The sequence below is a fragment of the Dryocola clanedunensis genome, from assembly GCF_038405435.1.
In the GTDB taxonomy this organism is placed as follows: domain Bacteria; phylum Pseudomonadota; class Gammaproteobacteria; order Enterobacterales; family Enterobacteriaceae; genus Dryocola; species Dryocola clanedunensis_A.
Window position 1 is genome coordinate 1 of sequence record NZ_JBBYHZ010000001.1, and the last position, 57,671, is coordinate 57,671.

The following is a 57,671-nucleotide window of genomic DNA, read 5'->3' on the forward strand; positions in this document are numbered from 1 at the left end:
CTATCGTCTGACTGACGGGCCGGTTTGTAAGCCGTTGTGCCGTGTCAGTGGAGGCGCAGTATAGGGATTTTTCGGAATGTGACAAGCATAAAATTGAAAAATCTTATCGTTTGATTATTTTCCAGGCAATAACGCTACGAACCACCTTATATCGCCTGGTTTTTAAACAAAAACGAGCCCCGAAGGGCTCGTTTCTTTCTTTTTTGTGACTTACTGCACTGCCACAATATGATTTTCTTTTACTTCCAGCCTGACGGCTTTACCCGGTATCAGCTCACCAGAGAGGATTTGCTGCGCAAGCGGGTTCTCAATTTGCTGCTGGATAGCACGTTTCAACGGCCTTGCCCCGTACACCGGGTCGTAACCGCTTTCGCTCAGCAGCTTCAGCGCATCGTCAGAGATAGTGACTTCATAGCCACGTTCTTCAAGACGCTTATACAGACGCTGCAGCTGAATCTGTGCAATAGAAGCAATATGGCGCTCCCCTAATGGATGGAAGACCACAACCTCATCTATACGGTTAATGAATTCCGGACGGAAGCTCTGGCTGACAATACCCAGTACCAGATCCTTCATATGCCCGTAGTCCAGCTCGCCGAAACGCTCCTGAATCAAATCAGAACCGAGGTTAGACGTCATAATGACGACGGTGTTTCTGAAGTCGACCGTTCTGCCCTGCCCATCCGTGAGTCGCCCATCGTCCAGCACCTGCAATAAGATGTTGAACACATCCGGATGCGCCTTCTCCACCTCATCAAGCAGGATGACTGAATAAGGACGACGGCGAACAGCCTCGGTCAGATAACCGCCTTCTTCATAACCTACATAACCCGGAGGTGCCCCCACCAGCCGTGAGACGGAGTGTTTCTCCATGAACTCAGACATATCGATACGCACCATCGCGTCATCGCTATCAAACATAAAGTTCGCGAGCGTTTTGCACAGTTCTGTTTTACCGACGCCGGTTGGCCCCAGGAACAGGAACGAACCGATCGGACGGTTTGGATCGGAAAGCCCTGCACGGCTACGACGAATCGCGTTCGATACCGCTTCCACTGCTTCATCCTGACCGATAACCCGATGATGGAGATCGTGCTCCATGCGCAGCAGTTTTTCACGCTCACCTTCAAGCATGCGGGCGACCGGGATCCCCGTCCAGCGTGCCAGCACATCAGCAATCTCTACGTCAGTGACTTTATTACGCAGCAGGCGCATGGTCTTACCTTCGCTCTGCGTCGCAGCTTCCAGCTGTTTCTCAAGCTCCGGGATTTTCCCATACTGCAGCTCGGACATGCGGGCAAGGTCACCCACGCGGCGAGCCTGCTCAATGGCAATCTTCGCCTGTTCCAGTTCGGCTTTAATAGTCTGGGTGCCGGAGAGCGACGCTTTCTCTGCTTTCCACTCTTCTTCAAGAACGGAGTATTCGCGCTCTTTCTGTCCCAGCTCTTCTTCCAGCATATTCAGGCGTTTTTGGCTCGCCTCATCCGATTCTTTCTTCAGCGCCTGCTGTTCCAGCTTCAGCTGGATGATACGGCGGTCAAGGCGATCCAGCTCTTCCGGCTTCGAGTCGATCTGCATACGAATGCTGGACGCCGCTTCATCTATCAGGTCGATGGCTTTATCCGGCAGCTGACGGTCCGCAATATAGCGATGCGACAGGGTAGCCGCCGCCACGATTGCCGGGTCAGTGATCTGCACATGATGGTGCAACTCATAGCGCTCTTTCAGACCACGCAGAATGGCGATGGTATCTTCCACTGTTGGCTCAGCCACGAACACTTTCTGGAAGCGACGCTCAAGGGCCGCATCCTTTTCAATATACTGACGATACTCATCAAGCGTTGTGGCACCCACGCAGTGCAGTTCACCACGCGCCAGAGCAGGCTTAAGCATGTTGCCCGCGTCCATTGCGCCATCTGCTTTACCGGCACCGACCATGGTATGCAGCTCATCAATAAACAGAATGACGTTGCCTTCCTGCTTAGAGAGATCGTTGAGCACGCCTTTCAGACGCTCTTCAAACTCACCGCGGTATTTCGCACCGGCCACCAGCGCCCCCATGTCGAGAGCAAGCACACGGCGGCCTTTCAGCCCTTCCGGTACTTCACCATTGATGATGCGCTGCGCCAGTCCTTCAACGATGGCGGTTTTACCTACGCCCGGCTCACCGATCAACACCGGGTTGTTTTTGGTACGACGCTGCAGTACCTGAATGGTACGGCGAATTTCTTCATCACGGCCGATGACCGGGTCAAGCTTGCCCTGCTCGGCACGTTCGGTCAGATCGACAGTATATTTCTTCAATGCCTGACGCTGGTCTTCGGCATTCTGATCGTTCACGTTTTCCCCTCCACGCATTTGCTCTATGGCAGCAGTCACGTTTGCCGTGGTGGCACCCGCAGCTTTCAGCAAGTCTGTCAGTGAGCCACGCGACTCCAGCGCTGCCAGAACAAAGAGTTCAGACGAGATAAAATTGTCATTTCGTTTTTGCGCGAGCTTGTCGCACAGGTTTAGGACACGCACCAGGTCCTGAGATGGCTGAACATCGCCACCGGTACCTTCCACCTGCGGCAAGCGGCTCAAGGCTTGTTCAATGGCCGTGCGTAGCTGCCCCGCGTTAACGCCTGCGGAGGTCAGTAAAGGACGTACAGATCCACCTTCCTGATTGAGCAGCGCGCTCATCAGGTGAAGGGGTTCGATGAATTGGTTGTCTTGCCCAAGTGCGAGAGACTGGGCATCAGCGAGAGCAAGCTGGAATTTATTGGTAAGACGATCCAGACGCATAACTCCTCCCATTAACAGGTCAAATTTGCTACTGGAGATTAAATGAGGTCATCCCTCAATTATTCAAGGTTAATGACCTGAAATATGTGAAGTAATAGTTACCCGCACTGGATCGTCTTGATTCTATAGGTTATATCAGCCAAATGAAACTTGCCATACGGCCGGTGATTCTGTCCCGGCGATACGAGAAGAAATCACCCGCTTCGCTATGGGTGCAACGATCGCCGCCGTAGACCTGTCCGATACCCGCATTCGCCATGCGCTGGCGCGCCAGGGTGTAGATATCAGCAAAATATTTTTCGCCCACAGAACGGAAAGCTGCATCGGCCTTCGCATCCTTCTGCATGAACGCCTCACGGACTTCCGGGCCGACTTCAAACGCGCCAGGGCCAATAGCAGGGCCCATCCACGCGATGATGTTTTCCGGACTATCGTTGAAGCATGCGACGGTCTCTTCAAGTACGCCGTCGCATAACCCACGCCATCCGGCATGCGCGGCGGCGGCTTCTGTGCCTGCCTTATTACAGAATAGCACCGGCAGGCAATCCGCCGTCATCACGGCACAAACCGTGCCCGGCGTATTGCTGTAGGAAGCATCCGCTCGTTTAGAAGCGTAAGGTTCGCCCGTTAACCGCAGCACGGCTTTTCCATGCACCTGCTCAAGCCATACAGGCTTAGAAGGCATACCCGAGGCAGCATAGAAAAGACGGCGGTTCTCTTCGACGCACTCCGGGTTATCACCGCAGTGGGCCCCCAGGTTCATCGCGTCATAAGGAGAGAGGCTCACCCCGCCGATACGAGTCGAGCTACAGGCGCCAACGCCTGGAGGTAGCGGCCATTGCGGGATGATAATTTTGCTCATAGCCAGTCCAGCTGATCCTTGTAGGCTATGGTATCCGCACGCAGTGCTTCAATCAGATCCACCATATCCTGGGGAATTGGCGCGTGCCATTCCATCAGAACGCCGCTGATCGGATGGTAAAGACGCAGCATAGTTGCATGCAGTGCCTGACGGTCAAACTTACGCAGAACAGAGACGAACTCTTCCGATGCGCCTTTCGGCGGACGCGGGCGGCCACCGTACAGCTGATCGCCCACCAGCGGGTGAGTAATGTGAGCCATGTGAACACGAATCTGGTGCGTACGACCTGTTTCCAGACGCAGACGCAGACGCGTATGAACGCGGAAATGTTCCATGATGCGGTAATGCGTCACCGCAGGCTTACCCATAGGATGAACGGACATGTGGGTGCGTTTGGTCGGGTGACGGCTGATAGGTTCGTCTACCGTGCCGCCAGCGGTCATATGACCAATTGCCACCGCTTCGTACTCACGGGTGATTTCACGCAGCTGCAGCGCCTCAACCAGGTGAGTCTGAGCTGGAACGGTTTTCGCCACCACCATCAAACCTGTGGTGTCTTTATCCAGACGGTGGACGATGCCCGCGCGCGGTACATCGACAATCGGCGGATAATAATGCAGCAATGCGTTCAATACGGTGCCGTCCGGATTACCTGCCCCCGGATGAACAACAAAGTCGCGAGGCTTGTTGATGACAAGAATGTCGTCATCTTCATAGACGATATTGAGCGGGATATCCTGCGGCTCCCAGCGTACATCCTCTTCGATTTCTGCGTTGATAGTGACGCTTTCGCCACCCAACACTTTTTCTTTCGGCTTGTCGCTAAGCTTGCCATTAACCAGCACGCGCTGATCGAGAATCCATTCTTTTATACGCGAACGTGAATAATCCGGGAACAATTCGGCCAAAGCCTGATCTAAGCGTTGACCGAGTTGTGAATCGGATACTGTTGCGTTGAGTTGTACTAGTTGTGCCATAGACAGCTTCTTCGTTAACGTTGGGTTTTACGGCAATGCCGTTTAATATAGTGTGCTATTGTAGCTGGTCTTTATTGGGAGCTGGAACTGCGAGCCTCCCGGAATAACATTACTTAGGAAAGTCAAACGTCATGACGCGTATGAAATATCTGGTGGCAGCTGCCACGTTGAGCCTGGCTTTGGCTGGTTGCTCCAGTACCAAGGATGAGGTTCCTGATAATCCGCCTTCTGAGATTTATGCGACTGCCCAACAAAAGTTGCAGGACGGTAACTTTAAAGCGGCGATAACGCAACTGGAAGCGCTGGATAACCGTTATCCGTTCGGGCCTTACTCGCAGCAGGTGCAGTTGGATCTGATTTACGCTTACTACAAGAACGCCGATCTGCCGCTGGCTCAGGCCGCTATCGATCGCTTTATGCGTCTGAATCCTACCCATCCGAATATCGACTACGTACTTTATATGCGTGGCCTGACGGATATGGCGTTGGATGACAGCGCATTGCAGGGGTTCTTCGGTGTCGATCGCTCCGACCGCGACTCACAGCACGCGCGTGATGCCTTCAACGATTTCTCAAAGCTGGTTCGTGGCTATCCGAACAGTCAGTATGTCACCGACGCGACCAAACGTCTGGTGTACCTGAAAGATCGTCTGGCCAAATATGAGCTTTCCGTGGCGCAATACTACACCAAACGCGGCGCGTGGGTGGCAGTAGTTAATCGCGTTGAAGGAATGCTGCGTGATTACCCTGATACTCAGGCAACGCGCGACGGGTTAAAACTGATGGAAAATGCTTATCGCGAAATGCAAATGACGGCTCAAGCCGACAAAGTCGCGAAAATCATTGCCGCTAACGGCAGCAAAGCCTGATTAGCCCCTTTCAGAAATACAGAACGGCAGCCTCGGCTGCCGTTTTTTTTGCCTTTAAGCGCCAAACTGAAACGGTTTAGCGTCAGGTCATCCCATCAAATATGGACGCCTTTTCCTGTTACTACAAGCGATATCAGCGGAGATCCTGCCCTGACTCACAAAAAGGCTCACTTGACAAAAAGTGACAAAATTACGTGATTTACATCACACTTTTTGACATTGAGAGAGGTATGCTGGAGTTACCAAGACGGGAATGACAAGAGGTAACTTTATGACAATGAACATTACCAGCAAGCAAATGGATATCACACCAGCTATTCGCCAGCACGTCGCGGACCGTCTCTCTAAACTGGACAAGTGGCAAACACATCTCATAAATCCACACATAATTTTGTCCAAAGAACCCCAGGGTTTTGTGGCCGATGCAACCATCAGTACGCCAAACGGACAGCTCGTCGCGAGCGCCAGGCACGACGATATGTATACGGCCATCAACGAATTGATTAGTAAACTTGAGCGGCAGCTGAACAAAGTTCAGCACAAAGGTGAAGCACGCCGCACCAACGGCTCGATGAAAGACGCCGTCTTCGCCGAGAGTGAAGAAGAAGAGTGATTTGAAAGTCGAATAACATTTGTAACGCGCCTCCGGGCGCGTTTTTTATTGACAGGTTTTAAACAGAGCGAGTAAGTTAACCCTCAGACTTGTCAGGAATCAGCCATGAGACATCAACCGTTTTTCTTCGCATTCTTTTTTACCTTCCCCTGAACGGGAGGCAATTCGTCGTGTGATAAAGAATGCGAAGACGAACAAACAGGCCTCCCAAATCGGGAGGCCTTTTTTATGGACATCGAAAAGGTAGCGTTATGACTGAGATAAACCCCTTGCTGGCACTACGCGATAAAATCAGCGCCCTGGATGAGAAGCTGCTGGCCCTGCTGGCCGAGCGCCGCGGGCTTGCCGTAGAGGTCGGTAAAGCAAAGCTTGAGTCGCATCGCCCGGTTCGCGATATCGACCGCGAAAGGGACCTGCTTGAGCGCCTGATTACGCTTGGCAAAGCGCATCATCTGGACGCACATTACATCACCCGCCTCTTCCAGCTCATCATTGAAGATTCTGTTCTGACCCAGCAGGCACTGCTGCAACAACATTTAAATAAAACGAATCCGCACTCTGCCCGCGTTGCCTTCCTCGGTCCGAAAGGCTCTTATTCTCACCTGGCCGCACGCCAGTATGCCGCGCGGCATTTCGAACAGTTTATTGAAAGCGGCTGCGCCAAATTCCACGACATTTTTAATCAGGTCGAAACCGGCCAGGCGGATTACGCGGTGGTGCCTATCGAGAACACCAGTTCCGGGGCGATTAATGACGTATACGACCTGCTCCAGCACACCAGCCTGTCCATCGTCGGTGAAATGACTGTGCCTATCGACCACTGCGTACTGGTCAGCGGCACCACGGATTTAGACAAAATCGAAACGGTTTACAGCCATCCGCAGCCGTTCCAGCAGTGCAGCCAGTTCATCAACCGCTACCCGCACTGGAAAATTGAATACTGCGAAAGCACTTCTGCGGCGATGGAAAAGGTCGCCCAGGCAAAGTCGCCGCACGTTGCAGCGTTGGGCAGCGAAGCCGGCGGCGGGCTTTACGGATTGCAGGTGCTGGAACGCAATCTGGCCAACCAGACCCAAAATATCACTCGCTTTATCGTGCTGGCTCGCAAAGCGATAGATGTTTCAGAGCAGGTACCGGCGAAAACTACGCTGCTGATAGCGACTGGCCAGCAGGCCGGTGCGCTGGTTGAAGCGCTGCTGGTGCTGCGTAACCATAACCTGATTATGACCAGGCTGGAGTCCCGCCCGATCAACGGTAATCCGTGGGAGGAGATGTTCTATCTGGATATCCAGGCTAACCTGCAGGATCTGGAGATGCAGAAAGCCCTGCGTGAGCTGGGAGAGATCACCCGCTCGATGAAAGTGCTGGGCAGCTACCCAAGCGAAAACGTCGTACCTGTCGATCCAATCTGACGCCGGGATTACTGGGCCAGCGTCAGACTGGTCCGCTATTGTTCTTTAAACTTCAGCTTCGGTAGCCCGGCTACGCTTACGGCCAGCGTGAAAACGGCCCCGGATAGCGGGCGCTCCGCAATTTCTGCGGCATCCATATTTTCACGCGTGGTGGTGATAAACAGCGTCTTCATGTCGTCGCCCCCAAAGCAGACCATCGTCGGGCAGCGCACCGGGAGCCTGTGCTCTTCAAGAATTTCCCCTTCCTGCGAGACCCTGGCAATACGATAGCCGTCAAACAGCGCCGTCCAGTAGCAACCTTCAACGTCCATGGCCGCCCCATCAGGAGCACCCTCGCCCTCTGCAAAACGTCTGAACACCTCCCGCTTGCCAGGTTCACCCTGCTCGTTCAGCGGCGTCCGATAGATAACGCCGTTTGGAGTATCAGAGGTATACATCCACTTTTTATCTTCGCTGAAGGCCAGACCGTTGGCGCCCATAATGTCATGCTGGATAACGTGCGGCGTTAAATCGCTGTCCACGCGGCACAGCAGCGCCCCGTTATAGTCCATTGGCCCCCAGAATGTGCCCGCGTAAAAGCGCCCATCGCGATCCGTCCCGCCGTCGTTAAAGCGGGCAAGCTCAGGATTACTCGGGTTATCACAAACTTTTTGGGTTATCAGGCCGGTGCGGTTGGTCAGGTAGATGCCGCTGCGCAGGGCGACAATTAATCCGCCTTTCTCGCGGAAGGCAAAACAGCCGACCTCCTCGGAGAACTGAATGACATCATGCTTACCGCTGGGAAGATGAAAACGATGGATCTCGTTTTCGAGAATATCCGTCCAGTAGAGGCTCTTCTCTTCATCGTGCCACGTCGGGCATTCGGGCAGGTGACCGGTGTAATCAAACAGAACTTGCGGCTGCGCCATCTCGGGTTTCCTTTTCGCAAAAAAAAGCCAGCGGATTTCCCGCTGGCTTTGATTATAAAACCTTTTTGCCGTTACTGACGGCTGTCATTTGCCTGGCGCAGCAAAGTCCGGCTTTCCGTCTGGAAACGCTGGGCGTAATCGCCAAACCAGTGTTCCACCTTACGGAAGCTGTCGATGAAGGCCTGCTTGTCGCCGTGCTCCAGAAGGCCAATCGCCTCGCCGAATCGCTTGTAGTAACGTTTGATCAGCGCCAGATTGCTTTCGGACGACATGATAATATCGGCGTAAAGCTGGGGATCCTGCGCAAACAGACGGCCCACCATCGCCAGCTCCAGGCGGTAGATAGGCGACGAGAGCGCCAGAAGCTGCTCCAGCTGCACGTTCTCTTCGGCCAGATGCAGACCGTAGGCAAAAGTGGCAAAGTGGCGCAGCGCCTGAATAAAGGCCATGTTCTGATCGTGCTCTACGGCGCTGGAACGGTGCAGACGCGCGCCCCACACCTGAATCTGCTCCAGGAACCACTGGTAGGCTTCCGGCTGACGGCCGTCGCAGTAAACAACAACCTGTTTTGCCAGGCTGCCGCTGTCCGGTCCGAACATCGGGTGCAGGCCCAGAACTGGCCCGCCATGTGCCGCTAACATGGCCTGTAACGGACCATTTTTCACCGAAGCGAGGTCGACCAGCACGCAATCTTCCGGCAGCGTCGGGAGCTGGCCAATCACCTGTTCGGTCAGATGGATTGGCACGCTGACGATAACCATGCCTGCATCTGCCATAACCTCCCCGGCGCGCGGCCAGTCTTCTTTTTCGAAGATCCGCACCTGGTAGCCGGAAAGCGTGAGCATTTTTTCGAATAAGCGCCCCATCTGCCCGCCACCGCCGACGATGACCACCGGCCTGAGCGTTGGCTGCAGCGTCTTGAAGCCTTTATCGTTTTCGCTCGAGTAGGACTCACGCATCACGCGGCGCAGCACATCTTCAATGAGATCGGGCGGTACGCCGAGCGCCTCAGCTTCTTTGCGGCGGGAGGCCAGCATCGTCGCCTCGCGCTCGGGAACATAAATCGGCAAGCCGAAGCGGCTTTTTACTTCGCCAACTTCCGCTACCAGCTCAAGGCGCTTAGCCAACAGATCCAGCAGCGCCTTATCAACTTCGTCGATTTGATCGCGTAACGCGGTCAATTCAGCAACCATAGTAAAACCTCTTATGCCTGACGCGCCGCAAGCGTACCGTTCAGATCCTGGTGGATCTCGCGCAGCAGGCTTTCCGTGCTTTCCCAGTTGATGCAGGCATCGGTCACGGAAACGCCGTATTTCATTTCACTGCGCGGCTGCTCTGAAGATTGGTTCCCTTCATGGATGTTACTTTCAATCATCAGGCCAATAATCGAACGGTTACCATCTTTGATCTGAGCGATGGCGGATTCTGCCACGCCCGGCTGACGGCGGTAGTCTTTGTTTGAATTGCCATGGCTGCAATCTATCATCAAGGCCGGACGCAGTCCCGCCTGTTCCATCTCTTTTTCACACTGGGCAACGTCTGCCGGGCTGTAGTTTGGCGCTTTCCCACCGCGCAGGATCACGTGCCCATCCGGGTTACCCTGGGTCTGCAACAGGCAAACCTGGCCCGCCTGGTTAATACCGACAAAGCGATGCGGCATGGCAGCGGCGCGCATAGCATTGATAGCGGTGCCCAGGCTGCCGTCGGTGCCGTTTTTAAAGCCCACCGGCATTGAAAGTCCGGAAGCCATTTCGCGGTGGGTCTGGGATTCGGTCGTGCGTGCGCCGATAGCAGACCAGCTAAAGAGATCGCCAAGATATTGCGGGCTGTTCGGATCGAGCGCTTCCGTTGCCAGCGGCAGGCCCATGCTGACCAGTTCAACCAGCAGATGACGCGCAATTTTCAGACCAGCTTCCACATCAAACGAGCCGTCCATGTGCGGATCGTTAATCAGCCCTTTCCAGCCCACGGTAGTACGTGGCTTTTCAAAGTAGACGCGCATGACGAGGTACAGACTATCGCTGACTTGTTCAGACAAGGTTTTAAAACGACGGGCATATTCAATCGCAGCTTCCGGGTCGTGGATCGAGCAAGGTCCACACACCACCAGCAGACGAGGATCGCGTCCGGCGATAATGTCGGAGATGGTCTGGCGAGATTGCTGGATCTGCGCTTCCTGAGCGGCAGTAAGAGGAAACTCGGCTTTCAGCTGATCCGGAGTGATCAAAACCTGTTCGTCAGAAATATGTACGTTGTTCAGCGCGTCTTTTTGCATGATGGCGGTCCCGTTTAGCTCGTTTGCGATAGTCATTTTTTGGTGAAGATGCGCTTACCTTACCATGAGCAGTAAAGATTGCAATCCAAATTACGTAAACAATACGTTACACCATCCAATGCCGCGCCTTTAATACGTCAATATCGTAAACAATAATGTACAACCCTCGAAGCCGGATGAATAAATATGTCTACAGATTGAGCAAACATACAAATATTTGCCCCCTGGCCAGCGAAATCATTCGCTCGCTTCTATGATCAGTTCATCTTCTGATAAAGGACATAACTATGCGCCGCGCCTGTCTTGTCATGCTGGTCTTAACGCTGTCTGGCTGTTATCTCGATCCCTATGCTCCCGCGCCAAAGCCAGGCCCTACGGACTGGTATCAGGCGGGGTGGGACGATGCCATGGCAGGCGATCCCATAAGAAGTGATTTAGTGCTGGCCCATGTTCATAACGATGACGAGGTGGACAGACAGGAGTGGCTCAGGGGGTACGCCAAAGGCCAGCAACGTATCTGCGACCCCGACTTTCTGAAGGTTCAGGGCAGCGCCGGGAAATCCTTCCCGCAGAGCTGCGAAAAACTCCCCGATACCGAAGCGTTAAGAGCAACCTGGCAAACGGCGACCGATGCTGGAATAAAAGCATCACGCCTGAATTAGTCAGCCGTCGCACCTCAGTCGCTCCTGACTTCAGAGCAAAAAAAGGGCTGCCCAATGGCAGCCCTTTTATATGGATGTCGCGTTAGCGATATCTTACTTGGTAAGACGCTCTTTGATACGAGCAGATTTACCAGTACGCTCACGCAGGTAGTACAGTTTAGCTTTACGAACGGCACCACGACGTTTAACAGCAATGCTGTCGATTACCGGGGAGTGAGTCTGGAATACACGCTCAACACCTTCGCCGTTGGAAATTTTACGAACAGTGAATGCAGAGTGCAGACCGCGGTTACGGATTGCGATAACCACGCCCTCAAATGCCTGCAGACGTTTTTTAGAACCTTCAACGACCCATACTTTCACTTCCACGGAGTCGCCCGGACGGAAGGAAGGTACATCCTGTTTCATCTGTTCTTGTTCAATTTGCTTAATAATGTTGCTCATAATTTTATCTCTTATCCTGGGTAAACTGATGTATTGGGAGGTATTAACCTTGCCCATCATGTTTATGTTGCTGTTGTGCGTGCTCCCGTTGGAACTCCGCCAGCAACCTTGCTTGCTCTTCAGTCAGAGCCAGGTTTTCCAGAAGTTCAGGTCTTCTAAGCCAGGTGCGGCCCAGCGACTGTTTCAGGCGCCAACGGCGTATCTCGGCATGGTTGCCCGACAGTAACACCGCCGGTACTTCCATCCCTTCTAACACTTCAGGACGGGTATAGTGAGGACAGTCCAGCAACCCGTCAGCAAACGAATCTTCGATTGCTGATGCTTCATGGCCCAGTACTCCCGGAATAAACCGTGAGACGGAGTCAATCAGCGTCATTGCCGGTAGCTCACCGCCGCTGAGAACGTAATCGCCGATTGACCATTCTTCGTCAATTTCGGTTTGGATCACGCGCTCATCGATTCCCTCGTAACGGCCACAAACCAGAATTAGCTTCTCATTTGTTGCCAGTTCACAGACGCCCGCCTGATCAAGCTTGCGCCCCTGAGGTGAAAGGTAGATGACCTTTGCGCCTTCCCCTGCCGCCGCTTTCGCTGCGTGGATGGCTTCCCTTAGCGGGTTTACCATCATGAGCATACCCGGTCCGCCGCCGTAAGGACGTTCGTCCACGGTACGGTGCCGGTCGTAAGCGAAGTCACGAGGACTCCAGCTCTGGATGCTCAGCAGGCCATTTTTAACTGCCCGGCCAGTTACCCCGTAATCGGTAATCGCGCGGAACATCTCTGGAAACAGGCTAACTACACCAATAAACACAAGCCTTCCCCATCACGCCGTTGTTATTACCGTTTATCCGGAGGTTTAGAAACCAGGATCCCAATCTACTTCAATCGTTTGAGTAGCGAGATCGACTTTCTTGATAACCTGCCCATCGAGGAACGGAACCAGCCGCTCCTTGATACCGAACGCATCTTTCAGGTTTGCCTTAATGACGAGAACGTCATTGGAGCCGGTTTCCATCATGTCGATGACTTTACCGAGCTGATACCCCTGAGTGGTCACTACCTGGCAGCCCATAAGGTCTTTCCAGTAGTAGTCACCCTCGTCGAGGTTAGGCAACTGCGCAGAATCGATGACAATTTCGCAATTGGTCAATAGATTCGCGGCATCCCGATCGTCAACGCCTTTCAGCTTGATGATCAGATCCTGATTGTGGTGCTTCCAGCTTTCCAGCTGTACCTGCTGCCACTGACCCGCCTTCTGGATAAACCAGGGCTGATAGTCAAAAATGCTGTCGGCGTCTTCGGTGGAGGAAAACACTCTGAGCCAACCACGAATACCGTAGCAGGAGCCCATCTTGCCCAATACGATTGGGTTAACAGGAGCCTTTGCGGAGAGTTGATTGCTCATCATGACCACCGTGACAGATTAAGCTGCTTTCTTTGTAGCTTTGATCAGCGCAGATACGCGATCGGAAACGGTAGCGCCAAGGCCAACCCAATGCTCGATGCGATCCAGATCCAGGCGGGAAGCCTCGTCTTTTTCACCAGCGATAGGGTTGAAGAAGCCAACGCGCTCAATGAAGCGACCGTTACGTGCATTACGGCTGTCAGTAACAACAACCTGGTAGAACGGACGCTTTTTTGCGCCGTGACGTGCTAAACGAATAGTTACCATAACATCCTCTTTAGTGAATAAAACACCGGGCCCCATCGAGGGACGGAGCCCGGTGTCATATTAAAAGCCCGAAAATTTTACTCATTTGGGCGCAAAAAGCAATCTAAATGAGCTTAACGGCCTGGGAAACCTGGCGGCATCATACCTTTCATGCCGCGCATCATTTTCGCCATTCCGCCTTTTTTCATCTTCTTCATCATGCGCTGCATGTCGTCGAATTGTTTAAGAAGGCGGTTGACGTCCTGAACCTGCATACCGGAACCCTGCGCGATACGGCGCTTGCGGGAGCCTTTAATGATTTCTGGCTGGGCGCGTTCTTTCAGCGTCATGGAGTTAATAATCGCCTCCATGCGCACCAGCACTTTGTCGTCCATCTGCGATTTAACGTTGTCCGGCAGCTGGCCCATGCCCGGCAGCTTGCTCATCATGCTCGCCATGCCGCCCATGTTTTTCATCTGCTTGAGCTGCTCAAGGAAGTCGTTGAGGTCGAACCCGTCGCCCTTCTTCAGCTTGCTGGCAAGTTTTTCTGCCTGCGCGCGGTCAACCTTGCTTTCGATATCTTCGATAAGCGACAGCACGTCGCCCATGCCCAGAATACGGGAGGCAATACGATCCGGGTGGAACGGCTCCAGCGCTTCGGTTTTCTCGCCGACGCCGAGGAACTTGATTGGCTTACCGGTAATATGACGAATGGACAGCGCGGCACCGCCGCGCGCGTCGCCGTCGACCTTGGTCAGTACCACACCGGTCAGCGGCAGCGCTTCGTTGAAGGCCTTCGCGGTGTTCGCGGCATCCTGGCCGGTCATCGCATCTACTACAAACAGGGTTTCAACCGGGTTAATCGCGGCGTGAACCTGTTTGATTTCGTCCATCATCGCTTCGTCAACGTGCAGACGACCGGCGGTATCCACCAGCAGCACGTCGAAGAATTTCAGCTTCGCTTCTTTCAGCGCGGCGTTAACGATATCGACTGGCTTTTGCCCGACGTCAGACGGGAAGAACTCCACGCCAACCTGCTCGGCCAGCGTTTCCAGCTGTTTGATCGCCGCAGGGCGATAAACGTCGGCGGAGACGACCAGCACTTTCTTTTTGTGCTTTTCACGCAGGAACTTACCCAGCTTACCGACGCTGGTGGTTTTACCCGCACCCTGCAGGCCCGCCATCAGCACAACGGCCGGTGGCTGCGCGGCAAGATTCAGCACGGCATTTTCTTCGCCCATTGCCGCAACCAGCTCGGCGCGCACAATTTTGACGAACTCCTGACCCGGGGTCAGGCTCTTGTTGACTTCATGACCAACCGCTTTCTCTTTCACGCGGCTGATAAAATCTCGCACCACCGGCAGCGCAACGTCCGCTTCCAGCAGCGCCATGCGCACTTCGCGCAGCGTTTCTTTAACGTTCTCTTCAGTCAGCCGCCCACGGCCGCTGATATTGCGTAGGGAACGCGACAGACGGTCAGTTAAATTATCAAACATTGTATTTTGCCTAACGTGGTAACTAAGGCCGCGGTACGCGACACAAAACAGAATTTGGCGGATTATATCATGAAGCCGCCCGGCGTGTGATGTAACGGTTAGAGTTGGAGCAGGCGGCAGGTAACGTTATACTGCCTTTTTTCATCTCTGGCTAATTGACCGACACCTTATATGCCTGTTTTCGCCATCCTTGCGCTTGTAGCCTACTCCGTCAGCCTTGCGCTGATCATTCCCGGCCTGCTTCGGAAGAACAGTGCGTGGCGCCGTTTAGCTATTTTATCGGCCACCATTGCGCTTATCAGCCATGCCCTGGCGCTGGAATCCAGAATTTTTACCGGCGATGGCGGACAGAACCTGAGCCTGCTAAACGTTGGCTCGCTGGTCAGCCTGATGATCTGTACGGTAATGACGATTGTCGCCTCACGCAACCGCGGCTGGCTACTTTTGCCTATAGTGTACGCCTTTGCGCTGATCAATCTGGCTTTAGCCAGCTTTATGCCTAACGAATTCATCACCCATCTGGAAGCCACACCGGGCATGATGATTCATATTGGCCTCGCGCTCTTTGCCTACGCTACGCTTATCATTGCCGCGCTCTATGCCCTGCAGCTTGCCTGGATAGACTATCAGCTGAAGAACAAAAAGCTGGCGTTCAGCGCGGAAATGCCGCCGCTGATGGTTATTGAACGTAAAATGTTTCATATCACCCAGGTGGGCGTGGTACTGCTTACCCTGACGCTCTCCACCGGCCTGTTCTACATGCATAACCTGTTCAGCATGGAAAACGTCGATAAAGCCGTGCTGTCGATTCTCGCATGGTTTGTCTACGTCGTTCTGCTGTGGGGGCACTATCATGAAGGCTGGCGCGGTCGCCGCGTGGTGTGGTTCAACGTCGCCGGTGCGGCGATTCTTACCCTTGCCTACTTCGGTAGCCGGGTCCTGCAACAGTTTGTTGGCTAACCTGCATTATTAAAGGACAACCCTTTTGGAACACATCTCAACCACCACGCTGATCGTCACCCTGATCATCATGGTGGTGGTTTCAGCGTACTTCTCCGGTTCAGAAACCGGCATGATGACGTTAAACCGCTATCGCCTGCGCCACCTTGCCAAACAGGGCAACCGCGCGGCCAAACGCGTCGAAAAGTTACTTCGCAAACCAGACCGTTTAATCAGTCTGGTGCTGATTGGTAATAACCTCGTCAATATCCTTGCTTCGGCGCTCGCGACCATTGTCGGCATGCGTCTGTATGGCGATGCGGGCGTGGCAATCGCCACCGGCGTACTGACCTTTATCGTACTGATTTTTGCGGAAGTGCTGCCAAAAACCATCGCCGCTCTCTATCCGGAAAAAGTCGCCTTCCCGAGCAGCGTGCTGCTCGGCCCGCTGCAAATTCTGATGATGCCGCTGGTCTGGCTGCTGAACGTCATCACCCGCATGCTGATGCGCATGGTGGGGATTAAAACGGATAACGTGATCAGCGCCGCGCTCAGCAAAGACGAGCTGCGCACCATCGTGCATGAGTCCCACTCGAAAATTTCCCGCCGTAACCAGGACATGCTGCTGTCGGTGCTGGACCTGGAAAAGATGAGCGTTGACGACATCATGGTGCCGCGCAACGAAATCGTTGGTATAGATATCAACGACGACTGGAAATCCATCGTCCGTCAGCTGACCCACTCCCCGCATGGCCGCATCGTGCTCTACCGCGATACGCTGGACGATGCCATGAGCATGCTGCGCGTGCGCGAAGCCTACCGCCTGATGACGGAAAAGCAGGAGTTCACCAAAGAGACCCTGCTGCGCGCCGCCGATGAAATTTACTTTGTCCCGGAAGGGACACCGCTGAGCGTGCAGCTGGTCAAATTCCAGCGTAACAAGAAGAAAGTTGGCCTCGTGGTGGACGAGTACGGTGACATCCAGGGGCTGGTAACGGTAGAAGATATTCTTGAAGAGATCGTCGGTGACTTCACCACGTCAATGTCCCCCACGCTCGCCGAAGAGGTCACGCCGCAGAACGACGGCTCGGTAATCATCGAAGGCAGCGCCAACGTGCGCGAAATCAACAAGGCGTTCAACTGGACGCTGCCGGAAGACGAAGCCCGCACCGTTAACGGCATGCTGCTGGAAGAGCTACAGGAAATCCCGGCGAACGACACGCGCGTGCGTATTCTGCAGTACGACATTGATATTCTGGACGTGCAGGACAACATGATTAAGCAGGTGCGGGTCACGCCCGTTACGCCGCTGCGACAGAGCGTCGAGGAATAACAGGCAAAAAAAAGCCAGCCGCTAAGGGCTGGCTTTTTTTTCGGGCAAACTTACTTCGCTTTTGCCACGGAAACCATCGCGGCGCGAATGGTGCGGCCATTCAGGGTGTAACCCTTCTGCATCACCATCAGCACGTGGTTTGGCTCAACCTCTTCGGACTCAACCATGGCAATCGCCTGGTGAACGTCCGGGTTGAACGGCACGTTAGTCTCGCCAACCACTTCCACGCCGAACTTGCGAACCACGTCCAGCATGGATTTCTGGGTCAGTTCGATACCTTCGATCATCGCCGCCAGATCCGCATTGGATTTGTCAGCAACTTCGAGCGCGCGGTCAAGGCTGTCGATAACCGGCAGCAGTTCGTTGACGAATTTATCCAGCGCGAACTTGTGCGCCTTCTCAATATCTAACTCGGTACGACGGCGCAGGTTTTCCATCTCGGCTTTGGTGCGCAACAGGCTATCGCGCTCACGCTGCTGGACTTCTTCAAGCTGTGCAGTCAGATCGGCAATCTGTTCGTCGCGCGGATCCACCACCTCGGCACCTTCTACGGCCTCGACTTCTTCGTGGCTGTCCATTGCAATTTCGTCTGAGACTTGCTCGTCTGGTGTTTTCTGTTCTTTACTACTCATGAAATTCTCCGCGTTTTTAGCATTCATCTCGCTGGTTCGCTTATTATGGGGATCAGTTTCCGGGATTCAAGGGAACGTGACATATTGTCATAAACGTTTGCGTAATAAGGACCACCACGATGACGACCACGATCAAGAACGCCCATTTTAACTGCATTGGCATCGTTGGGCATCCCCGTCACCCTACCGCACTTACCACGCACGAAATGCTCTATCGCTGGCTGTGTGGCAAAGGTTACGACGTTATCGTGGAACAGCAAATAGCCCAGGAGCTGAACCTCAAGAATGTGAAAACCGGCACGCTGGCAGAAATAGGTCAGCTTGCCGACCTGGCCGTGGTCGTTGGCGGCGACGGCAATATGCTTGGCGCGGCCCGCGTACTGGCCCGTTACGATATCAAAGTTATCGGCATCAACCGTGGCAATCTGGGCTTTCTGACTGACCTTGACCCGGACAACGCCCAGCAGCAGCTGGCGGACGTGCTGGAAGGCCATTACATCAGTGAAAAACGTTTTCTGCTGGAAGCCCAGGTATGCCAGCACGATAAGGCCACCCGCCTGAGCACCGCCATCAACGAGGTCGTTCTGCATCCCGGCAAAGTCGCGCACATGATTGAATTTGAAGTCTACATTGATGAAGTCTTCGCGTTCTCCCAGCGTTCCGATGGCCTGATCATCTCCACGCCCACCGGCTCCACGGCCTATTCGCTTTCAGCTGGAGGCCCGATACTGACCCCGTCACTGGATGCGATAACGCTGGTGCCTATGTTCCCGCACACGCTGTCGGCGCGCCCGCTTGTTATCAATAGTAGCAGCACCATCCGCCTGCGTTTTTCACACATGCGAAGCGACCTTGAGATCAGCTGCGACAGCCAGATCGCCCTGCCAATCCAGGAAGGCGAAGACGTGCTGATCCGCCGCTGTGACTACCATCTCAGTCTTATCCATCCGAAAGACTACAGCTATTTCAATACGTTGAGCTCAAAGCTCGGCTGGTCAAAAAAATTGTTCTAAAAAGTCGCCGGGCCACTTTACTGTATATAATACCAGGTTATACTGTATGCAATTACAGTCATGGTTTTTCGTACAGGAAGGTGGCTATGCTCGCTCAACTCACCATCAGTAACTTCGCAATTGTTCGTGAACTTGAAATCGATTTTCACCAGGGTATGACCGCCATCACCGGCGAAACCGGTGCCGGTAAATCTATTGCGATTGATGCGCTGGGGCTGTGCCTGGGCGGCCGCGCCGAAGCGGATATGGTACGCAGGGGCGCAACCCGCGCCGATCTCTGCGCCCGCTTCTCCCTGAAAGATACCCCTGCCGCCCTGCGCTGGTTGGAAGAGAACCAGCTTGAAGAGGGCCGCGAGTGCCTGCTGCGCCGCGTCATCAGCAGCGACGGCCGCTCCCGTGGCTTTATCAACGGCACCGCCGTACCGCTTTCCCAGCTGCGCGACCTCGGCCAGCTGCTGATCCAGATCCACGGTCAGCATGCTCACCAGCTGCTGCTAAAACCGGAACATCAAAAAAATCTGCTGGACGGCTACGCTGGGGAACAATCCCTTATCGCGCAAATGGCAGAGCGTTACCGCGCATGGCACCAGAGCTGCCGCGACCTTGCGCAGCATCAGCAGCTTGCTCAGGAGCGCGCTTCCCGCGCCGAACTGCTCAACTACCAGCTTAAAGAGCTGAACGAATTCGCCCCCGTTGCCGGTGAGTTCGAGCAGATCGACGAAGAGTACAAACGCCTGGCAAACAGCGGTCAGCTGCTGTCCACCAGCCAGCAGGCGCTGAGCATTCTTGCAGATGGCGAAGGCAGCGACCTGCAGAGCCAGCTCTACAGCGTGCGCCAGCTGATGACCGAACTGATCGGCCTGGACGACAAGCTTTCCGGCGTGCTCGACATGCTTGAAGAGGCCGCCATCCAGATTTCGGAGGCCAGCGACGAGCTGCGCCACTACTGTGACCGTCTGGACCTCGACCCAAACCGCTTATACGAGCTGGAGCAGCGTATCTCCCGGCAAATCGCCCTGGCGCGCAAGCACCATATCTCCCCGGAAGAGCTGCCGTTGTTCCACCAGAAGCTGCTTGAAGAACAGCAGCAGCTGGACGACCAGGCCAGTTCGCAGGATGAGCTGATGCAGGCCGTGGCGCTTCACCACCAGCAGGCTCTTTCCGTGGCCCACGAACTGCATCAGCGTCGGGTTCATTACGCCGCCGAGCTGTGCGGGTTGATTACCGAAAGCATGCATTCGCTTTCCATGCCGCACGGCAAGCTGGCTATCGACGTAGAATTTAATGAAAACCACCTTACCGCTGAGGGTGCTGACCGCATCGATTTCCGCGTCACCACTAACCCCGGCCAGCCGCTGCAGCCGCTGGCAAAAGTGGCCTCCGGCGGTGAGCTGTCGCGCATTGCGCTGGCTATTCAGGTGATCACCGCACGTAAAATGGAAACCCCGGCGCTGATTTTCGATGAGGTGGACGTGGGGATTAGCGGGCCAACCGCAGCGGTGGTCGGAAAATTACTGCGCCAGCTGGGTGAATCCACTCAGGTGATGTGCGTGACTCACCTTCCGCAGGTGGCTGGCTGTGGGCATCAGCACTTCTACGTCAGCAAAGAAACGGACGGCGAAATGACCGAAACGCACATGCAGCCGCTGGATAAACGCTCTCGCCTGCAGGAGCTCGCGCGCCTGCTCGGCGGCAGCGAAGTGACCCGCAACACGCTGGCCAACGCAAAAGAACTTCTGGCAGCGTAATCCATCACAGCGGTACGGTAGTGGTTTATGCCGTACCCTGTGCAAAAAAACAGCGTTCAGCCCTCACTTTGCCAATTGAACAGCTTTTGAGCCAACTTTTTTGCCCTCTCAGGGTCTGAGTTGAGCGCCTTAAGGTTTTAAACTGCGAAAAGGTTTATTATCATCGGCATATTACGAATGAGCCACGTGCTGCTCGGGCCCGAAAAGGAATCAAATCACTATGCGCTGTAAAACGCTGACTGCTGCCGCAGCGGTTCTTCTTATGTTGACCGCAGGCTGTTCCACTCTGGAGCGAGTGGTTTACCGCCCCGATATCAACCAGGGGAACTACCTGACACCGAATGACGTGTCGAAGATCCGCACAGGTATGACCCAACAGCAGGTTGCTTATGCCCTGGGTACGCCGATGATGAGCGATCCGTTTGGTACCAACACCTGGTTCTACGTGTTCCGCCAGCAGCCTGGCCATGAAGGCGTGACTCAGCAAACGCTGACCCTGACCTTCAACAGCAGCGGCGTACTGACTAATATCGACAACAAGCCGAAGCTGGAAAAAAAGTAGTCGGCTGGCTTGCAGATCGAAAATTGAAAAAGGCGCCCAGGGCGCCTTTTTTATGGTTCCGATAGGGGAAAATTACTCTTTCTTCGCGGCTTTCTCCGCGCGCTGACGACGAAGCTCCTTCGGATCCGCAATCAGCGGGCGGTAGATCTCCACCCTGTCTCCGTCGTTAACCACGTCCGTAAGCTTTACCGGGCGGCTGTAGACACCCACTTTGTTTTTAGCCAGATCGATATCGCTGCGCAGCTCAAGCAGGCCCGAAGCAATAATGGCCTGCTCCACCGTGCTACCTGCGGCCAGCAAAACCCGGCGCAGATACTGCTTTTCCGGCAGGGCGTACACCACTTCAACGCTGATTTCAGGCGACACTGTAAACCTCTTTTGCCCGCACGGTAAATGCCTGAACCATGCTGCCAGCAAGCTCTTTGAAGATGCGGCCAAACGCCAGCTCAATCAGCTTGTTGGTAAACTCAAAATCGAGCTGGAACTCAATGCGGCAGGCTTCTTCACTGAGCGGCGTAAACTTCCAGCCGCCCATCAGAGATTTGAACGGGCCATCGACCAGGTGCATCAGAATGCTCTGGTTGCTGTGCAGGGTATTACGGGTAGTAAAGGTTTTGCTGATCCCCGCCTTGGATACGTCAACCGCGGCGGTCATCTGGTCCGGGGAGGCGTCGATAACCCGGCTGCCGGTGCAGCCAGGTAAAAAGTCCGGGTAGGATTTCACGTCATTCACTAACTGATACATCTGCTCGGCGCTGTAGGGCACCAGGGCAGTACGGCTGATCTGCGGCATAGCATTTCCTGTGGGTCATCCAACGCATAAATAATAACATTTATCCTCACGCAATGAAAAACTCTCGGCCCAGGGCATGCTAAGATATCTGCTTTCCGCCCGTGAGCTACGCGGGGTGTCTTTGAACTCTTGATTGCGTATACTGAGCAGCACTATGACTAAGAAAAAAGCAAACAAACCAGGCTCAGCCACCATTGCGCAGAACAAGCGCGCCCGTCACGAATACTTTATCGAAGATGAATTTGAAGCGGGCCTCGTACTGCAAGGCTGGGAAGTAAAATCTCTGCGTGCCGGGAAGGCGAACATCAGCGACAGCTACGTCATTTTAATCGACGGCGAAGCATTCCTGTTTGGCGCGAACTTCATTCCGCTGAACGTGGCCTCAAGCCACGTTGTCTGCGACCCAACGCGTACCCGTAAGCTGCTGCTGAACCAGCGCGAGCTGGATAACCTCTATGGCAGCATCAACCGCGATGGCTACACCGTGGTCGCCCTATCTCTGTACTGGAAAAATGCCTGGTGCAAAATAAAAATCGGCGTTGCCAAAGGTAAGAAGCAGTACGACAAGCGTACCGACCTCAAAGATCGTGAATGGGCGGTGGATAAAGCGCGCATTATGAAACACGCCGGTCGCTAATTGCTTTCCCGACGGCCCTTAATGTTAAGGGCCAGATTTAAATTTTCTCTCTCTTATTGCCATTACGATAAATATGCACTACTGCTAAATAATAACACCCGCCGCGTAATAATTAGCCCCCGCAATAAAAAGACCGAAGAATATATGATATTTTATATTTCTCCTTCAGCTGATATTGACGGAGTCAGCATTTTTACAACTTAGCGAAATTAATTTCCACTCTCATACTTAAGTATTAGGTCTTTTTTCCGGCTAATACCCACACTGCTTTTATGCACAATATCCACCCAGTTGCGAAGTATAGCGTAGATAAATTTGCCTGCCTGAAATTTGTATAAATCCATTAAATTCAGCAAGATATTATCAGCCAAACTTCTACAACCTCATCCCCCTTTGTACATGTCTTTTTTTCACTGCTTTAGCCCACCAAAACTTCATCATTACTTAACTATTAATTAAACATAGCTTCATTTGCGCTTTGTTTTATTCCTGTCTATATCATCAGTAGCCCGGTTTAAAAAAGTTAATGCATTATGATTCTTAGATTTAATTAAGATCGGCCGTACCAAAGAAAACCTATATTTATTCCCCCTGCAAGCCACCATTTTTTGCTGGCAGGGATCGTGCGCGCTTAATTTAACTGATGTTTATCCCGGGAAGGTTTCTTTACTTAAGTTCCGTTTAAGACTACACCCACGCTCATCCCGAATGGAGTGATAACAATGCGATCAATATCCGTCATATCAAAATTAACCGGCGTATCAAATAACGTTGAAGCCTCGGAAATTACGCTGAATGCGCCGTCGATTGTCGAGCTTAAGGCCGAACGCGCCGATATCGCCAGCATTGTTCGCTCCAGCCAGGACATGATAGTTACGCTGCGTGACGGCGAAGTCATCACCGTAAAAAACTTCTATGCGTATGCCGATCAGGGCGGTAACCAGCTGGTGCTGGAAGACAGTAACGGTGCGCTGTGGTGGGTGCAGGACACCTCGGGGGGCTTCCATTTCGAATCCATTGCCAACATTGATGAACTGATGGCCGCCACGGGCGCGAACTCTGAGGGTGGTGCTATCTGGCCGTGGGTGCTGGGCGGCGTAGCCGTTGCTGCGGGTATTGGCATTGCCGCCGGTAGCGGAGGCGGCGGAGGTGGTGGCAGTGACGATTCAAACAATGGCGGCAATGGCGGTAATGATGGTGGGAACGGGGGCAACAACGGGGGTAACGGCGGTAACGACGGCGGCAATAACGGCGGGACGGGCGGCGACAACGGTGGCGAACCCGGAACCTCAAATCCCGGCGGCGGCATAACCGCTGACACCACGCCACCTACGGCACCAACGAATTTAGCCGTATCGGGTGACGGAAAATCCGTGTCCGGTACCGCTGAGCCGGGCAGTACGGTCACGATAAAAGATGGCAGTGGAAACGTTATCGGGACAGGTACAGCTGGCAGCGACGGCAGCTTTACCATTCCGGTTACCACGCCGCAAATCAGCGGCGAAACGCTGGACGTTAGCGCTACAGATCCGGCAGGCAATACCGGCCCATCAGGTACGGTCACCGCACCGCTGATTCCCGATCCGCTTGAACCCATTTTAACCGGCGTTTTCGATGATGCGGATCCGGTCACCGGCGTCGTGCTGAACGGTGAATCAACCAACGATAAAACGCCGACGATACAAGGCGCCGGGCTTGCGAATTCAGTTATTCATATTTACGACAATGGCATTGAAATCGGGACCACCGTCGCCGATGCCAACGGTAACTGGAGCTTTACGCCGGGGACTGAACTGGCGGACGGCACACACGCATTCACCGCCACCGCCACCAATCTCAAGGGCGACAGTGGCGAATCGGCCAGCTTCACGGTGATAATCGATACCGTGGCCCCGACGGCCCCGCTGCTCGATCAGATTATTGACAACACGGGCACGCTCACTGGCCCGGTAACCGGCCCGACGGACGATGCCCAGCCAACATTCAGCGGAACCGGCGAGGCCGGAAGCACCATTACGCTTCTGGAAAACGGAGTGAAGATTGGTGAGGCAACGGTAGGTGAAGACGGTAGATGGAGTCTGACCCCGGACCTGCCGCTAAATGATGGAACGCATAACTTAACGCTGCAGCAGACCGACCCGGCAGGTAACGTTAGCGAGTCTACCACTGTTCCCGCTTTAACCATCGACACCACACCGCCTGCGGCAGCCATCGTCAACGAAGTCAGCCAGGACGGGACTATCGTCGGCGGTACGGCTGAGCCCAACAGCAACATTACGATTCTGGGCGCAAACAATGTTGTTATAGGATCCGGCATCACTGGTGCCAACGGTGCTTTTAGCGTCACGCTCACTCCCGCTCAGACACACGGCGAGCAGCTGACCATTGCGGTGCAGGACAGCGCTGGCAACAATGGGCCAACGGCTGATTTCACGGCCTCCAATTCCGGCTTCCCACCCGTCCCCGTTCTCGGTTCTGTCACTGACGATGCTGGCAGCACCACCGGAGCCTTAAGCAGCGGCAGCGCGACGGATGACTCAACGCCGACCCTGGTCGGTACCGCAGAAGCCGGCAGCACGGTCACTATTTTAAACAACGGCGTCAGTATTGGCACGGCTCTCGTTAACGGGTCTGGAAACTGGACATTCACGCCAGACCCCGCCCTGGCAGACGGCACCTACAACCTCACCTTCAACGCGACAAACGACAAAGGCACCAGCGGCACATCTTCGTCCTTCACGCTGAGCGTTGACACGGCAGCCCCTGCCGATCCGGTGGTGCAGGCGGTTTCCGTAGATGGTTTAACGGTGACCGGAACAGCCGAGGCGGGCAGCCAGGTCGCGATTAAAAACGCTGGCGGCGACACGATCGGCACCGCCACCGCCGACGGTAGCGGTAATTTTAGCGTGACGATTTCACCGGCGCAGACCAACGGCGAAGCGCTCACGGCCACCGCAACTGACAAGGCAGGTAACGCCAGCGGCGCGACAGATTTCAACGCGCTGGACAACACACCGCCAGCAGCACCAACCGGCCTGGCCGTGTCGCCTGACGGCCTTCACGTTACCGGCACCGCAGAGCCGGGCAGCACGGTTATCATCAAGGGTGCTGACAACACCGTTCTGGCTACCGGCCAGGCCGATCCTGTCACCGGCGCTTTTGATATCTCGCCGCTGGATCCTGCCCAGACTAACGGTGAGGTACTTACCGTTAATGCGACAGACGGCTCGGGGAACACCGGCCCGGACGGCAACGTCGTCGCCCAGGATTCCACCCTTCCGCAAGCGCCGACGGGCGTCGCTGTTTCCGATGACGGTACAACGGTGACGGGCACCGCCGAAGCGGGCAGCACCGTCACGATTAAAGACGATGATGGAACCACCATCGGTACAGGCAAGGCCAACGATGACGGCAGCTTCAGCGTACCTGTCAACCCGCCGCAGACCAACGGCGAAACGCTGGACGTGACGGCAACCGACAAGGCGGGCAATACCGGCCCGGCAGCCGAAGCGACCGCCCCGGACCTCACCGCACCCGGCACGCCGGTTATTTCAGCCGTTATTGATAACGTGGATGCCGTCACCGGCAACGTCATCAGCGGGCAGCCGACCAATGACGACACGCCCCAGATCACCGGCACCGCGGACGTTGGCTCAACCGTCAACATCTATGACAACGGCACGCTGCTCACCAGCATTGTCATCGACGGCACGGGCGCCTGGAGCTTTACCCCAGACGCCGCGCTGGGCCAGGGCCTGCATAATCTGACCGTGACGGCTTCCGATGCCGCAGGCAATACCAGCCCGGCGGCGACATTCAGCTTCGTCGTGGATACCGTAAGGCCGCTCGCGGCAACGATCACGCAGATCAGCGACGACGTGGGAACCCTCACGGGCACCGTTGCTAATAACGGCGTCAGCAACGATCCAACGCCAACCCTTAGCGGTACGGGCGAACCAAACACCTTTGTAAGCATTTACGATGGCGATACGCTGCTGACTACCCTGACAGTGGGCGACTCGGGAACCTGGACCTACACCACGGCGAACAGGGCGGATGGCCTACACAGCTTCACGGTCACCGCTGCGGATGGGGCTGGTAACACCACGCCTCGTTCCGACGTTTACACCGTTACCATCGACACCGGCATTCCGGCAACGCCTGCGTTTACCAACGCGTTCGATAACGCAGGCTCGGTGACAACCCCGCTGCTCAGCGGCGCGGTAACCGATGATACCCAGCCGCAGTTCAACGGCACGGGGGCTATTGGTTCCACCATTACGCTGTATGAAGGCACAACGGCCATCGGCACCGCAACCGTAGACGGCAGCGGCAACTGGACGATTACCCCCGCGCAGCCGTTAAGCGAAGGGGCGCACTCGCTCACCGCCATCGCCTCTGACGCAGCCGGTAACGCCAGCCCGGCAGCAGGCTTTACCCTGACCGTGGACACCACACCTCCTGGCGCACCGCAAATCCTTTTGGCGCAGGGGGATGTCGCCGGTACGCCTGCCGATATTACCAACGGTGGCAGCACGCAAAGCGGCGATCCGCTTCTCTCCGGGAAAGGCGAAGCGGGCGCGAAAATTGAGATCTTTGAGAATGGCGTCTCATTAGGCACCACTACCGTGCTGGGTGACGGCACATGGTCCCTCACGCCAGCACCGGCTCTGGGACAGGGCACACACACGCTGACCGCTGTCGCAACGGATGTTGCAGGCAACGCCGGTGTGCCTTCCGCAGGCTTTACGCTGACGGTCGACAACGTGGCGCCTGTCGCGCCACAAGCCCCGGTCATCAATGATGACCAGGCGCCAGGTCTGGGCATCGTCGCCCCGGATGGAGATACCAACGACACCACGCCAACCTTTACAGGAACGGGTGGCACGGCTGGCGATACCATCACGATCTACAACAACGGTACGACAGAGCTGGGCAGCGCGACGGTTCGTGCCGATGGCACATGGAGCGTAACGCCTGCCACGCCGCTGCCGGAAGGCATCTATAACATCACCGCGGTTGCGACGGACCCGGCAGGTAACATTAGCCAGCCATCTGCTACGGTCAGTTTCGATGTGGATACGAAGCTGCCTGATACGCCAGAAATTACGTTCGCAAACGATGATGTTGGCGATCTCACCGGTAACCAGATTAGCGGCAGCACTACCGATGACAACCTTCCCGCTTTCCAGGGGACGGGTAACGAAGGCGAAACCATTACGCTGTATAACGGCACAGCTGTTATCGGCACGGCGGTCGTTGGCACGGGCGGCGTATGGACTATAACCCCAGCTACACCTCTGCCTGATGGCGTCTACAGCCTGACCGCAACGGCCACAGATCCGGCGGGCAACGTCAGCCCGGTATCCAATACATTCGATCTCACCGTTAATACCACGCCGCTGGACGCACCGGTTCTGAACGGAGCGGTTGATGACGATGTGCCAGCCGCACCGATTCAACTGCTCGACGGTAGCGCCACCAACGACACCACGCCAACCCTGAGCGGCACCGGCACCGTGGGCAGTACCGTTACCGTTTATGAAAACGACGGGACTACCGCGTTGGGCAGCGCTGTGGTCGGTGCGGATGGCACCTGGACAATTACTACTTCAACGCTCGCAGACGGCGAGCATACGCTGAAACTGGGTGCAACCAATGCGGCTGGCAAGGTCATTGCGCCAGCGGAAGCCATCAGTATCACCGTGGATAACACGCCGCCGGATGCCCCAGTTGTTACGGCTCCGACTGATCCTACCGGAACCTTGATTAGCGGCACGGCGGAAGCCGGAAGCACGGTAATTATCAAAGATGCCCAGGGGAATATATTAGGCAGCGCCGTCACCGATGGAACACCGGGGCCAGGCGCTACCGGTAACTGGACGGTAACTATCTTCCCGGCGCAAACCACCGGCGGAGCGTTAACGGCAACCGCTCAGGACACGGCGGGTAACCAAAGCGGGGAAGCTGGGTTTACTGCCGTGACCTCCGGCCTCCCTCAGCCGCCGGTGATCAACACCGTGGCGGACGATGCTGGCACCGTAGTGGGTAATCTCGCCAACGGCAACTCTACCGACGATACCCTGCCAACGCTAACCGGATCGGGTGCGGCGGTTAACGCCATCGTTAATATCTATGTGGATGGTGTGTTATTCACCACGGTGGAAGCGGATAACCTCGGCAACTGGAACTACCAGTTCACACAAGCGCTCGCCCAGGGGACGCACACCTTTGCCGTCAGCCAGACGACAACGGATTTCCTGACCAGCGGCCAGTCGCCGCAGTTCACCATCGTCGTAGATACCACTGCGCCAGCCATTCCGGCAATTACCTCAGTAACTGACGACGTGACGCCGGGAACCGACCTGCTGGCCAGCGGTGATGCCACTAACGACCCGCGCCCGACAATCTCCGGTACCGGCGAGATTGGCTCGACTATTAATGTGCTCAGCGACGGCGTCTCCATCGGCAGCGTTGTTGTTGGCCCGACAGGCTCCTGGAGCTTAATTCCTGGTGCCGACCTTCTTGATGGGCAACATACCCTGACGGTAACCTCCACTGACGCCGCAGGAAACACAATCGCCTCTTCCGCCGGGTTCGTGGTGAATGTAGATACCACCCTCCCAGCCGCGCCGGTCGTTACAGGAGCAAGCGAAAACGTTGGCGCGCCTGGCCCGGTAGTCTCAGGCCAGCCGACCAACGACACCACGCCAACCCTGACCGGCAGCGCGGAGCCGAACACCACGCTGACCGTCCGCGATAACGGTGCAGTAATCGGCACGGTTAACGTCGACGACACGGGGAGCTGGAGCTTTACGCCGACCACGCCGCTTACCGAGGGCAGCCACAGTCTGACGCTGACGGCTACCGATACCGCAGGCAACGTTGGTCCGGCGTCAGAAGCATTTAACGTCGTGGTCGATACCGCAGCGCCTGTTGTACCAACAATCACTACGGTCATTGATGACCAGACGACGATCGGCACCGACACGCCGCTGATTAACGGGCAGCTCACCAAAGACACCCTGCCGACGCTGAACGGCACCAGCGAAGCCAACGCCATTGTGACCGTTCGCGAGGGCACAAACGTTATCGGCACCACCACGGCGGATGGCAGCGGGAACTGGTCATTTACGCCAACCGCTCCGCTCGGCCAGGGCAGCCATAGCCTGAACGTCACCGCCACCGATGCCGCTGGGAACACCAGTAATCCATCTTCTGCCTTCTCAATTGTGGTGGACTCGCTGGCGCCAACGCCACCGGCCATCGTGACGGTTACCGACAACACCGCGCCGTCCACCGGGCCGGTCACCAGCGGCATCGCCACCAACGAAACTCGTCCGGCGCTGACCGGGACGGGCGAAGTCGGTGCAACAATTACCGTGTATAACGATGGCACCGCCATCGGAACTACCACAGTCGGCGCGGGCGGAACCTGGAGCTTTACGCCAGCCGCCGCCATCGCCAGCGGTTCGCACAGCCTGACCGTCACCGCCACGGATTCTGCCGGCAACGTCAGCGCACCTTCCGCCGGGTTTAACCTGGTGGTGGATATCGCCGCACCGGTCGCGCCGACGATAACCACGGTAGCGGATGACGCGGGCACCGCCGTTGGCAATCTGACAAGCGGCCAGACCACGGACGACGCCACGCCGAAACTCACCGGCACGGCGGAAGCCAACGCCACGGTTAACATTTACGACAACGGAACGCTGATTGGCACCGCGCCTGCGGACGGCACGGGGGCCTGGACATTCACGCCCGGCACCGCCCTCGGCAACGGCAGCCACATCTTTACGGCAACGTCTACCGACGTGGCGGGCAACGTCAGTCCGGCCACCGGCCCGTTCACGATTATTATTGATACCCAGGCACCTACCTCGCCGGTGGTCATCCAGGCGTTTGACGACGCCGAGCCGGGCACCGGTCCGCTGGTCAGCGGCCAGACCACCAATGACAAACAGCCGCTCCTGAGCGGGACGGCGGAAGCGAACACTACGGTCACCCTTTACGATAACGGTAGCCTGCTGGGCACCACGACCACCAATGGTGCAGGCGCATGGACCTTTGTACCAGCCAGCGCGCTGGGCGAAGGAAGCCACACCTTCACCGCGACCTCCACGGACGCGGCGGGCAACGTAGGGGCCATTTCAGGTAATTTCAGCCTGGTTATCGACAGCGTTGCGCCAACCCTGCCGGTGCTGGTCACGGTTGTGGACGACGTGGCGGGCGGCGTATTTAACGGACCGCTCACCAACGGGCAGGCGACCAACGATACGCGCCCTACCCTGAACGGTACCGGCGAAACGGGCAGCACCATCTCCGTTTACGATGGCAGCACCCTGCTCGGCACCACAACCGTGGTTAACGGTGCCTGGACATTTACCCCAACCACGCCGCTGACGGCAGGATCCCACACGCTGACAGCCATCGCCACGGATGCAGCCGGGAACGCCAGCGCCGCAACGGCAGGTTTCACCCTGGTGGTCGATGCCACCGTGCCGGTTACCCCGGCCATTTCTTCGATTGTTGATGATGTCGGGCCTAACGTTGGCGCAGTTGGCAACCTGCCAACAAACGACGCGCAGCCAACCCTTAACGGCACGGCGGAAGCGGGCGCGACGGTCAGCATCTACGACAATGGCCTGCTTCTCACCACCGTCACGGCGAACGGCAGCGGCAGCTGGACCTATACTCCAGACGCCCCGCTCGCTCAGGGCAACCACACCTTTACCGTCACCGCAACGGACCCGGCGGGTAACACCAGCGCCACCAGCCTGCCTGCGGCGATTGTGGTGGATACCGTAGCGCCGGGCGCACCAACGGGTATCACGGTTAACGCCACGGGGACCAGCGTCACGGGGACTGCCGAAGCGGGCAGCACCGTCACCATCACCAGCGCAACCGGGACCGTTCTGGGTACGGCAACGGCGGACGGTACGGGTACGTTCACCATCGCCATTTCCCCAGCCCAGACCAGCGCCCAGCCGCTATTGGCCTTTGCAACGGATGTGGCCGGGAACCTTGGGGTCTCCGCAGGCTTTAGCGCGCCGTTCACCGGCGTGCCGGGAGTGCCGCTTATCTCCAGCATTGTGGATGACACTAATCCGCAGGTTGGCACCGTGGCGAACGGGCTGAGCACCAACGACACCACGCCGACCATCAACGGGACGGCCGAGGCCGGAGCGACCGTTAACGTCTACAACAACGGCGTGCTGATGGGCACGACCAGCGCCAGCGGCAGCGGTAGCTGGAGCTTCACGCCAACCGGCGCGCTCGGCGAAGGCTCCCACGCCTTTACCGCCACGGCGACCAACGCCAACGGCACGGGCAACTTCTCTTCTGCCGCAACGGTGATTGTTGATATTACGCCGCCAGCAATCCCGACTGCGGTTGTCAGCGCGGATGGCTCAACGGTCAGCGGGATAGCGGAAGCCAACAGCACGGTGACCATCTCTCTGCCAGGCGGAGGAACGGTGACCGCCACGGCGAACGCCAGCGGGAACTACAGCGCCACGCTGCCGGTGCGCCAGATTGAAGGACAGCAGCTTTCGGTCAACGCGACGGACGCGGCGGGGAACACCGGCTCCTCACTGAACATTAACGCGCCTACGCTGCCGCTGGCGGCGGACAGCAACGTGGTCGATCTGGCGTTAACCACCACCTCCACCGTCACCACCGAGCATTACAGCGATTACGGCGTGCTGCTGGTAGGCGCGCTGGGGGATACGGCTTCGGTACTGGGGAATGACACCGCGCAGGTCGGCTTCACCATCGCCGAGGGCGGCAGCGGCGCGGTCACCATTGACGCAGCCGCAACCGGCGTAGTGCTCTCATTGCTGAACACGCTGGAAATTGCGATTCAGAAATACGACTCGGCGACCGGCACCTGGAGCACGATTATCGACTCCTCGGCGCCGCAGTTTGCCAACCTGCTGACCCTCGGGGCGAGCGGCGTCACCATGAACATCGCCGGGCTGAGCGGCGGCACCTACCGGGTGCTGAGCTACAACACCAGCCTGCTGGCAACAGGTTCGCTGACCAGCCTCGACGTCACCTTGCTTAACTCCAGCCCGGGCACGCTCGCAGGCACCACAACCGTACCGGGCAACGTGATCACCGATGTGGATCCGAACGGCGGGCAGGATAACGCCCCGGCCGGAACGGTCGTCACCTCGGTCGCCAACGCGATGGGAGTCAGTACGCCGGTCGGCGCTGGCGGGGTAGATATTCAGGGGCAGTATGGCGTTCTGCACATTAATCAGGACGGCAGCTACACCTACACGCTGACCAGCACATCGCCGTCGGTCATTGGCCGCACTGAGAACTTCACCTACACCATCACCCACAACGGCGTGAGCGACTCGGCTCAGCTGGTGGTCACGCTCGGCAACCCGCTGCCTGCCAGCACCGTGACGCCTACGGATAACACGGCGGCGCTGACCTACAGCACCGATGTTGAAGCGGTCAACCACGGGCCTTCTTCCCAGAGCGGCTTCTCGGTGGTTGGCGTCGGGCTGGGCAACGTGCTGAGCCTGAACGTGCTGGCCAACATGGCCAACCCGATAATCTTCGACGTGGATGAAGGTTCAACGCGCACCCTGACATTGCAGGCGAGCGTGGGCGGGGTGGCGCTGCTGTCGACCTTTGACCTTTATATCTACAAATTCAACGATACAACCCAGCAGTTCGAGCAATATAAGGTGGAGAAAACCTGGCTGACCGCGCCGCTGCTGGGCGGGCAGTCCGCGCAGCTCACCCTGACGCTGCCGGGCGGGGAGTACCTCTTCCTGCTCAATAACGCCAGCGGCGTCACCGTGCTGACGGGCTACACGCTGAACATTCTGCAGGATCACACCTACGCCGTAGAAAGCGTCAGCGCCACTACGACGGGCAACGTGCTCAGCGATGACATTGCACCGACCGACAGCCACGTCACCCAGGTTAACGGCGTCTCCGTAGCCAGCAGCGGCACCACAACCATTAACGGGGAATACGGCACGCTGACCATCGATGCTAACGGCAACTACACCTACAAGCTGAACGCGGGCGTAGGGGCAGACAGCATCAAAACGCCGGACAGCTTCGTCTACACGGTCACCGCGCCGAACGGCGATACCGGCACCGCATCGCTGAACGTGACGGCAACGCCGCGAACCGTTGACGCCATTGATGACACCAGCGCGCTGATGGCGGTCAGCACCGCACAGGACACTGCGGCCTACTCGGATACGACCGTCGGAACGGCATCATGGAACGCCGCCCTTCTGTCATCCACCTCCGGCAGCGGCAGCGGCACATTTGTCGTCGACAGCAACGCAGTGCTCCACAACCCGGTGCTGCATTTCAGCGTCGCGTCCCTGCTGTCCCTAGGAGGATTGTCGGTTAGCTGGACGTTGACCGGCCCGTCAGGGGTGGTGAAAACCGGTTCGTTTAACGGCGGGCTTTTACTGGGCGGCGTGGCGAATGTCGATCTGAGCGGCACGGATCTCCAGGCTGGCACCTACACCCTGAACTATACCGGCAACATGGGCCCACTTGGCGTTGGGCGGATCACAGTCACGCCATCGGTGACCGGCACCACGCTGGATCTCGACAGCTATTCGACCCTCGCGGGCCACACCGTACATGGCAACCTGTATGACGGAACGGACACCGCAGGCGCGGTAGACCAGCTTGGCACCGTCCATACCCTGCTGACCATCACCGGCTACAACGGCAGCACCGCCACGCTGAACCCGGTCAACAGCGCCGACACCAGCGCGACCATTCAGGGACATTACGGCACGCTGCAAATCGGCGTTGACGGTGCCTATACCTACACGCTGAACAGCGGGGTTTCACCTGCGGCCATCACCACTAAGGAGACGTTCAACTACACCCTGAACGACCAGAACGGCCATTCGGACAGCGCCACGTTAACCATCAACATGAACCCGCAGTTCGTCAGCACCAGCCAGGGCGACGTGATCAACGGCTCGGTGTATGGCGATACGCTGGTGTACGACCTGCTCAACGCCACCAGCGCCACGGGCGGCAACGGCGCGGATACCTGGAAAAACTTCAGCCTGGCGCAGGGGGATAAGATCGATATCCACGACCTGCTGCAGGGCTGGAACCCTGCCACCTCCAACATCGGCAACTACCTGAACGTCACCACCAGCGGCAATAACACGGTGATCTCCATCGACCGTGACGGTACGGGAACAACCCACAATCTAACCACGCTTGTAACCCTGGAGAACGTCCACACCACGCTCGATGAGCTGGTGCAGCAGAACCACATTGTGACCTGAGTTAAGCCAGTAAAATCCCCGGGTGCAAAGACGCCCGGGGAAATAAGAAACGTAGTGACATTTATTAGGGACAAACTATGGGAAAATTTCAGCCTGTTGCTTTCTGGCTGGCGTGCGGCCTGTGTGTAACCCAGGCGTATGCCGATGACACTCCACAAATTATTACCAGCCAGGGCCTTGCCGAACGGCAGGAACTCCCGGCGCTGGACGGTTCAACCACGCTGCCGCTGGACGCACCCGCGCCCGGCACGCTAACGCTTAACGATGCGGTAAACCGGGCGGTGACCTGGCACCCGGCCATTCGCGAGGCCATCGGCAAACTGTACGGCCAGTCCGAACAGGTCAACGTCGCAAAATCTAAATACTATCCGCAGATAAGCGCGGGGGTGAACAACGGCTACAGCAACACCTACACGGACAGCGGCTTCAGCCCGTCGCTGGTGCTTTCCCTTTCCCAGATGCTCTATGACTTCGGCAAGGTTTCGAGCCAGGTGCGGGCCGAAAACGCGGGCGTGGCGCAGGAGCAGGCCAACGTGCTGGTCAGCATTGATAACGTCGGGCACGACACCGCCATCGCCATGGTGCAGGTGCAGATGTACCAGCAGATGGTGGACATCGCCAAAGACCAGCTCGACGCGCTGAGCAAAATCGGCACCCTGACCCAGCAGCGTAACGACGAGGGCGCGACGTCCATGTCGGACGTAGTGCAGACCAACGCCCGCATCGAATCCGCCCGCTCGCAGCTGATTCAGTACCAGTCCAGCCTGGAGAGCGCCCAGGCGACCCTAATGAGCTGGCTGGGCTGGAACAACCTCAACGGCATCAGCACCGAATTCCCGAACAAGCTTGGCAACAGCTGTGAGGTCGCCCAGCCGGACGATCGCCTGGTGCCCGCGGTTCTGGCCTCCTGGGCGCAGGCCAACGTGGCGCAGGCCAATCTGGACTATGCCAACGCGCAGATGACGCCGACGATATCCCTCGAACCGCAGGTACAGCACTATCTGAACGACAAATACGCCAGCCACGAAGTGCTGGACCGCACGCAATACTCGGCGTTTGTGAAAGTTGAAATGCCCATTTATCAGGGCGGCGGGCTGACCGCCCGGCGTAACGCGGCCTCGCACGCCGTGGAAGCCGCCCAGTCCGGCGTACAGCGCACCCGTCTTGATGTACGCCAGAAGCTGATGGAGTCGCGCAGCCAGGCGCTCAGCCTCGCCGGGGCCATTCAGGTGCTGGCGCGCCAGGAAGCGTTAAGCGCCCGCACCCGGGAACTCTATCAGCAGCAGTATCTCGACCTGGGTTCCCGCCCGCTGCTCGACGTGCTCAACGCCGAACAGGAAGTCTTCCAGGCGCGCTTCGCCCAGCAGCAGACCCTCAGCCAGCTCCATCAGCTGCAGCTCAACTGCCTGTATAACACCGGCAAATTGCGCACCGCATTTGGTCTGGAACACCGCAGCATCCAGTCACTGGAGATCCAGCCATGAGCCATACGCCTCCTCCCGCGCAGGAACATCTCTCTGAACAGGCGCTGGGCAACTGGGCGCACGCCATCAGCCACGTTGCCGCCCACTACCGCGTTGTCTGCTCACCCGGCACCATTCAGGCCAACGCGCCGTGGTTTAAAGATAAAGCCATGCTTTCGGCGCTGACCCAGCTGTCGCGCCAGGCCGGCCTTTCATTTCATCTGCTCAGTACGCCGCAGCAGGCCATCGCCCAGTGGCGGCTGCCCGTGGTGGCGAATTTAACCAACGGGCATCTGGTGGTTATCGAGCATTTCGACGGCGAAGACACCGTTGAAATCTGCCTGATCGACGGCGGCGAACGTCAGCTTAACCGGGTTGCGCTCAGCAAGCTCCTGCCCGAGATCGGCTTCGTGGCGGCGCTGCGCCCCCTTTCGGCGCTGAAGGACAGCCGCGTGGATGCCTACATTTCCCGCTTCAGCCCGGACTGGCTGAAGGAGCTGGTTATGCAGGATCTTGGGCCGTATGGCCCGGTGATGCTCGCCGCGTTTCTGGTCAACGTGCTGTCGCTGGCGGGCATTCTGTTTTCAATGCAGGTGTATGACCGGGTGATCCCCGCGCAGTCCTACCCGACGCTCTACGTGCTGGCGTCCGGCGTGATGCTGGCCGTGGCGTTTGGCTTTCTGCTGCGCGTGACCCGCAGCCATATCATGGACGTGCTCGGCAAGCGGGCCGATATGCGAGTCTCCGACCGGGTGTTCAGCCACGCCCTGCGGCTGCGCAACAGCGCCGTGCCCCGCTCCACCGGCAGCTTTATCTCCCAGCTGCGCGAGCTGGAGCAGATCCGCGAGATGATCACCTCGTCGACGATCTCGACGATCGTCGATCTCCCTTTCTTCTTTCTGTTTATCATCGTGCTGGCGCTGATCGCCCCGCAGCTGGCGTGGATTGCCCCGGTCGCCGCCGTGCTGATGGTGCTGCCCGGCCTGCTGCTGCAAAAGAAACTGGCGATGCTCGCCAACCAGTCCGCCCATGAAGCCACCCTGCGCAACGCCGTGCTGGTGGAGAGCGTGCAGGGGCTGGAGGACATCAAATTAATGCAGGCGGAAAACCGCTTCCTGCAGCAGTGGAACAGCTACATCCGCATTACCGCCGAGTCCGGCCTGCGCACCCGGCAGCTGACCCAGGGGCTGATCAGCTGGGGAATGACGATCCAGAGCCTGGTCTACGCCGCCGTGATCCTGTTCGGCGCGCCGCTGGTCATTGAAGGTGATATGACGACGGGTGCGATGGTCGCCGCCTCCATGCTCGCCTCCCGCATGATCGCCCCGATGGCAAACCTGTGCGGCGTGCTGGCCCGCTGGCAGCAGGTGAAGGCCGCTAAACAGGGACTGGACAGCATCATGCAGCTGCCCGTGGAAACCCAGCGCGACGAAAGCCTGGTGCATCAGGATATCTTCCACGGCCACTATCTCTTTGAGAACGCGCAGTTCCGCTACCACAGCGACGACCAGCGCATTCCGCTGCGCATCACCCGCCTGGAGATTCAGCAGGGCGAACGGGTAGCGGTGCTGGGCCGCAACGGCGCGGGGAAATCTACCCTGCTGCAGGCGCTGGCGGGCGGCGTCGACCTGGTGAGCGGCGACGTGCGCCTCGACAACCTGAGCATGACGCAGATCGATATGGCGGATTTGCGGCGCAACATCGGTTTCCTGAGCCAGAACGCCCGGCTGTTTTACGGCACGCTGCGCGAGAACCTGACGCTCGGCGCGCCCCACGCCAGCGACGAATCCATCTTTGAAGTGCTGGACATCAGCGGCGCGGGCGGCTTCGTGAAGCAGCTGCCAAAAGGCCTCGACCATCCGATTATGGAGGGCGGCGCGGGGCTGTCCGGCGGCCAGCGTCAGTCGATTTTGCTGGCCCGCATGCTGCTGCGCTCGCCCAACATCGTGCTGCTGGACGAGCCGACCGCATCGCTGGACGACCACACCGAGCGGGAGTTTATCCAGCGGCTCGGGCAGTGGCTGGGCAACCGCACGCTGATTGTCGCCACCCACCGCGTGCCGATGCTCGAACTGGTGGAGCGTGTACTGGTGATTAAGGACGGACAGCTGGTGATGGACGCACCGAAAGCACAGGCGCTGAGCAATAGCCGCGCCGCGGCACAGGCAACCGGACGGGAGTGGAAAAATGAAAACCAGTCAGCGTGATGCCGCCATGGACGATCCGGACATCCAGCGCGAAAGCGAATACTCCGGCGCGAGCCGCATAATCTTACTCAGCACGCTGCTGTTTATCCTCTTCGGCGTCTGGGCCTGGTTCGGCAAGCTCGATGAAGTCTCTACCGGCACCGGCAAAGTCGTCCCCAGCGCCCGCGAACAGGTGCTCCAGTCGCTGGACGGCGGCATCGTGACGGAAGTGCTGGTCCACGAAGGCGACAAAGTGGAGGCCGGGCAAGTCGTCGCCCGCCTCGACCCTACCCGCTCGGAGTCCAACGTCGGCGAAAGCGCCGCCCGCTACCGCGCGTCGCTGGCCTCCAGCGCCAGGCTTTACGCGGAGGTTAACGACCTGCCGCTGAAGTTCCCGGACTCGCTGAAGGCCTGGCCGGATTTACTGATGTCAGAGACACGGCTCTACAAAACGCGCCGCGCCCAGCTGACTGACTCCGAGTCTGAGCTGCAAGACGCGCTGGTGTCGGTGAATAAAGAGCTGGCGATCACCCAGCGGCTGGTAAAAAGCGGCGCGGCAAGCCACGTGGAAGTGCTGCGCCTGCAGCGGCAAAAAAGCGATCTGGGCCTGAAAATCACCGACCTGCGCTCGCAGTATTACGTGCAGGCTCGCGAAGCGCTGTCAAAAGCCAACGCGGAAGTAGACATGCTTGCGGCCATTATTAAGGGCCGCGAGGACTCCGTATCCCGCATGACCGTGCGTTCGCCGATGCGCGGCATTGTGAAAAACATCCAGGTGACCACCATCGGCGGCGTTATCCCGCCGAACGGCGAAATGATGGAAATCGTGCCCGTCGACGACCACCTGCTGATTGAAGCGCGACTTTCCCCGCGCGACATCGCCTTTATCCATCCGGGCCAGCGGGCGCTGGTGAAGGTTACCGCCTACGATTACGCCATCTACGGCGGGCTTGAGGGCATCGTTGAAACCATCTCGCCGGACACCATTCAGGACAAAATCAAGCCGGAAATCGTCTACTACCGGGTATTTATCCGCACCCATCAGGATTATCTGGTCAACAAAGTGGGCCACAAGTTCTCCATCACGCCGGGGATGGTCGCCACCGTGGACATTAAAACGGGGCAAAAAACCATCATCGATTACCTGATCAAACCGTTCAACCGCGCCAAAGAAGCGCTGCGCGAGCGTTAACAGGAATGGGGGTGGTAACAGGCGCTACATCTCTGTTATACTGACAAAACACTTGTGGGGCTGATTCTGGATTCGACGGGATTTGCGAAACCCAAGGTGCATGCCGAGGGGCGGTTGGCCTCGTAAAAAGCCGCAAAAAAATAGTCGCAAACGACGAAAACTACGCACTAGCAGCTTAATAACCTGCTTAGAGCCTTCTCTCCCTAGCCTCCGCTCTTAGGACGGGGATCAAGAGAAGTCAAACCCAAAAGAGCTCGTGTGGATGTCTTGCCTGGGGCTGAAGCACTAAAACTAATCAGGATAGTTTGGTAATGGCGTGTCTATCCGCAGTTGCCCGGCGAATGTAAAGATATGACTAAGCATGTAGTACCGACGGTGTAGTAATTTCGGACGCGGGTTCAACTCCCGCCAGCTCCACCAAAATTCTTTGTTGACGGTTACCAGAGCCAGATACGAAGTCCTGAAAGCCCGCTAGCGCAAGCTACGCGGGCTTTTTTGTGTCTGTTGTTTGTCCGTGGATGTCCGAGAAGATCCGCCTGAATCCAAAGAGAATTGGTATACGTTAACGAAATCAGGATTTAGACAGTTCACACCGGTTTGATCGATACCAGCCCTTCATCTGGTGTCGGTATGCCTTTTGAAAAAATCAAAAAGCAAAACATGCCAACGCTGCGACCGGAAGAACTACCGAAGCTGATGCGTTCGCTAGTCATGTCTAATCTTTCAGTTTCGACTCGTTGGCTGATTGAATGGCAGCTCCTGACACTTGTGCGCCCTTCTGAGGCTTCTGGCACTCGGCAGGAAGAGATCGATCTCGATACGAAGCTATGGACAATCACAGCAGAACGGATATTTGCTGGAAGCCAAAACCAACACTTTCCAACTCGTTGAAGGCATATTCTTTTTCTGACAATAGTTGGTTATTGCGACATCTGGCACACAGCCGCGCCAGATGCCGTCCTTTTCGGCTAATCTCAGTGATGCTGCAACAACACCTGTGAAATCGTCCTTGCCTCAACAGCTGGATCCACCGCATGCGTGATCGCTGATCCCACAATCACCACATCCGGGCCTAACAGCGCATAGTCCTTCACCGTCTGACTGCTGATGCCGCCTGCCACGGCAATCCGGGCTTTCCGGCGCACCTTCAGCATCGTTATCAAATCATCAATCGGCTTGCGCCCTGCCGCCTGCTGGTCGGTGCCAGTGTGTACCGCCAGCATATCCGCCCCTGCCTCTTCCAGCAGGCGGACCCGCGCGGACAGATCGTCGACGCAGATCATATCCACCACCACCTGCTTTCCGGCCTCTTTTGCCGCGCGAATGCAGGACTGGATTGTTAGCACATCGGTGACGCCTAACACCGTGACATAGTCTGCCCCGGCGTCGAAAAGCAGCCGCGACTCAAAATGACCGCCATCCATAATTTTCGCATCCGCCAGTACTTCCTTATGCGGATATTTTTCTTTAATGGCTTTAATCGCGTTCACGCCTTCCCGAATAAGGAAGGGTGTTCCCACTTCAATAATATCAACGTCGTCAACCACCTTATCAATAAATGCCAGCGCTTCAGGCAGGGTTAACTCGTCCAGGGCAAGCTGTAATTTCATGTTGGTTTCCTTGTATCGAATGACTTATTCGAGGTTGGCGTGCAGCGCAAAACCTTTGGTTAAGCGATATCCCGTCGACTGCGCCAGATTCACTATCATAGCGTCACCCAGCACCATGACCGCCTCTTCAAACAGGCTGCCGCCGGGCAGAATGCCTTTCACATTCTCAGGTCCATCCGGCAGTTTGTCGGTATAGGCAGGGATCCTGATCACCACCTCCGCCAGTTTCCCCAGCGTGGACTCGGGGAAAATGGTCAGCAAGGCCACTGTGCCGCCCAGTTGCTTCGCTTTTGTAGCCACATTCACCAGCGAAGCCGTTTCACCCGATGCGCTGGCCAGAAGCAGCAGATCGCCTTTTTGCAGCGCAGGCGTGACCACATCGCCGACCACATGCACATTCAGGCCGATATGCATCAGACGCATCGCAAAAGCTTTCAGCATTAACAGCGAGCGCCCTGCGCCAAAAACAAATATGGCGTTCGCTTCAGCAATGGCCTGCTCCAGACGCGCGAGCGCAGCGCCATCTATCCGCGCCATCGCCTGATATAGGTCAGTACAGGCGACGCCTGCAACAGATTGCGTTTCCATCATGCGTCCTCCTGACTGAGCGGGAATAGATCATCCTGATACTCGAGCATCCCCATGATTTCCCGGACATAGTTATCGACATGCCCCAGAAAATGGAAACGTTCCGGCGCGGCGCGATAGCGCTGGTAAAGTGGCGTATCGAAGGTGATGCCAAGATGCGGATTCTCTTTGACGGTGGCGAATTTGATGTGCGGAATATGCGGGTAGTAATGATTTTTACGCACGCATAGCTGCCCGTTCTCTTCCACGATGTAGCAGGCCATACCGTGGTAAAACTGCACCGTGTCGTAGTGAACCGCGCAGGGTTTATACGCCAGGTTGCTGAACACCAGCGGCCCGTCGCCGATATTGATGGAGCAGTGGCCATAATTCGGCGGCACGATAATGCTTTGCCCCTCCTTCACGACGGCCACGATAAGATCGTCCACCAGCAGATCTTTTGGCGCGACGGCAAAATCCGGCGACTTTTGCAGGATATACGCCGCAGTGCCCTTAATCACCTCATACACTTCCGGATGGGTGTTGCGCCGCGTATCGTTATAGCCATGATAGTGACCGCTGGTTTTCTTGCGCTCCTTGCCAATCGTTCCCGGCATGATGATGGTGATGTCGTACTGATACTGGTCAGCAGCAAGCCGTTCCTGATCCTCCGCAAAGCTGAGCCCGCGATAAACATCGTAAGCCGGTTCATCACGCAGCCCTTCGGTGAACTCCGGTAAAACCACCGCCATCTGCCCGGCGCTTTTGCGGCCAAAGCCGAGATAGTTTAGCGGCGGTTTCAGCGCCATTACGTCGTCGTCATCGAGATACAGCGGCAGGCCGCTGTGGTGTAACTGTTTCATTTTGCCTCCTGTGTATACGTGTTAGCTGCACGGATCGCCTCTTTGAGCCGATCGGATTTCATGCCAAAGACGCTCTGAATATTGTTCCCGACCTCGACGACGCCCGCCGCGCCAAGCCGTTTCAGCAGCGCTTTGTCCACCAGCGTCTTATCCGTCACGTCAATGCGCAGACGCGACATGCAGGCCTCGATGCTGGTCATATTTCCCAGTCCGCCATAGGCCAGAATGATGCCGCTCACCAGGTCGTTCTGTTCGCTTTCCTGCGCCACAACGCTTTCTTCAACCTCACGTCCCGGCGTCAGCAAATTCCAGCGGCGAATAGCAAAGGTAAACAGGGCGTAGTACAGCGCTCCCATTACCAGCCCGACCGGGAACACCATGTACCAGTGAGGCGCGCGCGGCAGGACGCCAAAGAAGAGGTAGTCGATAAGCCCGCCGGAGAAAGAGAGCCCGATGTGTACGCTGAACCACTCCATCAGCAGGAACACCAGCCCCGCCAGGACGGCGTGAATGCCATACAGCACGGGCGCGACAAACAGGAAGGAGAACTCAATCGGCTCGGTGATGCCGCAGACGATGGAAGTGATCGCGCCAGAGAGCATAATGCCCTTCACCCGCGCTTTATTTTCCGGGCTGGCGCAGCGGTAAATCGCCAGCGCAATCGCCGGAATACAGAACATCTTGATAGGCGTCAGCCCGGCCATAAAGGTTCCGGCGGTAATCGGCACCTGGTCTTTCAACTGTGCAAAGAAGATAAGCTGGTCGCCATGCACCACCTGCCCGGCCTTGTTCACGTACTCGCCAAACTGCAGCCAGAACGTCGGCCACCAGACATGGTTAAGACCAAACGGGATCAGCAGCCGCTCGACAAAACCGAACAGGAAGGCGGACACGCCCGGCCCCTGCACCGTCATGGTATTCGACAGGCCATTAATCAGATGCTGAACCGGCGGCCAGACCACCGCCATCACCAGCCCGACAAACAGCGCGGCGAAGGAAGTGACTATCGGCACGAAGCGCTTGCCGGAAAAGAATTCCAGCCATGCCGGAAGCTGGATGCGGTAATAGCGTTTATACAGCCAGGCGGCGATTATCCCGATAATGATGCCGCCAAACACGCCGGTCTGCAGCGAAGGGATGCCCAGCACCATCGTGTAATCATGTACCTGCGCCACCGACTCGGGCGTAATCCCCAGAAACTGGCCGATGGTGACGTTCATAATCAAAAAACCGGCGATCGCCGATAGCCCGGCAATGCCCTGATCGTCACTGAGCCCTACCGCCACGCCGACCGCAAACAGCAGCGGCAGGTTAGCGAAAATCGCGCTGCCCGCTTCCGCCATCAGCTTCAGCACGTGAACCAGCCAGTCAGCGCCGAGAAACGGCAGGCTGGCGACAATATTGGGATCCTGAAAGCTGACGCCGAAGGCCAGCAAAATACCGGCGGCAGGCAGCATGGCAATGGGGATCATTAACGATCGCCCGATGCTTTGTAACATTTGCAGAAGGTTGAATCTTTTCATCTCGATCTCCTGAGCGCGTCTTTATGACAGGGATTCGCACAACAGCAGGTTCTGCTCCGAACACCTTCAGTATCCGAACCGGAGGTGATTAAAAAAACAGCAATCGACGACGAAAGTTATTTCCGGTTTTCGCTTAAAACCGGAAAATTTATGAGGACAATCACGCCAGAAGCCATCAGAAAGGGATAAAAGAGGAAATCGAGTTCGGCGGGAGGCCATCACATGAGTATCTTCGAGGCGCATTTTCGCAGGCTGCACGCCCGCTACGGTGCAGGTCAAACGCACGAATTACAGATGCAGGAGATCGCCGCCATCTTCGGCTGTTCGGTGCGTAACTGCCGGATTGCGCTGAAAAAGATGCATCAGGAAAAATGGCTCGACTGGCAGCCCCAGCGCGGACGCGGCAAGCGCTCACGGCTCCACCTGTTAACCTCACCGGAAAAGCTATTCAGCCAGAACGTCAATAAGCTGCTGGAGAAGCAGGATTACGGCAACGTGCTGCGCTTTATCGGCAACGACAAGTATCTGCTGGATCGCCTGAGCCTGTGGCGATTTGGGGTACAGGATAAAAGCAGCGAAACGCGGGTGCGCATTCCCTACTACCGCAATCTGGACCCTCTCAATCCACTCGTTCCCCTGCGGCGGACCGAACGCCACCTCCTGCGCCAGTGCCTGAGCGGGCTGACGCGCTATGACGCCGTTCAGGGCAGGATCGTCCCCGATATTGCCCACTACTGGACCCATGACGAGGACTTTACCCACTGGGAGTTCTGGCTGAAATCTACCGCCCGCTTTGCCGATGGCAGCGAACTGGATGCCAGTGCCGTTCAGCGCTGCCTGCTCGCCGCCAGCCAGAGCCCGCAGTTCGCACCGCTTTTCAGCCCAATCAAAAACATCACCGCTGACGCCCCCTGGCATTTGGCGATTGAAACGCATCATCCAGTCAAGCGACTCGACTGCCTGCTCGCCACCCAGCCAACGATGCTATTCGATTACCAGCACGGTCACATCCGCTGTACCGGCGCTTTCCACCTGCAGGAGCACAGCGACAACTTTATGGTCCTGCGGCGTAATCAACACTGGCACCAGGCGAGGCCCGGACTGGATGAGATCACCATTTTCACCTGGGCACCGGAGCATATCAGCATGAGCTTTATTCCCCTGCTGCGGGGTGAGGAGGCGCATGATGACCGCCCGCTCAACGAGCGTAGTCTGGAGCAGGGGTGCTGCTTTGTGCTGCTCGACAGTGATGGGGCATTTGCGGACGATGCCGGAAGACGGTTTATCAATTACCTGCTGCAACCTGTTGAACTCCTCAGCCAGACGCAGCTTCCCGACGAATATGCGCGCATCCTCTCCGTTGCTCAGGGCATGCTGCCGCAATGGAACCACCGCCCGGTGGATTTTGGCGGGATCACCGCGCCGTTTAACCTGCGTCAGCCGCTGATCATCAGCACCTTTCAGCAGCCGGAACTGGTGGAACTTGCCGGGGCGATTCGCATCCTGCTTGAACGCTGGCATATTCGCGCCGAAATACGGATCGACGCATTTGACAACTTTAACAGCCAGCCGCGCCCCCCTGCGGACATCTGGCTCAGCAACTTTATGCTCGATACCCTTTCGGTTCCGGCGTTTCTGGAATGGTTGGCGTCCACCACGCTATTTACGCGTTTGCCTGAAGCCCAGCGACAAAACCTGAACGCGCTGTTGCCGACTATTCTGAACAGCGATGATGAACAGGCCTTCGCAACCATTGCCACCTTTTTCCATGAGATGACCCACCAGCGAAATGTCATTCCTTTGCTGCATCACTGGATGGAATTTGCGACCGAGAAGTCATTTACCTGGCGCGATTTAAATACGCTGGGATGGCCGGATTTCAGCCAACTTTGGCTCGAATAATACTACGCCCGCAAAAGCTCGCTTTAGCGAGCCTTTAAAGGCCTTTAAGGGTATGGGAGGGAAGTGCGCCATTGCGGCTGTTAATTCGTTTCGTTTAGCGCCTCCAGCCCTTCCTGATTTTCTTCTTGCCTTGAAGAACTGGCATGTTTTTTCGTTTCTGGATCCTGAGGAGCAGCATCCGGCATCAGAGTAACATTCCGCATGGTGCATTAGATCATTCTGCATACCCAATTCTGTTCGTTTAAGTATTTTAGGTACGGCGGAGATAGCGTGGTTTGAACCATCAGAACAATTAAAATCTACGCCCGCAAAGGCTCGCTTAAGCGAGCCTTTGCGGGCGGCATTTCTGGATAATTATCCATGAAAGCCTCACCTGAGATGTAAAACACCATTGCTGCGTATACGTAAGCATTGGGTTCACTACTCATTTAGTAATCCTTCTAGCTGTGACATTCTCCGGAAACCTTCTGGTGCTCATGAGCACCCCATACAGTTTCATAATGATAAAATCTTTTATTATCATAAAATTATAAAAAATCAGATTGACATGGCATCTTCCGATCTATTTTTACGGTAACTGCCGTAGTGCTAGAACTACACCCGAGACAGCCATTACCTTCAAGGACTGTGCCTAGCTGCTATGTCAGGTTGCTCAAGCCCTTAACCCCGCAAGCTGGATAAGGTGCAGTTATTATTAGAGAGCATGGGCAGGTTTGAGCAAAAAGTGGAAACTCACCCATGATTGTAATACTGACTTTATCATGCAGGGATCAACTGGGACTTGGCAAGTTAGGCCTCCCAAGTGGCCACAGGGAGCAATTTGAATGAATTATACTCTTAGTGTTCGATGCCTATCCGAAGCTTTGCTATTTCAAAAGAAAATATAAATCCAAACGTTGTTAGCAGACCAATACATTTGGCTTTTTCATCTTCGCAATTTTTTAGGAGTGCATGCATGTCAGGTCGTATTTTCTTAACATAAGAATCAACTTGCTTAAGTGAACCATAACCAAATATAGGCTGTGTGATATCGTGAGCCATTGAATTCCGAATGCTCTTTATTTCTTTTAGAGGCTGTATCAGTAAACGATACGCCTCTATGTTTTCATCTTCTTCTGGCTGATACATCCTTATAAAATCTTTGAAGATATCTATTTTTTCACCAAGCATTCTGCTTTCAATGGACTCATCAATAACTGTTAAAAGGTTTATCATTTTGTGCTCAATAAGAAGCACGATTGTGAAGAACATACCTATAAGCTGGTAATCAGCTTCTCCTTTGTTTCTAGCCCATTCATTGCCTTGTACTGTGAGTTCAATAAGGCGCTGGCTGTTTTCTTTAGGATCGCATGGGGTCCTATACTCAATTTTATTGTATTGCCTTACTGGTTTCTTTCTTTTGAAATAACCAAATTTATTCAGAATTCTTTCCAATTTTACTCCTAAAATATTTAATGGTTTGTCAAACCCAACAGACTGCCGTATATGACTTAGCCGCGGCATAAACCTTTGGTAGATGTCAAAGCGCTCTTAGCAAATACGACGAACCTCAAGAAACGTGACATGCAGGCTAAACGATTTTTAGATTTTATAACTACAACATATCGTTTTGTCGATATTTTTCCACCTCGAGATTAGTAAATTGGCAGTAACTTCCGTGATGCTTTTACTCCGGCCGCGTAAGCGACCGGAAGAATGGAATTCCCGCCTGTCAGAATCCTCTTTCAGCATGGCAAGGACCGCCCGTCGCGCCGCATCATCTGCGATATTTTCTGGCAGAGCATCAGCTCGCAGATAGAGGTAAGCATCAACAGCCATTCTGATGGCAACGATGATGGAGTTATGATCGTGCGTTGCAAAATTAACCCTAGTTGTAGCTGGCTTATTGCCTGGAATGAGGCCCTCCAGCCAGGCTCGTGCTGCTACAGCTAGCCTGTCTATTATCTGACGCTTACGTTAAACGCATCACAGCGCTTCCAGTGCGCTCTGTAGCACGTATACCTCATACTTCGCCAATTCAACGGGATACGATTAGATGGTTATTCATCCAGGCATAACGTTATGTCCCTATTACGTGAAATTCAGCAGGCAGCAACCGACCCCGAGTTTGATCTTCCTTCTTTGCTACGTAAGTGCATGATTTTAGCAAACAAGCTTGGTAACCCAGAGTTTAAGCAATGGCTTAGTTTTGAGTTAAACGGTTACCCTGATCGCTCAACGCTTCCAGAATATCGCGTTTTTGCCGTTCGAATCTGTGGTGAGTTTTCTGGTTACCCCGGAAGAAGAATCCCCGAATGTGAAATACACGAAGGTTGCGTGCCAGAGCAACATCGAAAGTCGCTATTTACTTGCAACATGCAACTCTCTGTAGCATCAATCAATTCATTAATTGCTGATTCGCCTTATGCAGTTCATCTCCCACTGGATCTACGTCTCGCAGCCAGCTTCAATAATAAGATTTACGTCGGAATGAGTTGCCTCAGAGCTTGGAAGGATATACCGATAAACCAACTTATCGGCATTATTGACATCATAAGGACTAAAATTTTGGATTTCTCACTCAAAATCGAAGCGGAGAACCCGAAAGCAGGTGAGGCTTCGGTCAATACCCTGCCAATTCCACAAGAAAAGGTACAACAGGTGTTCAATACGTATATCACTGGCAACGGTAACAACATAGCAACAGCCAGTCATCACGTATCCCAAGAAACCAACAACACAGATACCCACGCCGAAGTGTTCAGCCAGTTACAGGATGCCTTACGCTCGATTGGTGACGAATCAGTTACGGAGACAATAACAGCCACCGTCGAAGAGATGCGGACGGCTAAAGACAAACCAAGCTTCCTATCACACTATACCCAGTTTACATCACTGCTGGCTGACCACGTCCAGATCCTTGGACCAGTGGTTACACCGTTCCTGCCCATATTGACAAAAATGTTGTCTTAAGGAGTCCAAAGCATTACTCCAAGGTACAGCAAAGTCTAAAGAATTTGGCTCTGTTGAGTTTGATGTCCAATTACCTTGCCAGCTGCCATAATTGCTATCAGAATCAAATGACTTGAGCATCCATAATGGAGAAAGGATGTAAGATGAAGCTTGAAACAATTCGCCTATCGGGTTTCCAGTCCTTTGGACAGGAACCGACCGAGTTAAATCTGGAAGAGATTACTTATCTCATTGGCCCTAACGGATCGGGTAAGACTGCTGCACTTCAGGCACTGTGTCGGCTTTTTGCTTTTAATCCTGCTTTGCGGCGTATTCAGCGTTCGGATTTTCATGTTCCTTTCAACGAAGAGAATGCGCCTGATGAACGCCAGTTATGGATAGAAGCTGACTTTTTCTTTCCGGAATTAGCTGAAGATGAAGATAACAGTACCGTTGCTCCCCATTTTGGGCATATGAGGCTTGATGCAGTTGATGGTGTTCCACGAGTGCGCTTTCGGCTTACGGCAACCATGGGACCGGATGGGGACATTGAAGAAAATCTGGTATATGTCCTGGATGTTGATGCTGATGGTAATCCTCAAAACACACCACAAGTCACAAGAGCAGATCGTAACCATATTCAGGTCCACTATTTGCCTGCCAGACGCGATCCAGCGGACCATATAACTTATGGGGCAAACGCATTACTTGGCCGTTTGTTCCGGGCTGTACGCTGGGATAATGAACGCAGTGCGATTCGGGAGCTAACCGATCAGATTAGCGATAGCCTGGCCGCCAATCCTTCCGTTAATGCATTTAGTGAGAGCCTGCAAACAACCTGGGCCTCCCTGCACAAAGGTTCGTTTTTCACCGATCCTAAAATCACGTTTGCAACTTCCGAGATTGAGGCATTGCTACGACATATGTCAGTCTCATTTGCTCCTGACCATGAGGGTTCACTGGTGGACTTCTCTCGGTTGAGCGATGGCCAAAAGTCGATGCTCTACCTTTCCCTTGTACTGTCGTCTCAGGCGATAGGTAGTGCAGTACTTGCCGGGAGAGATACTTCTTTTGATCCCGATAAATTGCGTCCGCCGGTCTTTACTTTGGTTGCTGTTGAGGAGCCTGAGAACAGCCTTTCTCCTCATTACCTAGGGCGTATTGTCAGCGTCTTGAATACCATGACGAAAAATGCGGATGCGCAAGCGCTTATTGCCACCCACGCACCATCGATGCTACGGCGTGTTGCTCCTGAGTTTATTCGTTACTTACGGCTTACTGAGGAGAGGAATACCCGGATTACCCACATCAAATTGCCAGCTAAAACTGATGATGCGCATAAATTTGTGCGAGAAGCCGTCCAGGCATTTCCGGAGGTCTATTTCTCGCGCCTGGTTGTGCTGGGTGAGGGGGATAGCGAAGAGATAGTGTTGCCACGCCTGTTACAGGCTAAAGGTGCACCCGTTGATGAGTCGGCCATAACGATAGCGCCGTTAGGTGGGAGACACGTTAATCACTTCTGGCGTTTACTCTCAGCGTTGCAAATTCCTTATTTAACACTGCTTGATCTTGATGTAGCTCGCCACGCAGCAGGTTGGGGACGCGTCAAATATGTTAATGATCAATTCGCAATATTTGAGCTAGGTAGAGTTCTTCCTGTCAACTGTTTGATTCCAAGATGGGATGATAGTGGCACTCCCGTACGATCTCATCATTTTTTTAATAATGGTACTCAGGATACTTTTGCTGAATTGGAGAATAGGTCAGTATTTTTTTCGTCGCCAATGGATTTGGATTTCTCCATGCTTCTGGCATATCCCGAAGCCTATGGTGTTGCTGAAGAAGAACCAGATGAGTCAACAATCAAGGCAGTCCTCGGAAAAAGTCACCACGATTCATCTCAATACAGCCAAGACGAATTGAGGTTATTTAGCACTTATCACCGGCGCTTTAAACTTGGCAGCAAACCAGCAGCACACATTGGAGCGTTAGCTCAGCTAACGGATGCGCAATTACTTGGAAATATGCCTGCGTCATTAAGCAGGTTGGCCGATGCTGTTATTGCAAGACTCGCGGAGTTGCCTGAATGATTGCTGTTGAAGACTGGCTACCAGCTGATGGTTTGACGCTTGAACCCAATGCGTTACGTGCGGTAAAGGAGCGTGAGTGTTGTCTTGCGCTCACCGCAGGGCCTGGAGCAGGTAAAACAGAAATGCTTGCCCAACGAGCTGATTTTCTTTTGCGTACAGGCACATGCCGTTATCCGAAACGAATTCTGGCAATCTCCTTCAAAGTTGACGCCAGTAGAAACCTGAAAGAACGTATCCAGCGGCGATGTGGGCCGGATTTGGCTTCGCGTTTCGATAGCTATACTTTCCATGCTTTTGCCAAACGAATTATCGATCGCTTCAGGCCAGTGCTTGTAGGTCAAGATGCGTTAGATGCGGATTACACCATCGTTGACCGTAAATCTGGCCCTTCCCGCACCGAGATAGAATTTGGCGATCTGGTTCCATTGGCGATTAAAATATTGCAATGTTCCAGAATGGCTCAGAATGCAATTCGGCAGACCTATAGCGATGTTTTTCTGGATGAATTCCAAGATTGTACGAATTTACAGTACGACCTGGTCAAGCTTGCATTCCAGGGAACTCGTCTTCGTCTCACCGCAGTGGGTGACACCAAGCAAAAAATTATGGGTTGGGCTGGCGCGTTGGATGGAATTTTTGAAACCTTTGCCAGTGACTTCAATGCTGAGCCGCTCAACATGTATCGCAACTTTCGTTCGAAGCCAAGGCTTTTGCAGGTACAGAACGATATCATTCGTCAACTCGATCCAGCATCTGTTATGCCAGATGAGCTGTTAGAAGGTGATGAAGGTGAAGTTTACACCTACCATTTTACCGACAGTCGGGAAGAAGCGGTTTATCTGGCGAATTTAATACATGGCTGGATTGAAAATGAACGAATTCCGCCAGCTGAAATAGCGATTCTTGTCTCCAAACAGTTGGATCTCTACGCTGACCATCTTATGGCTGAGCTGGAAGCTCGTGGTATTCCATTCCGTAACGAACAGCAACTGCAGGATATTACGGTTGAACCGGTCGCACGTTTAATTGTCGATTACTTGTCCTGCCTCTACGGCCAGCGGGAACCCAAAGCCTGGATTCGGCTGATGAACCAGCTAATTCCCTTTGCCGATGAAGAAATCCAGTCCAGCGCGCGAAAAGAGCTTGATCGTTTAATTAAAAAGCAGCGCAAAGAAGCCGATATTGCGGAACTGATTGATTCGCGTTTTTCAGGTTGGTGGGGGAACGTTAAAACATTATTAACACATATCAATTCTGAAACGCTGATGGCATTATCGTCTGATTATGAATCACCAACACGCCTACGAGAAGTAGTTCGAGATACTAAAGCGCGAATTGAAGAGTTGCTCCAAATAGAACCAGATCTACCTAAGGCTCTAGAACGTTTTGTAGATGACCAGGCTGTTCGCATTCTGACCATACACAAAAGTAAAGGGCTGGAGTTTGATTCGGTTATTATTTTAGGTGTCGAGAATCAAACATTCTGGGGTAAGCCTGATGCGGAGCGTTGTGCTTTTTTTGTGGGGGTTTCGCGTGCGAAAAAACGCCTTGTTCTTACTGTCTCCGAACATAGAGAAACTCCCCCTTCAAATCCGTATCGATGGCAAGAAAATCGAACTCAACATAATGAATTTATCGGGTATGTTGCACCATTTTTGAGACGATAGTGGTAATGAAAAAAAATATCTAAAAAACGTCTAACTAACTGGATTTTCAAATATATTTCCAGAAATCTTTTATTACTTACAGGACTGACTCCGTCTTTATAGACAGCCCCCTATAACTTTCCCGCCTTTCCTGCCGAGAGGTATTTCGCCATATTCAATATTGAATGAACCCCCATAATACTCCCCTCGAACACACTGTTTCCTAACTCGCTCACCTGGCGTGGGGCGTGTTTATTACTTTACAATTCATTCATATTCAATATATGAAATATTTAGTCATGTAGAAGCTTTAACTTTAAATGCCCTAAGAAACACGGCATTGGCAAATAGAATGAGGCAAGACATATCTAAACACTATGTGTTAATTTGATGTGTTACTATATTCATATCAACCAAGTCCATACAACTACATAGGTCACAGCGATTTATACACAACAACAGGTATTAAGTTGACAATTTTAAATGAGATAGTTTTATGCATTCTCTTTTAAGTATATTTTGACCGTTTTTACACTGTATCCATTCTGAATGCAAGGGTTGAGATAAAGCCAATTTCTCAGGAAAACCCAATCTACCCATAATGTATTTTAATGTTCCTGTGAATAATCACCCCCTACCCCTATAACAACTTCTAAAGTATACCCACCATTCTGGCTTGCAAAATCTTCTTTGGTAAAAGACACATAACGATTATCTTTCTTTATCATGACTGGGACCTTACTAAATAGCTCACCAATATTAAAGTTATCATCCCCTAATGCTTTTGAAATTAATTCTTCCACAAACACTGAAATGGTATTTTTTGAACTGTTTGATATAGGAGGGTTATTTATATGCACTCGTAATTTAAGTTTCTTAGCAGCATGTTCATCTCCATATATATAATATGCAACGTTATCACGAAATAAATCATCAGCACCAATTTCAATCATCTGACTACATGATGTCCAAGTATCAAAACTGAAATGATAATCATTGGTGTTAATCCCTTTTCCAACAAGAAAATCTTTGGCTAAAAATGGTGACCATCCATATTTATTATCCACTTCCGGTGGATTAGATTCTATTTTTTTCCGTAACTTGACGTCTTTTAAACTTACCTTAATTCCTTCTTTCGTATTAATCTCATTGATATGTATATTTCTCACCCAGCGATTGAGAGCATCAAGATCTGTTCTAAAAAATAAAATCGCTAATTTTTTAGCATAATTAAATAGAGCCTCATCGTCAAAATATATTTTTAAACTTAATAAGTTAGTTTCATAAGATTGATAAAGGTAAAGCATATATATAAATGGCATAAACGAAAATGATAATAAAACTGGCGTCAGAAGCTCAGTAAGATTCCTCCAAGAAAACGTTACCGAAGGCGACATAATTGAAACAACTAATGAATGGGAAAAATAAAATATAACAAAAATACCTAACACTACCTTTATTGTGGCTCCGATTTTTTCGGTTTCTTTTTTCGTATTAGCTACGACAGCCAGCAACCCTAAAAAAAGTATAATAGGGTAAATTATAAACTCTATAGCAAAGGAAAAACTTTGTAGTTCAAGAATAAATGTAAGTAGAGCACTTAATCCAATCGTTTCTTTGATTTGTGATTTAAAATAATATTTGCTATTCTTTATCTTATGTGTTTCAAAGATTGTTACGAAAGCATATGTAATTACCCATACCAAAGTAGTCTTAAGATTATTTGTACTCCAAACACCAATTTCATAAAAAAGTGCAATACAAATAGACGTCCAAATAACCGCAAGTCCTAATACTGTCAAAATTTGTTTATGGAAAAATGTTTTGATAAGTTGATAAAAAGAATCTCTAATATCTTTTTTACACCAAAGCAGGGCAATAACTATCAACATCCATATAACAAAAGCATACTCTCTACTATTAATGTCCATTTAATCACCATTACTCAGTTAAATTCACTTCAAAGTTACATTTTAGCGAGCCTTTATCATTTTAAACTGAATTACGTTAGGCGTACCAACTTTGTATAAGATAGAATACAACAAGTTTCATGATTCTTTTTTAGATAGTTTGTTCTTCGTGCCTATCGTGCACTTTGCAACTGTTCGTTTTGCATCTATTGCAAGCATCAATCAATACAATAAATTTCAGCATCACAAATATAATATTAAAAAAACAACAACATAAAAAACCCTTCCATATCAACATCATCGCCACTCTTTTTGCGCCTTCCCCTTAGCGAAAAAAATCAAAATCCCCAACAAACTCAACCACCTCCCCACCAATTACAAGGACGCTAGAAGTACGATGAAGTCTACTAAGCCCGCACAGCACAAGCTCTGCGGGCTTTTAACATAAATTGTCGTCCAGTGAGAATTGCTGAGAACTATCATTTATGGCACTCTGAATGGGACCCACAGCTAAGTGTAAGTATCCCGTTTAACCGAACCATTCATTTTTAGAAATCTTCCGACAAATCAAACTTCATGCAGGAATACCCGAAGATGAGATATGCACCGATGGCCAGGTCTTTAGGGAATATCTGCTTGCAGTTAGTAAACGGAGGCGCTAATGGCTCCGTTCATATCTAATCAAACATTGTTTCGAGATCGTTCTTTGCATTTTTTACTTTCAACCGTCCAGCCTCAACAAAGCTTCTGCAAAGTTGCGTCGGTACTATGTAGCCACCATCCGTTGCACCATTATTAATCCCTAACCCGGCACCCACGAAACCAACCATAAGAGGATCGCCATTAGTTCTCGTCCCCACTCCATTATTAGACGAAAACAGTGCCAACTCACAGATGTCAAAGGCCGGAATCCTTTCAAGAGCAAACAGCAAATGCCTCGGAGTATCAAAATCGACCTCTTTCCTGGCAAAAGCCTTGATGAAATTAGCCGCCAACTCTGGCTTATTCTCGCTTTCCATACGGTCGATAATTTCAATAAGTCTAGCTCCAGCTTTCCCGGCAAATTTATCATCTTCATTCAACCGTTCGGCCATTTCGATACGCTCTTCTTCAGGCATGTCTGATAGTGGGGTCAAGAATCTAACAAACTTATCTGTGAAGATCTGGTCACGAACATGACCTGCAGCTTTGTACAGACCAACTACAGTATTTACAAAGGGTATAGATTCAAGAGCATTAGACTCAAGTAAGGCATCTATGCCTAGCTCGGCATACTCTTTCCCAAGATCGACTACAGATTCAGATTTTATAGCGCTGATTAATGCGCTACCAGGTTTAGTATCCTTTACCATTTAGTTCTCTTGTTGTGAGCTATTATACACAGTATTGCTTGTGCCAATGATATAAAGACATTAGTTATCTTTAGTAAGGATAGTTCTCTTTAATTATTCGATTTAGAATAGGGTTTATAGTATCCCACGTATTGAAATCCTCCGTAATAGGATATGCTCCTATGCTAGAGCAAACCAGGAGTTCAAAATAATCAAGCGCTTTTTGTATGTACTTATTATAGTTACTAATGCAGTTTGCAACATCAGGATTAAGATCAATTAATCGACTTTTAAATAAGATATAATTGTTTATTTTTTCATAATCATTTAGTAAATTATTCAAGTCGGGAATGTAAAGATCTGGACTACACAGATAGGAACTACCTGAATAGTCATCATCATGTTCTTCCATACTCTTTCCTAACACCGACAATTTATCGTTGACACTCCTCGCTATCTCAATGATTTTTTTATCCTCTTCAGTCATCCACATATCGACCCATTTCGGTTTGTCCGCGTATTCAGCAAGATAATCATCATTCTTGCTAAAGGTGACAGAGGTGCATCCAGAAAGGTTCTTAGATGCTTTACTGCTTAATTTGGAAATTTGTTTTTTATCTAAGTGCTTCCAATATATTTCAGGCTCTTCTCCATCATTATCTTCATTTAGACATATTAAAGTGATAACTATAGGGAAGTCACAATCCCCCCAATATTTTATATTTTTATACGGTATCTGAACCCCTAATTTATCTTCCATTTTACGAGAAGTGGTTTTCACCTGAACCCCAATGAACATACCTGTAGACAATTCATTTTTATAAATCTCAACCTGTGCATCGAGACCCATATCTATATCAAGCAAGCGACAGGGCCATTTAAAATACCGTGAGATCCAATAGGCAAATAAGAATTCTCCTGCATGCCCCTCCGCACTACTTTTCAGAAACGTCATGCCTTCAGCTTTATTCTTTTCAGCTGCTGACTTTGCAATCTTTTTTTTTTTTGCTTTTCGTTGTTTTTTGGGAAGAGATAGACTTTTTTAGCCGATACTGGCGTTGCTGCTTTGGTTCTTTTTTATCCTTATTCATTGATTTTATTCTCACTTTGCTCTGCTCTGTGTGTCTCCTGATTCTGCTACTTAATACCCATACTGTCTATCGCCAATCATAGCCGACCTTGAATTTGACCACTTCCCCCTCCGCAGTTCGGGAACGGGCCGTTAAGCCGTTAGGTCACGCAATCGATGCAAAATGTGCATTCGAATGAACAGATGTATGCCTCTTTTGATTCAGGTGACAGATCTTTATCCCAGCATTCGCAATTAGGACGGAGTTCAAGCATGGTGCTCTCTTACTGTTAGAGGGACATCATTTGATATACCAAAGGCCAACTACCTGTATCGCCTTCGGTTGTTAGTGTGTATTAGATGAGCATGGTCTACAGTCTGGAAAATTCAAGAGAGTGAATTATTCGACAGAAACGCTCACTTCAGGAAACGAACGACAAGCCTATAGTGTCCACCAGAGCCTCAACCAACGCGCCAAATGC

41 protein-coding genes, 1 other RNA gene, 3 pseudogenes and 1 other annotated feature are annotated in these 57,671 nt (G+C 53.8%); of the genes and pseudogenes, 21 read left to right on the forward strand and 24 right to left on the reverse strand.

Going from position 1 to position 57,671, the window contains the following annotated elements:
• Positions 1 to 210: 210 nt before the first annotated feature.
• The 3 genes from clpB to rluD all read right to left on the reverse strand — a co-directional run bounded on the left by clpB (position 211) and on the right by rluD (position 4,623).
• Entirely contained in the window at positions 211 to 2,784 is a 2,574-nt protein-coding gene (gene clpB / locus AAE045_RS00005) for an ATP-dependent chaperone ClpB (RefSeq protein ID WP_455545951.1), read from the reverse strand.
• A gap of 130 nt (positions 2,785 to 2,914) precedes the next feature.
• Positions 2,915 to 3,646: a purine nucleoside phosphorylase YfiH gene (yfiH, locus tag AAE045_RS00010; RefSeq protein ID WP_455545952.1), complete on the reverse strand. Its 732-nt coding sequence runs from the start codon at positions 3,644 to 3,646 to the stop codon at positions 2,915 to 2,917.
• On the reverse strand, positions 3,643 to 4,623 hold the full coding sequence (gene rluD / locus AAE045_RS00015; protein WP_202306828.1) for a 23S rRNA pseudouridine(1911/1915/1917) synthase RluD: 981 nt from the start codon (positions 4,621 to 4,623) through the stop codon (positions 3,643 to 3,645). The genes yfiH and rluD overlap by 4 nt, the downstream gene beginning before the upstream one ends.
• A 131-nt stretch (positions 4,624 to 4,754) precedes the next feature.
• Here rluD and bamD point away from each other — a divergent pair, with 131 nt between their 5' ends.
• The 4 genes from bamD (at position 4,755) to pheA (ending at position 7,517) form a co-directional block, all read left to right on the forward strand.
• The gene (gene bamD / locus AAE045_RS00020) at positions 4,755 to 5,492 is read left to right on the forward strand and encodes an outer membrane protein assembly factor BamD (RefSeq protein ID WP_455545953.1); all 738 of its coding nucleotides are present in this window, start codon (positions 4,755 to 4,757) and stop codon (positions 5,490 to 5,492) included.
• A 271-nt stretch (positions 5,493 to 5,763) separates the two neighbouring features.
• Positions 5,764 to 6,105 carry a ribosome-associated translation inhibitor RaiA gene (raiA, locus tag AAE045_RS00025; RefSeq protein WP_455545954.1) on the forward strand — a complete coding sequence of 114 codons (342 nt, stop codon included), beginning with the start codon at positions 5,764 to 5,766 and terminating at the stop codon, positions 6,103 to 6,105.
• A 104-nt stretch (positions 6,106 to 6,209) separates the two neighbouring features.
• Positions 6,210 to 6,335: a sequence feature (Phe leader region), on the forward strand.
• The gene (gene pheL, locus AAE045_RS00030; RefSeq protein ID WP_202306931.1) at positions 6,211 to 6,258 is read left to right on the forward strand and encodes a pheA operon leader peptide PheL; all 48 of its coding nucleotides are present in this window, start codon (positions 6,211 to 6,213) and stop codon (positions 6,256 to 6,258) included. It overlaps the preceding feature by 48 nt.
• Positions 6,336 to 6,356: 21 nt before the next feature.
• Entirely contained in the window at positions 6,357 to 7,517 is a 1,161-nt protein-coding gene (gene pheA, locus AAE045_RS00035) for a bifunctional chorismate mutase/prephenate dehydratase (protein WP_455545955.1), read from the forward strand.
• 35 nt (positions 7,518 to 7,552) lie between these two features.
• Here pheA and AAE045_RS00040 read toward each other — a convergent pair whose 3' ends face one another.
• From AAE045_RS00040 to aroF, 3 genes are all read right to left on the reverse strand, one after another.
• The gene (locus AAE045_RS00040) at positions 7,553 to 8,425 is read right to left on the reverse strand and encodes an SMP-30/gluconolactonase/LRE family protein (RefSeq protein ID WP_455545956.1); all 873 of its coding nucleotides are present in this window, start codon (positions 8,423 to 8,425) and stop codon (positions 7,553 to 7,555) included.
• A gap of 71 nt (positions 8,426 to 8,496) precedes the next feature.
• A complete protein-coding gene (tyrA, locus tag AAE045_RS00045; protein ID WP_455545957.1) occupies positions 8,497 to 9,618 on the reverse strand; it encodes a bifunctional chorismate mutase/prephenate dehydrogenase in 1,122 nt (373 codons plus the stop codon).
• Between the two features lie 11 nt (positions 9,619 to 9,629).
• Positions 9,630 to 10,700: a 3-deoxy-7-phosphoheptulonate synthase AroF gene (gene aroF / locus AAE045_RS00050; RefSeq protein WP_455545958.1), complete on the reverse strand. Its 1,071-nt coding sequence runs from the start codon at positions 10,698 to 10,700 to the stop codon at positions 9,630 to 9,632.
• Between the two features lie 287 nt (positions 10,701 to 10,987).
• Between aroF and AAE045_RS00055 the strand changes: the two genes are divergently transcribed.
• A complete protein-coding gene (locus tag AAE045_RS00055) occupies positions 10,988 to 11,362 on the forward strand; it encodes a DUF2799 domain-containing protein (protein ID WP_455545959.1) in 375 nt (124 codons plus the stop codon).
• 93 nt (positions 11,363 to 11,455) lie between these two features.
• On the opposite strand, the gene rplS is transcribed toward AAE045_RS00055, so the two are convergent.
• From rplS to ffh, 5 genes are all read right to left on the reverse strand, one after another.
• Complete coding sequence (gene rplS, locus AAE045_RS00060) at positions 11,456 to 11,806, reverse strand: 50S ribosomal protein L19 (protein WP_064513203.1); 351 nt, start codon at positions 11,804 to 11,806, stop codon at positions 11,456 to 11,458.
• Positions 11,807 to 11,849: 43 nt separating this feature from the next.
• Positions 11,850 to 12,617, reverse strand: coding sequence for a tRNA (guanine(37)-N(1))-methyltransferase (trmD, locus tag AAE045_RS00065; RefSeq protein WP_455425456.1), 768 nt, complete (start codon positions 12,615 to 12,617; stop codon positions 11,850 to 11,852).
• Between the two features lie 45 nt (positions 12,618 to 12,662).
• The gene (gene rimM, locus AAE045_RS00070) at positions 12,663 to 13,211 is read right to left on the reverse strand and encodes a ribosome maturation factor RimM (protein WP_455545960.1); all 549 of its coding nucleotides are present in this window, start codon (positions 13,209 to 13,211) and stop codon (positions 12,663 to 12,665) included.
• 18 nt (positions 13,212 to 13,229) lie between these two features.
• Entirely contained in the window at positions 13,230 to 13,478 is a 249-nt protein-coding gene (rpsP, locus tag AAE045_RS00075; RefSeq protein ID WP_202306856.1) for a 30S ribosomal protein S16, read from the reverse strand.
• A 113-nt stretch (positions 13,479 to 13,591) separates the two neighbouring features.
• A complete protein-coding gene (gene ffh / locus AAE045_RS00080) occupies positions 13,592 to 14,953 on the reverse strand; it encodes a signal recognition particle protein (protein WP_202306858.1) in 1,362 nt (453 codons plus the stop codon).
• Positions 14,954 to 15,124: 171 nt separating this feature from the next.
• On the opposite strand from ffh, the gene AAE045_RS00085 reads away from it, so the two are divergent.
• Positions 15,125 to 15,913, forward strand: coding sequence for a cytochrome C assembly family protein (locus tag AAE045_RS00085; protein ID WP_455545961.1), 789 nt, complete (start codon positions 15,125 to 15,127; stop codon positions 15,911 to 15,913).
• Positions 15,914 to 15,938: 25 nt separating this feature from the next.
• Entirely contained in the window at positions 15,939 to 17,225 is a 1,287-nt protein-coding gene (locus AAE045_RS00090) for an HlyC/CorC family transporter (protein WP_455425459.1), read from the forward strand.
• Between the two features lie 50 nt (positions 17,226 to 17,275).
• Here AAE045_RS00090 and grpE read toward each other — a convergent pair whose 3' ends face one another.
• Positions 17,276 to 17,857, reverse strand: a complete 582-nt coding sequence (grpE, locus tag AAE045_RS00095; RefSeq protein ID WP_455425460.1) for a nucleotide exchange factor GrpE — start codon at positions 17,855 to 17,857, stop codon at positions 17,276 to 17,278.
• Positions 17,858 to 17,976: 119 nt separating this feature from the next.
• Between grpE and nadK the strand changes: the two genes are divergently transcribed.
• The 3 genes from nadK to bamE all read left to right on the forward strand — a co-directional run bounded on the left by nadK (position 17,977) and on the right by bamE (position 21,180).
• A complete protein-coding gene (gene nadK, locus AAE045_RS00100) occupies positions 17,977 to 18,870 on the forward strand; it encodes an NAD(+) kinase (RefSeq protein WP_455545962.1) in 894 nt (297 codons plus the stop codon).
• A gap of 86 nt (positions 18,871 to 18,956) precedes the next feature.
• Positions 18,957 to 20,618, forward strand: coding sequence for a DNA repair protein RecN (gene recN / locus AAE045_RS00105; protein ID WP_455545963.1), 1,662 nt, complete (start codon positions 18,957 to 18,959; stop codon positions 20,616 to 20,618).
• Positions 20,619 to 20,838: 220 nt separating this feature from the next.
• Complete coding sequence (gene bamE, locus AAE045_RS00110) at positions 20,839 to 21,180, forward strand: outer membrane protein assembly factor BamE (protein WP_455545964.1); 342 nt, start codon at positions 20,839 to 20,841, stop codon at positions 21,178 to 21,180.
• A gap of 72 nt (positions 21,181 to 21,252) precedes the next feature.
• On the opposite strand, the gene AAE045_RS00115 is transcribed toward bamE, so the two are convergent.
• Entirely contained in the window at positions 21,253 to 21,546 is a 294-nt protein-coding gene (locus tag AAE045_RS00115; protein ID WP_455545965.1) for an RnfH family protein, read from the reverse strand.
• Positions 21,536 to 21,973 carry a type II toxin-antitoxin system RatA family toxin gene (locus AAE045_RS00120; protein WP_455545966.1) on the reverse strand — a complete coding sequence of 146 codons (438 nt, stop codon included), beginning with the start codon at positions 21,971 to 21,973 and terminating at the stop codon, positions 21,536 to 21,538. Before AAE045_RS00120 ends, AAE045_RS00115 begins: the two co-directional genes overlap by 11 nt.
• Positions 21,974 to 22,127: 154 nt before the next feature.
• On the opposite strand from AAE045_RS00120, the gene smpB reads away from it, so the two are divergent.
• From smpB to AAE045_RS00155, 7 genes and pseudogenes are all read left to right on the forward strand, one after another.
• Entirely contained in the window at positions 22,128 to 22,610 is a 483-nt protein-coding gene (gene smpB, locus AAE045_RS00125) for an SsrA-binding protein SmpB (RefSeq protein WP_455545967.1), read from the forward strand.
• 722 nt (positions 22,611 to 23,332) lie between these two features.
• Positions 23,333 to 34,906: a BapA/Bap/LapF family large adhesin gene (locus AAE045_RS00130; RefSeq protein WP_455545968.1), complete on the forward strand. Its 11,574-nt coding sequence runs from the start codon at positions 23,333 to 23,335 to the stop codon at positions 34,904 to 34,906.
• Positions 34,907 to 34,983: 77 nt separating this feature from the next.
• On the forward strand, positions 34,984 to 36,390 hold the full coding sequence (locus AAE045_RS00135; RefSeq protein WP_455545969.1) for a TolC family outer membrane protein: 1,407 nt from the start codon (positions 34,984 to 34,986) through the stop codon (positions 36,388 to 36,390).
• On the forward strand, positions 36,387 to 38,576 hold the full coding sequence (locus AAE045_RS00140; RefSeq protein WP_455545970.1) for a type I secretion system permease/ATPase: 2,190 nt from the start codon (positions 36,387 to 36,389) through the stop codon (positions 38,574 to 38,576). Before AAE045_RS00135 ends, AAE045_RS00140 begins: the two co-directional genes overlap by 4 nt.
• A 7-nt stretch (positions 38,577 to 38,583) precedes the next feature.
• Positions 38,584 to 39,747, forward strand: a complete 1,164-nt coding sequence (locus AAE045_RS00145) for an HlyD family type I secretion periplasmic adaptor subunit (protein ID WP_455546559.1) — start codon at positions 38,584 to 38,586, stop codon at positions 39,745 to 39,747.
• A gap of 56 nt (positions 39,748 to 39,803) precedes the next feature.
• Positions 39,804 to 40,167: a transfer-messenger RNA gene (gene ssrA / locus AAE045_RS00150) on the forward strand.
• A 141-nt stretch (positions 40,168 to 40,308) separates the two neighbouring features.
• Positions 40,309 to 40,605 (forward strand): annotated as a pseudogene (locus AAE045_RS00155) (integrase); the annotation flags it as partial.
• A 116-nt stretch (positions 40,606 to 40,721) separates the two neighbouring features.
• Here the strand turns inward: AAE045_RS00155 and hxlA are convergent.
• Genes hxlA through ptsG form a run of 4 tightly spaced genes read right to left on the reverse strand, consistent with a single transcriptional unit; the run spans position 40,722 to position 44,310 of the window.
• Positions 40,722 to 41,357, reverse strand: a complete 636-nt coding sequence (gene hxlA, locus AAE045_RS00160) for a 3-hexulose-6-phosphate synthase (RefSeq protein WP_455545971.1) — start codon at positions 41,355 to 41,357, stop codon at positions 40,722 to 40,724.
• 24 nt (positions 41,358 to 41,381) lie between these two features.
• Positions 41,382 to 41,945, reverse strand: a complete 564-nt coding sequence (gene hxlB / locus AAE045_RS00165) for a 6-phospho-3-hexuloisomerase (protein WP_455546560.1) — start codon at positions 41,943 to 41,945, stop codon at positions 41,382 to 41,384.
• The gene (locus AAE045_RS00170) at positions 41,945 to 42,787 is read right to left on the reverse strand and encodes a glucose-6-phosphate isomerase family protein (RefSeq protein WP_455545972.1); all 843 of its coding nucleotides are present in this window, start codon (positions 42,785 to 42,787) and stop codon (positions 41,945 to 41,947) included. Before AAE045_RS00170 ends, hxlB begins: the two co-directional genes overlap by 1 nt.
• Complete coding sequence (gene ptsG / locus AAE045_RS00175) at positions 42,784 to 44,310, reverse strand: glucose-specific PTS transporter subunit IIBC (RefSeq protein WP_455545973.1); 1,527 nt, start codon at positions 44,308 to 44,310, stop codon at positions 42,784 to 42,786. Before ptsG ends, AAE045_RS00170 begins: the two co-directional genes overlap by 4 nt.
• 222 nt (positions 44,311 to 44,532) lie before the next feature.
• Here ptsG and AAE045_RS00180 point away from each other — a divergent pair, with 222 nt between their 5' ends.
• Positions 44,533 to 46,212, forward strand: coding sequence for an SgrR family transcriptional regulator (locus AAE045_RS00180; protein ID WP_455545974.1), 1,680 nt, complete (start codon positions 44,533 to 44,535; stop codon positions 46,210 to 46,212).
• A gap of 837 nt (positions 46,213 to 47,049) precedes the next feature.
• Here the strand turns inward: AAE045_RS00180 and AAE045_RS00185 are convergent.
• The gene (locus tag AAE045_RS00185; protein WP_455545975.1) at positions 47,050 to 47,646 is read right to left on the reverse strand and encodes a hypothetical protein; all 597 of its coding nucleotides are present in this window, start codon (positions 47,644 to 47,646) and stop codon (positions 47,050 to 47,052) included.
• 273 nt (positions 47,647 to 47,919) lie between these two features.
• Positions 47,920 to 48,069: pseudogene (locus AAE045_RS00190) on the reverse strand (nucleotidyltransferase domain-containing protein); the annotation flags it as partial.
• A gap of 204 nt (positions 48,070 to 48,273) precedes the next feature.
• On the opposite strand from AAE045_RS00190, the gene AAE045_RS00195 reads away from it, so the two are divergent.
• The 3 genes from AAE045_RS00195 to AAE045_RS00205 all read left to right on the forward strand — a co-directional run bounded on the left by AAE045_RS00195 (position 48,274) and on the right by AAE045_RS00205 (position 52,900).
• Positions 48,274 to 49,164: an AbiTii domain-containing protein gene (locus AAE045_RS00195; protein WP_097497847.1), complete on the forward strand. Its 891-nt coding sequence runs from the start codon at positions 48,274 to 48,276 to the stop codon at positions 49,162 to 49,164.
• Positions 49,165 to 49,307: 143 nt separating this feature from the next.
• A complete protein-coding gene (locus AAE045_RS00200) occupies positions 49,308 to 51,233 on the forward strand; it encodes an ATP-dependent nuclease (protein WP_455545976.1) in 1,926 nt (641 codons plus the stop codon).
• The gene (locus tag AAE045_RS00205) at positions 51,230 to 52,900 is read left to right on the forward strand and encodes a UvrD-helicase domain-containing protein (RefSeq protein WP_455545977.1); all 1,671 of its coding nucleotides are present in this window, start codon (positions 51,230 to 51,232) and stop codon (positions 52,898 to 52,900) included. The genes AAE045_RS00200 and AAE045_RS00205 overlap by 4 nt, the downstream gene beginning before the upstream one ends.
• A gap of 587 nt (positions 52,901 to 53,487) precedes the next feature.
• On the opposite strand, the gene AAE045_RS00210 is transcribed toward AAE045_RS00205, so the two are convergent.
• From AAE045_RS00210 to AAE045_RS00225, 4 genes and pseudogenes are all read right to left on the reverse strand, one after another.
• Complete coding sequence (locus AAE045_RS00210) at positions 53,488 to 54,771, reverse strand: hypothetical protein (protein WP_455546561.1); 1,284 nt, start codon at positions 54,769 to 54,771, stop codon at positions 53,488 to 53,490.
• 695 nt (positions 54,772 to 55,466) lie between these two features.
• Positions 55,467 to 56,141, reverse strand: a complete 675-nt coding sequence (locus tag AAE045_RS00215) for a hypothetical protein (RefSeq protein WP_455545978.1) — start codon at positions 56,139 to 56,141, stop codon at positions 55,467 to 55,469.
• A 70-nt stretch (positions 56,142 to 56,211) separates the two neighbouring features.
• The gene (locus AAE045_RS00220) at positions 56,212 to 57,075 is read right to left on the reverse strand and encodes a DUF4365 domain-containing protein (RefSeq protein ID WP_455545979.1); all 864 of its coding nucleotides are present in this window, start codon (positions 57,073 to 57,075) and stop codon (positions 56,212 to 56,214) included.
• Between the two features lie 278 nt (positions 57,076 to 57,353).
• Positions 57,354 to 57,464 (reverse strand): annotated as a pseudogene (locus AAE045_RS00225) (DUF1272 domain-containing protein); the annotation flags it as partial.
• Positions 57,465 to 57,671 lie beyond the last annotated feature (207 nt).

Coding starts and splice junctions, on each gene's coding strand:
- clpB (WP_455545951.1), bottom strand. CDS start 2,784: ATGCGTCTGGATCGTCTTACCAATAAATTCCAGCTTGCTCTCGCTGAT.
- yfiH (WP_455545952.1), bottom strand. CDS start 3,646: ATGAGCAAAATTATCATCCCGCAATGGCCGCTACCTCCAGGCGTTGGC.
- rluD (WP_202306828.1), bottom strand. CDS start 4,623: ATGGCACAACTAGTACAACTCAACGCAACAGTATCCGATTCACAACTC.
- bamD (WP_455545953.1), top strand. CDS start 4,755: ATGACGCGTATGAAATATCTGGTGGCAGCTGCCACGTTGAGCCTGGCT.
- raiA (WP_455545954.1), top strand. CDS start 5,764: ATGACAATGAACATTACCAGCAAGCAAATGGATATCACACCAGCTATT.
- pheA (WP_455545955.1), top strand. CDS start 6,357: ATGACTGAGATAAACCCCTTGCTGGCACTACGCGATAAAATCAGCGCC.
- AAE045_RS00040 (WP_455545956.1), bottom strand. CDS start 8,425: ATGGCGCAGCCGCAAGTTCTGTTTGATTACACCGGTCACCTGCCCGAA.
- tyrA (WP_455545957.1), bottom strand. CDS start 9,618: ATGGTTGCTGAATTGACCGCGTTACGCGATCAAATCGACGAAGTTGAT.
- aroF (WP_455545958.1), bottom strand. CDS start 10,700: ATGCAAAAAGACGCGCTGAACAACGTACATATTTCTGACGAACAGGTT.
- AAE045_RS00055 (WP_455545959.1), top strand. CDS start 10,988: ATGCGCCGCGCCTGTCTTGTCATGCTGGTCTTAACGCTGTCTGGCTGT.
- rplS (WP_064513203.1), bottom strand. CDS start 11,806: ATGAGCAACATTATTAAGCAAATTGAACAAGAACAGATGAAACAGGAT.
- rimM (WP_455545960.1), bottom strand. CDS start 13,211: ATGAGCAATCAACTCTCCGCAAAGGCTCCTGTTAACCCAATCGTATTG.
- rpsP (WP_202306856.1), bottom strand. CDS start 13,478: ATGGTAACTATTCGTTTAGCACGTCACGGCGCAAAAAAGCGTCCGTTC.
- ffh (WP_202306858.1), bottom strand. CDS start 14,953: ATGTTTGATAATTTAACTGACCGTCTGTCGCGTTCCCTACGCAATATC.
- AAE045_RS00085 (WP_455545961.1), top strand. CDS start 15,125: ATGCCTGTTTTCGCCATCCTTGCGCTTGTAGCCTACTCCGTCAGCCTT.
- grpE (WP_455425460.1), bottom strand. CDS start 17,857: ATGAGTAGTAAAGAACAGAAAACACCAGACGAGCAAGTCTCAGACGAA.
- nadK (WP_455545962.1), top strand. CDS start 17,977: ATGACGACCACGATCAAGAACGCCCATTTTAACTGCATTGGCATCGTT.
- recN (WP_455545963.1), top strand. CDS start 18,957: ATGCTCGCTCAACTCACCATCAGTAACTTCGCAATTGTTCGTGAACTT.
- bamE (WP_455545964.1), top strand. CDS start 20,839: ATGCGCTGTAAAACGCTGACTGCTGCCGCAGCGGTTCTTCTTATGTTG.
- AAE045_RS00120 (WP_455545966.1), bottom strand. CDS start 21,973: ATGCCGCAGATCAGCCGTACTGCCCTGGTGCCCTACAGCGCCGAGCAG.
- smpB (WP_455545967.1), top strand. CDS start 22,128: ATGACTAAGAAAAAAGCAAACAAACCAGGCTCAGCCACCATTGCGCAG.
- AAE045_RS00130 (WP_455545968.1), top strand. CDS start 23,333: ATGCGATCAATATCCGTCATATCAAAATTAACCGGCGTATCAAATAAC.
- AAE045_RS00135 (WP_455545969.1), top strand. CDS start 34,984: ATGGGAAAATTTCAGCCTGTTGCTTTCTGGCTGGCGTGCGGCCTGTGT.
- AAE045_RS00140 (WP_455545970.1), top strand. CDS start 36,387: ATGAGCCATACGCCTCCTCCCGCGCAGGAACATCTCTCTGAACAGGCG.
- AAE045_RS00145 (WP_455546559.1), top strand. CDS start 38,584: ATGGACGATCCGGACATCCAGCGCGAAAGCGAATACTCCGGCGCGAGC.
- hxlA (WP_455545971.1), bottom strand. CDS start 41,357: ATGAAATTACAGCTTGCCCTGGACGAGTTAACCCTGCCTGAAGCGCTG.
- hxlB (WP_455546560.1), bottom strand. CDS start 41,945: ATGGAAACGCAATCTGTTGCAGGCGTCGCCTGTACTGACCTATATCAG.
- AAE045_RS00170 (WP_455545972.1), bottom strand. CDS start 42,787: ATGAAACAGTTACACCACAGCGGCCTGCCGCTGTATCTCGATGACGAC.
- ptsG (WP_455545973.1), bottom strand. CDS start 44,310: ATGAAAAGATTCAACCTTCTGCAAATGTTACAAAGCATCGGGCGATCG.
- AAE045_RS00180 (WP_455545974.1), top strand. CDS start 44,533: ATGAGTATCTTCGAGGCGCATTTTCGCAGGCTGCACGCCCGCTACGGT.
- AAE045_RS00195 (WP_097497847.1), top strand. CDS start 48,274: ATGTCCCTATTACGTGAAATTCAGCAGGCAGCAACCGACCCCGAGTTT.
- AAE045_RS00200 (WP_455545976.1), top strand. CDS start 49,308: ATGAAGCTTGAAACAATTCGCCTATCGGGTTTCCAGTCCTTTGGACAG.
- AAE045_RS00205 (WP_455545977.1), top strand. CDS start 51,230: ATGATTGCTGTTGAAGACTGGCTACCAGCTGATGGTTTGACGCTTGAA.
- AAE045_RS00210 (WP_455546561.1), bottom strand. CDS start 54,771: ATGTTGATAGTTATTGCCCTGCTTTGGTGTAAAAAAGATATTAGAGAT.
- AAE045_RS00215 (WP_455545978.1), bottom strand. CDS start 56,141: ATGGTAAAGGATACTAAACCTGGTAGCGCATTAATCAGCGCTATAAAA.
- AAE045_RS00220 (WP_455545979.1), bottom strand. CDS start 57,075: ATGACGTTTCTGAAAAGTAGTGCGGAGGGGCATGCAGGAGAATTCTTA.